The following is a 54,791-nucleotide window of genomic DNA, read 5'->3' as shown; positions in this document are numbered from 1 at the left end:
GAGATCGAGGAGCAAACGGGCCTGAACGTCTATGCGAGCGTGCCGCTGTCGCAGGCGAAAGTCGCGCGAATCGGCAAGACGCCGAAGCTGCCCGCCGGCGAGAAGTTCCTGCTGGCGAGCGAGTTTCCGCGCGACCCGTCGATTGAAAGCCTGCGCCGACTCAGAACCGCGCTTCATTTTGCCATGCTGGAATCGGAATCGGGCGACAATCGCGTGCTGCTGACGGGGCCGACGGAACAGGTGGGCAAGTCGTTCCTTTCGGCGAATCTGGCGGCGGTCGTAGCGGCGGCCGGCAAGCGGGTGTTGCTGATCGACGCGGACCTGCGCAAAGGTCATCTCGAGCAATACTTTGGTCTCGACTCGACGCCCGGCCTGGCTGACTATCTGTCGTCGGACGTGACGTCCGACCCGGTGATCATGCGTGACGTGCGTCCGGGCCTCGACTTCGTTGCGCGCGGAGCGATACCGGAGAACCCGGCCGAGCTTCTGGTGAGCGAACGCATGCAGCAATTCCTCGCGAAGACGAGCGAATACGACATCGTGCTGATCGACACGCCGCCGGTGCTCGCCGTCTCCGACGCGACCGCGCTTGCGGATAGCTGCGGCACCGTGTTGCTGGTGACCCGCTTCGAGACCACTTCCATTGCGCAGGTGGTGGAGGCCACCAAGCAGCTCAAGCAGGCGAATGCCCGGGTGAAGGGCGTGATCTTCAACGGGATCGATACGGATGTCTATCGCTATAGTCTGGGCGCGCGCGCAGGCCTCTATCGCAGTGCTTCCTATCTCGACGCATTGCCCGGCAGCGGCAAGACGCAGAAAGGCTAGCCTTCAGACGAGAACCATCGTCGTGTAGAGCGATGAAAAATTCACCCGGACCTCGACGTAGATAAATTGTGAATATCAAACATTCGATCGTCAGTATCGCTGGAGTCGTACTGAGTCAGGCGCTCAATTTCGTTTCGATTCTATTGATCGGGAAGTTCTGCGGGCCGACGGCTCTCGGGTATTTCAGCCAGCTCATGGCCGGTGGTCTTTTTATCGGGTCGGTGATCGGCTTGCGTCTGGAGGTTGCGTGCATGGCGGCGGACAAGGCCCAGGCCGTGCGCGCAATGACGAGTTCCAGTGCGGTCGCCATAGGGATCGGCGTGGCGCTCGTGGCGGCCACGGCAGCGGCCGGGCATACGGAATACATACCTGTTATCGGTCTGGCACTTGGCGTGTTCCTGCAACAGGCGTTGTGCGGAGCACTCACCACCGAAAGAAAGTACGCGCAAATCGCGACGATCCGGTTCTTCCCTAATGCCGCGTTCGCCGTCTACTTCGTCTGCATGATGATGTTTTCGAAAGGGGAGTGCACAGGCACCACCGTATTCAACATCTATAGCTGGATTTTTCTGGCCTCGACCGTTGTGCCCGCCGCGATCTGCCTTTACTCGGCGCGCCGGATGATCCCGTTGGCCTTCATCAGGTTCTCCGCGCTTCAGATCCAGTATGCAAAATTTGGTGTGCCGACCACTACGCTGAATTCATTCGTGATCTATGCGTCCGCCATTTTGATGCCGATGATCTTCGATCATCGTGAAGCCGGCATCTTTGCGCTGGCGTATCGTGTGGGGTACTTCCCTGCGTCCCTCTTGTCGCAAAGTTTGGGCGCTGTCTTCCGCCGCGATCTGATCGATTATTTCGACGGCCACAGAAAAGACAGAGTGAATCCCTCGAAACAGTTTTTTACTATGCTGACGTTTATCAGCATTTCTCTGGTGGCAGCGTGCTATGCAGGCCTTAGCCTCATTATCCACATGAAGATGGGCGACGAATGGGAACCGTCGATGTCCGTGTACCTGATCTTTGTTCCCTATTTCATCACGATGGCGATCTATGGCTCGATGGCTCAGGTATTCATTGTCGCGAACCGGCTGAAGATCGACTTGATGATTCAAGCAGTCAATGCCGTATCGATCTTCCTGATCTTTGCGACGGCTCAATTCCTCGGCGTCGGGTTCATCCACTCGCTTCTTCTGCTCAGCGTCTGTGGAACGATCGTGGCAAGTGTGGGTACTTACCAGGCGCTCAAGATCGGCAAGGAGCCGGACGCTTATTTGAATCGCCAACCTAGTTTTGAAGCGCCGTGATCTCTGCGCTCAAAAATCAGCGACGCTGCAAGTTTAGCTCCTCCACCGCGAGGCGAGTCGCTCACCTGTTCAGGGAAAGAGAATGCGCATTGTAAAACTCCCCGGCATCATCGGCAGGAATGCGAGTCCAGGCGTTTCGGCCGCGGTCTGGTTCATTCTGTTCATCGCGCTTTATGCGATCTCCGCGTTTCACGACAGCACGTTGCCGGCGCGTTTTCTGTTGGATGAACTGGTGATTTTCGACCGGATGAAGACCGTCACGGCTTTCAGGGCGTTTGGCGACTCATTTGACAATCTCGCGTGGCTGTTCAACTTTTTCGGTCTCCAGAGTTTCTCCATTTCTTTGATAGGATTTCTCGCATCGACAATCGGCATGTTTGTCGCCATCTGGCGTTCCGGTGTCACTTCGCTAAAGCCGGCCGAGTTCTTTCTGGTTGCCTTCTGGCTCGCCAATCAGACCGTCTACATCGGCGTTCCATCGAAAGAAATCATCATTTCGATTCTGGTTCTTTTGATGCTCTTTTACAACTCGTCGCGTGCGATATTGGTTTTGTTTGTCGTCCTGGCAGCGGTGGTAGCCGTGTACTTCAGATCGTATTGGGGCATTACACTGGCCGCAACCGTGTTTCTTTATTTCGCGCCAAACGGCTTCAGAAGGCCGATTTCATTGATCTTTTTCGCGCTGGCCATGTTTGTGATGGTCGCCTTCGTGTTCCAGAAGGCCTATGGCGAATCACTGGATTTCGCAAGGCAGAATGCCAATGAGTGGCGGGACCCGGAGGAAGTGGGGTCGATGATCGTACAGTTCATTCCAGGCAGTGGTATGTTCATTGGCGTGGCGAACGTCGCCATCACGCTGGCGACCTTCGTTTTGCCGGTGCGGTTGATTACGTCGGGTTCTCCGCTGCAAATGCTGGGCGGCATTGGCGTGTTTTTCACTTTTGCGACTGTGTTTGTGCGTTATCGCTCCGCGGCGGCGCTATTTCCGGTGGGTCGATTCGAGACGCTTTGTTTTTGTTTTCTGGTCAGTTTCCTGTCAACGCAAGCTATTTTCGAGCCGGACTACGGGTCATTTCTGCGGCATCTTTCGCCGGTGTCGCCGATGATAATGTTTCTCGTCCTGCGGCTCCCATACGATGAACATATAACGGTATCGGCGCAGAGTGGGTCGCGAGTGAACGACGGCGCCCGTCACCAGTCCACATTGTCGAAGCATCGCAGCCCCTCCTGAATCGCAATGACGGTCCGCTGATTCAGTAGGCCGTCGATGAAGCACATGATCGTAAACATCGGGGCGAACTATCTGACGCGCATCGGTGGGCACGACTTGACGCTGCGCGCGGCGATCGACAACATCACGAATCGCCGCTACTGGATGTTCCAGTACTCGGACTACATCGCGCCGGGTGATCCGCGCATGGTCAGCGTGAACGCGAAGATCGATTTCTGATCTGAGTTGCGCGGTGTCGCGGGCCGTGGCGGCCTCACTGTGCGCCGCCGGCGCGCATGGCCCGGTATTCCCGCTGCACGATGTCCATCAGCTCCGCCACCGAAGTCAGCGCGCTCTGTTGCTCGTAGGTCACGCGCCCTCGCTGCATCAACATGATGCGATCCGCGATATCGAGCGTCTGCGCATAGTTGTGCATGATCATGATGATCGAGAGGCCGCCTTTTTCCTTCAAGCGCATCAGTAGGTCGATGATGAGTCCCGCCTCGCGCGCGCCCATCGCGGCGAGCGGTTCGTCGAGCAACAGGATTTTCGCATTCGAATGCACGGCGCGCGCCACGGCGATCGCCTGGCGCTGGCCGCCCGAAAGACGCTCCACGGGCAAATCCACCGAAGGCACGTGCACGCCGATATCGTCGAGGCATTGCGCCGCGCGCTCGCGCATCCGTTTGTGGTCGAGCAGCCTGAACGGCCCGCGCCGCACGATTTCGCGGTTCAGGAACATGTTGTGGTAAATACTCAGCGAATTCGCGAGCGCGAGATCCTGATACACGCATTCGATGCCGAGCGAACGCGCATGATCGACCGAGCGCAACAGCGTCTCCTCGCCGTCGATGTGGAGCGTGCCGCTCGTTTGCTGATGAAAGCCCGTGAGGATCTTCACGAGCGTGGACTTGCCCGCGCCGTTGTCGCCGAGTATGCCGAGGATCTCGCCCTTGCCGAGCGTGAGCGAGACGCCATCGAGCGCCGTCACCGCGCCGAAGCGTTTGACGAGGCCGTCGCCGCGCAGCGCGAGCGGGGCGTTCGGCGCGCTGCGCGCAGCGGCCGTGGCATTGGCGCCCGCGGAGGAGGTTTGCGATTGGTCCATCATCGTCCACCCTTGCGGCGAATGCGCCCGACGTGGATGTTGAAGATCATCGCCGCCAGAATCGCGGCGCCAAGAATGATGTTGAACGTAAACGCGTTGATACCGATCAGTGTAAAGCCGTCGTTCAGAATACCGAGCACCGCTGCGCCGATGAGCCCGCCCACGATGGTGCCCGAGCCGCCCGTGAGCGGCGTGCCGCCGATCACGGCGGCGGCCACGGCAAGGAACATGATCTGGTTGCCGCCGGCCTGCGGGTCGATCGAGGTAATGCGAAAGGCTTCGAGCATGCCGGTGAAGCCCGCCAGCACCGCGGCGAGGACGAAGTTGCCGAGGCGCAGTCGCTTCACATGTATGCCGGCCTCGCTCGCGCCGAGCGGATTCGCACCCGCGGCCTGCGTATGCAGGCCCCAGCGTGTATGTCGCAACAGCACGTGCATCGCGGCCGCGATCACCAGGGTCCAGATGATCTCGCTGTAGCCCCACGCGCCCATGAACCCGGCGAAGGTGGGCGATCCCGGCGTGGCGGCGGGCGTGCCGCGCGAGATCGTGAGCGTGATACCGTTGATCAGAAAGAGCGTGCCGAGCGTCGTAACGAACGAGGGCAGCCGCAGCCAAACCGACACCGCCCCGTTCACGAAGCCGACGATTCCCGCGGCCACGAGCCCCGCGATCACGGCGAGCCACATCGGCGCGCCCGCGTCATTCGCGAACACCATCATGAATGGCGCGAACGCGAACACCATGCCCGCCGACAGATCGATGTCGCCGCCGATCATCAACATGATTTCGCCGAACGCGATGATCGCCACCGGCGCGATGAACTGCGACAGGTTGACGAGGCTCGCGTTGGTAAGCAGGAAATCGTGGTTTGCGAATTCGAAGTAGGCGGCCAGCAGCACGGCCACGAGCAGGATGCGCAGCTCGGCCGCCCATTGAGACGCGAAGGAAACGCCCGCGCGCCGGGGCGCGCGGACCGCTTTGCTGGTTTCGTTCACTGTATTCATCAGGACTTGATTGGGCCGGATCTCGGAACGATTTGCTCCTTGTCGGTCTTGCCTTCAAAGCGCGTCGAGGTATTCAGGTACGGCTCGACGTTATCCTTGGTCACGAATTTCAGGCCGGTGTTGATTTCGGCCGGGCCGACGAGGCCGCCGGAGCTGAGGAACACGAACGCCTCCATCACCGTATAGAAACCCTGGACGTAGGGCTGCTGATCGATGGTGAAGTCGAGGAAACCTTCGTGGATCAGCTGGATCGTGGTCGGCAGCAGGTCGAAGCCGCCGCCGTGCACGCCTTTGGACGGCAGGTTCGACTCTTTCATCACCTGCGCGACGCCCTGCGTGCTGCCCGCATCCACCGCGAACATGCCCTTCAGTTCCTGGTGGCCCAGGTAGAACGCCTTGATCTTCGACAGCTCCTCGTTGACGGTCGCGCCCGTGGCCACGGTCTGGATGTCGATCTTCTTGCCGGACTTCTTGATGGCGTCGCTCGCACCGTCCAGACGCGGCTGGATGTTGAGCTGCCCCGGCGTGGCGATGAACAGCCCGACCATGCCGCTGTCGATCAGACTGACGATGCGCTCGCCCATCTGGTAGCCCGACAGATACAGGTCCTGGCCGATATACGCGAGGCGCGGATTCTTCTTGCCGCGCGGCGCGTCGGCGTTGTACGCGAACACCGGAATTCCGGCGTCGAGCGCGGCCAGGATGGGCTTGTCGAAAGCGCTCGGATCGACGATCGGCACCGCGATGGCGTCGGCCTTCGCGGCAATCGCCGAGTTCACGGCGCGGACCATTTCGCCGGCATCGGACGTGGCCGAGCCGGTCCACTGATAATCCATGTTGAGTAGTGAGCAGGCATCCTGAATGCCGTACTGCGTGGGCACGAAGAACGGGTTGGTGGTGACGTGATTGACGAACACGATCCTCCACTTCTTGTGCGACGGAAAAGCCGTCTGCGCTGCCTGCGCGGTGCCGATCAGACCGCCCGCGCCGCCTAGCGCGCCCATCAGCGAAAGCGCTGCGCCGAGTCCCGCGCCCTGCATCAGCCCCCGCCGCGCCGTGCTGAAACCGTTGCCGCTGTTTTTCTGATCGTCATCCCGTTGCTGTGCCATCTGATCCTCCGGTTCTTGTCTTCATTGGTCGATGTGGTCGACGTTGCGTCGATTGCGTGCAGATGCTGGACGGCACCGGGAGTTCGCGGGGCAGCGCGAGAGTTTGGCGTGGGACGTGCAACCCCGATTCGGAAGCGCTCGATACGAGCCGTGCGGTACCGCAAAAATGTTAGTGCAGTGCGGTAGCGACTCCTAATCCATGTATACCCGTAACCGTTCCGAAGATTGGGACGCCGGGTCAGGATGCGTGTTTACCACGAGCGGCTGATCGCGCGGATGGGTGCGCGGCGCCCGGTGTCATCGTGGCGGCGTTCGTGTGATGCGCGTCCATGATGTGCAGCACGGTTTCATCGTGCATCAGCAGATAGTCCGTAATGATACGCCGGTGGCAGCGCCACCAGACCGCCTCCGAGCACATGATCGCGCAGCGCTGCCGATGACCGAGCGTCAGAAGTTGCGCCAGTCCCTCGCGGAACGCGTCGCTCATTGCATAGTCGGCATAGTTGCGAAAGGCCGGATGCGTCCAGTACGCATTCGGCGACGGCGCGTCATCCTTGCGCCTGCTGCGGCGTCCGCCGAGCGCGGCGAGATGCATGTAGTCGATATGTTCCGGCGCGAGCGAGGCGGGCAGCGTGTCGCGATTGAACTGCGGGTTGGTCCGCGAGCGCGGGATGCTGCGCACGTCGACGAGCAAGGCGATCCGCTCGCCTTTCAGTAAGTCGACGAATTCCTGCAACGGACGCGTCGAGTGGCCGATCGTGAAAAAAGGGCGTTTCGTTTCCATGCGTGCTTCGCCGGCGCCGATAGCGGCGACGATCCCTACAGACTTACAACGTGTGCGCAGTAACGTCAACTTTGTTTCGATTCAGGTGTTGCACGTGTCATGCCTGACGAGCGCGCGTATGCACGCGCTCGCGAATCGCAAGACCCCGGGGAGACAAGCCGGGTAGCCATCATTCCGGTATCGAGTGCAACCTTGCTCCCGCGAGTCGGAGTTGCAACAATGCACCCGCGACGGCGCCCGCGCCGCACGCAGTCGCCCGCGCATTGTCTTTCGACCCGCTTGCACCATGACCGACGGCCTGCCCAATCCCCAACGTGCGTTTGCGTACATCGCGATCGCCATCGCAATGACGATGTCGGTGCTCGACACTTCGATCGTCAACGTCGCGCTGCCCACCATCAGCAACGACCTCGCGGTATCGCCCGCAAACGCGATCTGGGTCGTCAACGCGTATCAGCTGGCGATAACGGTGTCCTTGCTGCCGCTCGCGGTGCTAGGGGACAGCCTCGGCTACAAGCGGGTCTACTGCTACGGACTCGCGCTTTTCACGCTGGCGTCGTTCGCCTGCGCGAATGCGCACACGCTGCTGGCGCTTGCGGTCGCTCGCGTGTTTCAGGGCTTCGGCGCGGCCGGCATCATGAGCGTAAATATCGCGCTGGTGCGCTTCGTTTTCCCGAAGGCGCGGCTAGGCGTCGGCGTCGGTTATTCGTCGCTGGTGGTGGCCGTTTCGTCGGCGGCGGGGCCGAGTATCGCGTCGGCGATTCTGGCGGTCGCGCACTGGCAGTGGCTGTTCCTCGTCAACGTGCCGCTCGGCGTGCTGGCGCTGTCGATCGGCGCGCGCACGTTGCCCGCGACGCCGACCTCGGGGGCTCGCCTGAGCGGCCTGAGCGTCCTGCTCAACGCGCTCACATTCGGCCTGCTGATCTCCGGTCTCGCGGCATTCAACCAGGCGGGCGCGACGCAGCGCGGCGCCGTGATGGTCGCGATCGCCTTGGTGGCCGGCGTGCTGTTCGTGCGACGCGAAAGCCGGCTCGCGACACCGATGCTGCCCATCGACCTGCTGCGCATGCCGGTGTTTTCACTGTCGATGGCGACGCCGATCTGCTCGTTCGCGGCGCAGACGATGGCGTACATCGTGCTGCCGTTCTACTTCGAGCAGACGCTGAAGCTGTCGGAAACACAGACCGGCATTCTGATGACGCCGTGGCCGCTCGTGACCGCGTTGATCGCACCGGTCGCGGGCCGGCTGTCCGATCGGTGGGCGCCGGGACGCATCAGCAGCGTCGGGCTCGTCGTGTTCGGGTGCGGACTCGCGATGCTCTGCCAGCTCGGCGAGACGGCGACGCGCTTCGACATCGTGTGGCGGCTCGCGGTCTGCGGCCTCGGCTTCGGTATCTTTCAGTCGCCGAACAACCGCGTGATCATCGGCAGTGCGCCGCGGCATCGCAGCGGCGGCGCGTCCGGCCTGCAATCGATGGGTCGTCTGCTCGGCCAGTCGAGCGGCGCGGTGGCGGTGTCCATCGTGTTCGGACTCGTGCATGGCCAGCACCTCACGTTGATTGCCGGCATTGCCGCGGCGCTCGCGTTGATCGCGGCCAGCGTGAGTTCGGTGCGGCGTATGACGGAGCACAGCGACGCCCCGCAGGAACAACAGGCTACGCCAACGCGGCCGCTCTCTGAGCGTTGACGCGGGTGCGGCGTCGTTCCGCCGCCCATACGCCTACGCGAGATTCGAAGGCGCCGCCTTCAGCACGTCGACGTGCTTCGGAATCAGGCCGAGATCGAGGAACGTCTCGGCGATCTGTTGCTGCTCGCCGAGAATCGCGCGGGTAATCGGCTGCGTGCCGAACTGCTGGCGCTGCACCGCCACGTCCACGACCTGCTTCGGCAGACCCCATAGCTGCGCGAGTTCGCTGGCGAGCTGATCCTTGTTCTGCTTGCCCCACTGATCGACCTTGTCGAGTTCTTCGATCAGGATCCGGACCACGTCGGGATTGTTCGCCGCATAACTCTGCGACGAGAAGTAGAACGCCCGATTGCCGACTACGCCGCTTGCATCGGCAATCACGCGAGCGCCGAGCGATTGCTCCACCGCGGCGAAGTTCAGGTTGCGTGCCGGAACAAATGTGCGGGCTCGCGTGCGTCGTCCGTCATTTGTTCTGGAAAGGCACCCGGTTCTAACCAGGCGGCGGCGGGGAGGGGGCTATGGGAGCCGAAATGGAGGCGCTGTCTGGCAGACCGCGACGGCAGGCGGTCTTCAGGAGCAAGCGCATCAAGCGCGCGGCGGCAACAGTGCCGAAAGCAGCCGGCGCAACTGCGCCAATTCGCTTGCCGTCAGCCTTTCAGTGAGAACGCGCTCGACCTGCTCGACGCGCGGACGCAAGGCCGAGAGCTGCTTCTTACCGGCAGTGGTGAGAAACAGCACGTAACTGCGCTTGTCGACAGGATCGTCCGCGCGCTCGATCTGGCCATTGCGCACCATGCGTGCAACGAGATCGGCAATCGTCGAACGATCCACGTCGAGTTTGTCTCCGAGTTGCCGCTGACTGACGCCAGGCGTCTCGTGCAAGACCTCGAGCGCCGCGTACTGCACGCTCGTGATCTCCGCGGAAACCTCGCTCAGCCAGACCGCTGCATGGCGCTGTTGGGCACGGCGCACCAGGCTGCCAGTAAATTTGGGGAGCGCGCCGGCGTCTTCGGGTTTGATCGGCAATTTCGGAGGTTTGGGTTTCGTTGTGGTTTAACGCACGCGAAAGATGGGCCGAAAGAAGGCGTTCAACTCCGCATACGCATTCAATGGAAGAACATGGGCCACGTATTGATCGGGACGTACCACGACGAGTGCACCTTGTTCGCGATCGATGCCGCGCTCGTCGAAGATATCAGTCGTCGCGTCGCTCGTAAATGCCTTTTCGTAGTCGATGAGGCCGTAGCGACCCTTGCGCGGCAGCAGGACGGCGGGGACGTCTTCGAGGCGGACTTCGCGATGCGGCTGTTGCAGCACCGCGCGCAGATCGAGAACACTGTCCACGTCGGCGTCCTTCGGCGTGAAGAGCCTCAAAACGGAATCGGGCGACTTGTCGAGATGCTCGCACAGCGCATCCAGCGCACGACGCGACGCGTCCGCGAAAGCGTACAGGCGCCAGCGGCCGTCCGCTTGCGCGGCATGCCCTAGATGGAACGGTTTTGCATCAGCGAGGCGAACGACAGGCGACGAGTGAAAGCGCGTACCGATCGCAAAGCCTTTGGCGAGCGCCTGATGCGTCGCTTCACCGGTCAGGGTGGTCGGCCGGTAACGCGTTGCGACGCCAGCCGTGTAGCGGCCAGCGCGAACGAAGTACGCCTGAAGCTCCGCGGGATCGACGCCGCCCGCCTCGGGCCGGTTCGGATCCTTCGGCGGCGCGGCCATCATCGCCGACCATTCCTTGTCGAAATCGATCAGCTCCTGCGCAATAGGTTGGCGCTCGTCCGAATACGTGCGCAACAGAGCGGCGTCGCTGCGCCCCTCCAGCACCGCGCCGAGCTTCCAGCCGAGATTGAAGCCGTCCTGCATCGACACGTTCATGCCCTGACCCGCTTTGGCGCTATGCGTGTGGCAGGCGTCGCCCGCGATGAACACGCGAGGCTCGCGCGAAGTGCCGTCGGCGGCGATGGCATCGTCGAAGCGGTCGGTGAGGCGCTGCCCGACCTCATAGACCGAGAACCACGCCACTTCTTTTACGTCGAGCGTATAGGGATGGACGATGCGCTGCGCCGTCTCGATGATGCGATCGACCGTGATCTGCTTGATGCTGTCGCGGTTCTCCGGGGTGACATCGCCGAGGTCGACGTAGAAGCGGACCAGATATCCGCCTTCACGCGGAATGATCAGCAGGTTGCCCCTGCTCGCGGACTGAATCGCCGCTTTCAGCCGGATGTCCGGAAAGTCGCTGACCGCCAGCGCATCCATCACGCCCCACGCATGGTTGGCCGCGTCACCGCGCAGCGTTTGTCCGATGGCGGTGCGTACTCGGCTGCGAGCGCCGTCGCAACCGACGACATAGCGCGCACGCACGGACATCGTCTCGTCGAGCCGCGCGGGATCGGTACGGCGCAGCGTGACCAGCACCGGGTATTCGTGCGTATCGTCGCGCTGAACGTCGACCACTTCGAGGCCGTAGTCCGGTTCGATCCGTCGCGCGGAGCGGCGCATCACGTCGAGCAGATATTCCTGGATGCGGGCCTGATTGACGATGACGTGCGGAAATTCCGAAAGGCCTGTTTCGGTATCCTGAACTCGGCCGGTACGGCTGATCGCGCCGCGGTCATTTGCATCGGGTCGCCAGAATACTGTTTCATTGACCCAATAGGCTTCTTGCAGCAGGCGGTCACTGAGGCCGAACGCATTGAACATCTCGACGGTACGGCACGCCACGCCATCGGCCTGACCCATCTGCAACGGTCCGTCGCGACGCTCGACGACGCGCGTGCCGATCGACGGGAATTGCGACAGCTGCGCCGCCAGTACGAGGCCGGCAGGGCCGCTGCCGACGATCAGCACGTCGACCGTCTCGGGCATCTGCGCAGCATGCGCATTGCTGATGACTGGCTCGATCGTCGGATCGCCGACCCGGAAACCGTTGAGATGAAATTGCATGACGTCCTCCTCCGTTCAGTAGATATCTGCTGAACGCGAATATACTCCGTACCCCAACCATTTTGAAGTGCTTCGTGGGAGGATGGATGTTTACCCTGGTTCGGTAGAGCGCTCGTGGACTTTCGGGAACGGCTGTTTCAATGACCGTGCGAATGGCCCCCATGGCCACCCCAGTAGCCGCCAATGCCGATGCCGAGGCTCACGGAGGGCGCGACGTAATACCCGGGGGCATAGCCATAGGCGGGCGCTGGCTCATAACCGTAGCCATAGCTGGGCGGCGGCGGGGCGACGACGCAGCCCGCCAGGCCGGCCGATATGATGATTGCAAAGAGTAGTCTGGTCATGATCGTTTTCCTCCAATCATTGAGGAGGCGCAAGATTCAGTCCAGCCGTCTTCTGCCACCACGTCGACAGTAGCCATTCGTCGGCGGCGAAGTAAAGCGGCAGCTTCGCTGGATAGGCGAGGCTGTTCCGATACGCGATGCAATGAACCGCGGAATACCAGTGCGGGAGTCACGTAATGGCCGTTCATCAGTACCCGGTCGAGCGCGTGGGTCGCATCGACGAGCTGCTCGCGCGTTTGCGCGCCCAGCACCTTGCGCAGGATCGCGTCGACGGCTGGCGATTTCACGCCCGTGAGATTATCGGAGCCCGGCTCGTCCGCGTACTTGCTGCCGAAACGCGACAGCTGTTCGGTGCCCGGCACCTGCACGTCGGGCAGGCGCACGGTCGTCGGCATACCACATTGCCGATCCGCTCAGCACGAGCATGATCAGCAAGCGCCGCCGGTTGGACCAGTGGATCGCCGAGGAAGTCATCACTGGGTCGCGGTGTCCGCAACGGTGCATCCACGCGGCAGGCGATCGCGATGCGCGCATCAGCCGCCCGCGCCCGTCACGCGCCACGCCGTGTTGCCGACGTCATCGGCGATCAGTAGGCCGCCGTCGCGATCCTGGGCGACGCCCACGGGCGCGCCATACAACTCCTTCTGATCCGGCGACATAAAGCCCATCACGACGTCTTTCGGCGCACCGGCGGGCTTGCCGTTCTCCAACGTCACGTACGACACCACATAACCGCTCAACGGCGAGCGGTCCCAACTGCCATGCGCACCGATGAACGCGCCGCCGCGATACTGCGAGGGCAGGCTGTTGCCGGTATAGAAGGTCAGTCCTGGCGGCGCGACATGCGAGCCGATCGAGAAGTCTGGGGCAATCGCCTTCGCGACGAGGTCGGGACGCTGCGGTTGAGCACGCGGATCGACGTGCTGGCCGTAATAGCTGTACGGCCAGCCGTAGAAAGCATTCTCCTTCACCGACGTCAGATAGTCGGGCACGAGATCGGGGCCGATCTCGTCGCGTTCGTTCGCGATGGCCCAGAGCCGGTCCGTCGTCGGTTCCCATTGCAGGCCGGTCGGATTGCGAATGCCCGCCGCGTAAGTGCGGCTTGCGCCCGTCGCCGTATCGATTTCGAGTACGTCCGCGCGCCGGTACTCGACCTCCAGCCCGTTCTCGCCGACATTGCTGTTGGAGCCGACTCCCACATAGAGCTTCTTGCCATCGCGACTGGCGAGCAGGGCTTTGGTCCAGTGATGGTTGATCGTATCGGGGAGATCGGCGAGTTCGACGCCGCGCTCGCTGATGGTGGTTTCGCCCGTCTTGTATGGAAACTTCAGGATCGCATCGGTATCGGCGACATAGAGTGTGTCGCCGACGAGCTGCATGCCGAACGGGGAATGCAGATGGTCGATGAACACATACCGCTCCCATTCGCCACTGCCGTTGGCAGGCTTTCTGAGCAGCGTAATGCGATTCGCGCCGTCGGCCTTCTTTCCCGATCTGGCTTCGATCAGCCCGGCGATGACCTGCTTCGGCGTGGTAACGGCCTCCTCGTTCGGGCTATTGGCTTCCGCGACGAGAACGTCACCATTGGGAAGCGTATAGATCTGGCGAGGGTGCACGAGTCCCGAGGCGATCTTCTCGATCTTCAGGCCGTCGGCCACCTTGGGCGTCGCGCCATTTTTCCATCCCACGTATTTCGGCACCTGCATCGGCGGTGCGAAGAAGTTGCGTGCCCGCGGTATCGACGGATTCGCTCCGGCCTGCTGCGAGGGGTCGTACTCTGCCCGTACGTGGCAGCCGCTCATCAACACGGAGATGGTGATGACGAACGCGCTGCCGGCGATCAGCTTAGCCATGAGTCACCTCGGGGAGATCGAGCCTGTTCATTGCCATCGCGACGTGGGCGATGCTCAGCAGCACGACGGTGATGACCGACAGAATCACGTTGTCCGGGACCATCGCATAAGCGTCGCGGCTGTGCACGAATGCATTGACGATCGCCGCGATGATGGCGAGCAGATTGAGCCAGAAGTCGATTCTTTCGATACGCGTGACGCGGCGACGTCGCTGCAACCAGACGTGACCGAAATTGAGCAGGCGCGGAATGATGGCAATGATCAGGCCCACCGTAATGAGCCACGCGGCGCCCTTGCCCCAGAACACGTTACGTGTGCTCATGTAGGTCAGGTCAAAGATCAACGCGCCGACGAACATTCCATACGAGATGGGGTTCAACAGTCCGGAGATCGCGGGGCGCGAGTTTCGATGGATGTGTGGCGGAATGTCTGATAGCGGACGGCGTGGTGGACATAGCTTCTCCTTTCGATGTGGGAGCCGACGTCGTCTTGCCGCGCATTAGCCATGCCTGAACGTTTCGCTCGACTTTCGGTCGTCGCGGCGGGTGCGGGTGGGCATGCCTAGTGCTGCGGTTACGGGTTATGCGTTGGCGGCGTTACCAATGATCGACGCGAGGAGCCGAGATGAAACGATTCATATTGGCTGTGTTACTGCTTACGCCATTGATCTCCGGCGTGGCGGGTTGTCAGAAAGCGCACCAGGCCGGCAACGACAGCACGAGTGCGGGTGGTGCGAAGATGGGTGTTGCGGCGTCGGGGGATGGGGCTTCTGCGGGGGCGCGGCAGTAGCGGCCGTCAACGTCAGCCCGCCAAGCACAAGCGGTCCCGCAAGAAGGGAGCAGCGAGATCCGTGCTGCTCAAATGGACGTTGCTCCCCGCCAGGCAACTTGAACTGGTTGCTCCGTACGGGTATTCAGAATTGAGCAGTTTCAGGCGTCGACCGTTGCGCCAGAAGAAACCGCGTTCGGCCGCGAGCATCGTTTCGCCGTCGAAGCCGCGCACCGTATGGCGGCTTATCATTCATCCCCAACGCTGTTCATGTCAAGGCGGCCGAGCCTCGATGCCAGTTGCAGTTTCGCATTGTGCCAGTCAGCGAGCGTCTGAACGCGCCGTTGCTGAGCCGTGGCAAGCGATGTCTGCGTGTTCAGTACTTCGAGGATGTTCCCCACACCTGCCCGGTAGCGATGCTCAGCGGCGTCGAATGAGCGTCGGGCAATCGCGAGCGCCGTCTCGCTATGCATCGCATTTCGCGTGGCAGTGCGCAGCGTCTGATAACCCGCCCAGACATCAAGCGCCACCTGCTGCTGTGTTTCCGCGGCCGCGTCGCGTTGACGTTCTGCTTCAGCCTCGGCTTGCCGGATCTGGTAATGCCGCCCGAACCCTTCGAAAAACGGAATACTTACCTGCACGCCGATGTAGGCATCACGCCCGGTTGCCGGAAACGTTTGAACACCCAGACCCAGGCTCGTCGGTTGGTTGTTGCGGCTGTACTTCGCAATGAGACTGACGTTCGGTAACCCTTGCGCACGTGTCTGGGCGATGGCGGCGTTCGCGGACTCGAACTGCGCCTGCGCCGCCAGCACGCGCGGGTGCGCCCGTTTGACATCGTCGATCATCGCCACGACCGAGCGGCTAAAGGTCTCGTCGGGACTGGCATTCTCCGTGACGGAGAGCACAGCAAGCGGTACGTTCGGGTTAAGCCCCATGTCTGAGGCCAGCGTGCCCAGCGCCGTCTGCGTGTCTCCTTCGGCCTTCGTGAGATTGAATACCGCGTCGTCGTGCTGGGTCTGGGCCTGTAGCGCGTCGGTGACCGGAGCGACGCCCCGATCAACCCGTGCCTCCGCCGCGACGACGATTTCGCGCGTCATGCGTTCGATCTCGCTGGCCGCGGCGAGCGCCCCCTGCGCCGCCTGGGCGGCATAATAATCTCTGGCAATCGTCGCGAATTCCGCCAGCACGGCTGCGTCCTGCGTCGCCCTTGCCGCAGCGAGCAGGTCGGACGCGCTATTCAGTGCGGCAGCCCGACCGCCGAAATCGAAAAGCACCCAGTTCAGGTCTACGCTGGCCGAGCGGATGGTAGCGGCAGTGTTCGAACTGAGTTGTGGTTCGCCGCTCACGCGGGTCTCGGCATTGTCCCGCACGCCCTGCCAGTTGCCTGAAATGGTCGGCAGGAATGCCGCGCGCGCGACGCCAACGGCAGCCGCCTGCGCTTTCACGCTAGCCCAGGCGGCACGGGTTTTCGGGTTGTTGCATAGCCCGCGCGCGATCGCTTCGCGCAAACTCAGTGGTTGTTCCCGCGCGCCAAAGTCGCAAGCCTGCTCATCCGGCGTCATGTTCAGTTCCATCCCGGCGACCGGATTGGTGGGAATGCCGCGCTGCGCAAGCAGCGGGTCGAAAGCGAGTGCGGGTAACGCGAATGCCAGCACAATTCCGGTCACGGCGATTCTTTGCATCATACGTCTAGCGTTCACGCATGCTCTCCTGTACGCCCTCAACCAACGGCCCGAGGAAATAGTGCGCGACGCTCTGTTTGCCCGTCCTGATTTCGGCGCTCACGGCCATCCCTGGCGTGAGCGTGATCCATCTGTTCTCGATCCATATCCGGTTCGTCTTCAGGCGCACGCGCGCGGTGAACGCAAGGCCCAGTTTCTTATCCTGCACCGCATTGTTCGCGAGCGACACGACTTCGCCCTCCAGCATGCCGTAGCGCGTGTAGGGGAACGCTGCCACTTTGATCGCTGCACGCTGCCCCACACTGACGAAGCCGACATCCCTGTTTTCGACTGTCGCTTCGACCTCCAGCGCATCGTCTGGCACGATCTCCATGAGCGCCTGCGCAGTCGTCACGACGCCGCCCAGGGTATGCGTGGCCAGTTGCTGAACCGTGCCGGCAACGGGTGCGGTGAGGCTCATCAGGTTCGCGCGCGTATGGGCCTTGGTCTCATCACTGCGGCTCTGGATGAGCTGCTGCGTCGCCTTTTCCAACTGGTCAAGCTGTTCGCGGCGAAACTGCGATGAGGTCGCCTCGATCTGCGCGCGCTGTCCTGCGATACCGGCCACCAGTTCGCGCGCGCGGCTTCGCTGCGTCGCCAGTTCATGTTCCTGCTCAAGCGCGGTCTGTTCCTTCGCCAGATAGTCGTGCCGGGCAACGTACCGGTCGGCCGACAGTGTCCGGTAGTCGTTTGCCTGCGCACGGGCGAGCGGCGCGGTGGCAGCAAACTTCGCAATCTGCTGCCGCGTACTGTCGAGTTCGGCTTCGCGCCTGGCCAGTTCGGCACGCGCTGCATCAAGCCTGTCCTGATACTCTCGATACGCGCCTTCTGCCAGTCGCTGCGCCTCCTGCTGGCGCTCATCCGGCGCGTCATCGACTGGCACTACCCGCAGTTGCGAGCCAGTCTGCTCTGCGGTGAGCAGTGCCTGCGCACGCGCTGCGGTGAGCGCCGCATCCAGCCTGGCCGATTTCGCCTTGTCCTCATCAGCCACCGCCTGCGTGGTGTCAAGCTTCAGCAGCAGTTGCCCGGCGGCAACCCGCTGTCCATCGCGCACGGCGATTTCCCGCACGACACCAGTGATGGCTGGCTGCACGATCTTCACCCGTCCATTGGGCACGAGCTTGCCCTTTGCGGTTGCAACGATATCAAGCTTCGCGAAGACCGCAATGGCAAGGACAATGACAGCGAGCGCGACGATCAGACGCGCTGTCCAGCGCGGCGCCGGGTGAACGGGCGTCTCGACAAGTTCAAGGTGCGCCGGCTGGAACGCCAGTTCATAGTCGAGTCTGGCCGGTGCATCGAGCTGCGCGCGCACCGACCACGCGGCACGCCACACGGCTACATAGCGGCGGCATAGGTCTGCGAACGCCTGGAAACGCGGTGATATCGTCATTAACTGTTCTGCAAGGAGACCAGGTGGGCGTAATAGCCGCCTTGCGCCAGCAGGGCATCGTGGGTGCCACGCTCGACGACCTGTCCTCGGTCCATCGCGATAATCTGGTCGGCGTGCCGCACGGTGGTCAGGCGGTGCGCGATGATGATGACCGTGCGGCCGGCACAGATCGCGCGCATGTTGTTCTGGATCACGCGTTCGGTTTCAAAGTCGAGGGCGCTGGTGGCCTCATCGAAGATCAGGATACGCGGGCCGGTCAGCAGGGCTCGCGCGATGGCCAGACGCTGCCGCTGTCCGCCAGACAGGTTGCCGCCGTGCTCCTCGACCAGCGTGTCGTACGCCATCGGCAGTTCGCAGATGAAGTCATGCGCGCCGGCCAACTGCGCGGCCTGCATCACGGCCTCAAGCGGGGCGCCGGGATCAGCCAGCGCGATGTTCTCGCGGATCGAGCGGTTGAACAGCAGACTCTCCTGCAGGACAACACCGACCTGCCGGCGCAGCCACGCGGGATCGGCCAACGCGAGATCGATGCCGTCGATGCGCAGCGTGCCCTGTTCGGCCAGATACAACCGCTGCAGAAGCTTGGCAAGCGTGCTTTTACCGGAGCCGGAACGGCCTACGATACCGACGACCTGACCCGCGCGGACATCGAGCGAGACCCCGTCGAGGACTGGCGGCCCGTCCGCCCGGTAGCGAAAACGCACGTTCTCAAACCGGATGTCGCCCCTGAGCGCGGGCATTGTCTGGGTGCCGGGTGGCAATTCCGTGCGTGAGTTGAGGATGTCGCCGAGCCGTCGCATCGAGATGCCGACCTGCTGGAAGTCCTGCCACAGTTGCGCCAGCCGCAACACCGGGCCGGCGACGTGTTGCGACATCATGTTAAATGCAATGAGTTCACCGACCGTGAGCCGGCCATCGATCACGAGGCGCGCACCGAAGAACAGCGTGACCAGCGAGACCAGCTTCCCGACGTACTGAATGAGTTGCTGGCCGATGTTGCTCAGACTGACGACACGAAAGCCTGACGCTACATAGGCGGCCAGTTGTGCTTCCCATTTCCTGATGAATTGCGGCTCGACGGCCATCGCCTTGACCGTTTCCATGCCGGAGACAGTCTCGACCAGGAATGACTGGTTGTCCGCGCCGCGTGAAAATTTCTCGTTCAGGCGCTGCCGCAGACCCGGTATGAGTGCAGCCGACACGGCGGCATACAGTGGCAGGGAGACGACAACGATGAGTGTCAGCCGTACGCTGTAGAGACACATCACGGCGAGAAACACGACTGAAAACAGCAGATCGATGACCGCCGTCAGCGCCTGTCCGGTCAGAAAATTGCGAATGCTTTCCAGCTCGCGCACCCTGGCAACCGTGTCACCGACGCGGCGGGCCGCGAAATAGTTCAGCGGTAGCGTGACCAGGTGGCGAAACAGGCGCGCGCCCAGTTCCACGTCGATCCGGTTCGTGGTGTGGGCAAAGGTATAGTTGCGCAGGCCCGCCAGGAGCACCTCGAAGGTCGCACTGACGAAGAGGGCGATACAGACGACATCCAGGGTGTTGTAGGTGCGATTAACGAGCACCTTGTCCATCACGACCTGGAACATGAGCGGCGAGACCAGGCCGAAGAGCTGCAGCATCAGCGAGATGCCAAACACTTCCAGCAGCAGGCGCCGGTACCTGACGATAGCAGGGATGAACCACGAGAAGTCGAAGCGCGCGAGTTCACCGGCCAGCGATGCGCGGGACGCGAACAGGATCATATGTCCGGTCATGCGTGCGGCGAGCACATCGAGCGGCATCACGCTGGGCGCCGAGGCCTGCGCTTCGAGTACGAAGGCGGTTTCGCCGTCACACCGTGCGATGACAAAGTGATTACCGTCGCGGTCCAACACAAGTGCAGGTAATGGGGCCCGGCCCAATCGCTCGATGCGAAGCGGCGCGACGCGGGCCTTCAGGCCGAGCGAGCGGGCACCGAGCACCAGCGAATCGACGCTGAATGCCTCATTGCCGAGCGCGAACGCGTGCCGCAGTTGCGCCGCGTCAGCGGCAATGCCGTGGAAGCGTGCAATGACGACAAGACACGCGAGTCCAGCATCGGCGACGGGCATGGATTCAGCGGGAGTGCGGTGATCCGGTGCGTTCATTCGGTTTGTGGCGTTGCAGACGTGCGTGCCGTAAGGCAGGCGCACCTGGCAAACATTTCGGAAACGGAGATAGTGGTGTGCGGCTTCGTGTACGCTTGGCTAGGCGGTTGGTCTGACCGTAATGGTGAAGTGCCGCTGCGTATCATCTTGGGGAGGAGGAAGCGGCGAGGCCTTTTTCACCGCCGCCAACGCGATGGCGTCCCATCCCACATGACCGCTACTTTGCGCGAGGGTTGCGCTTGTGATCTGTCCATCATCTGCGAGCTTGACATCGATTACGGTCGGCGCCTGAGATTGCGTGTCGGGAAGGCTGGACCTGAGATGCTGGCGCATGCGTGACTGAACCTGTACTGCAAACCCACGGTCCTGCGGGCGAATGCCTGTCAGCAGCTCATCGGGTATTCTGACCTCGGAATAGAGTTGAAGTGGTTGACCAGCGCGGGGTCCGTAGGCGCAGCCCATTAGTGCATGACATGTAATCACACAGATTGCAAAACCAGTTTTCATGTTCGTGCGTTTGACTCTCACAACTCCCGGCGCACCGGGCGCGCGCATCTGCGGCGTATCCGCTGCAGATGCGCGACTCCATTACGTCGGGTCAGTGCAGGCTGGCCGCGAGCATCGTGTACGGTTGTGGCTGTGCGGCAGGCAGCAGCGTCGAGCTGGCCGCCGGCTGGGCATCGTAGGAGGACATGCCGGCGATCAGGTTGCTGATCTGCAGGTCCGCCAGACTTGCGGTAGCCTGCCCGTCCGGCAGGCTGCTCATGACTGCGGGGCCGGGCTGGAGGCTCATGTCGATCGCGGTGCTAAGCGGGCTCACGGAGATCGGCGGAGTCGGCACGGGGTAGCTAATCACCCCGTTGCCCTGATCTATGCCTCCTGACGGCGGGGACGGAAAACTACCCCCGCCCGGCGGCTGTGGCACCGGTGTCTGCGGGCCAGCTGGACGCCCATTGGTGGTATTGAGTGTGCCCGACACGACGTTGTTGGCCGGGTTATCACCTTGAAACCTGACCGTGGCGCCGTTGGCGTAAACATAATTTCCCTGTCCGGTCACGATAATGTTGGTGTTTACGCCATTCAAATCGTTGGCGTTAATGAAATTGTTGTCGCCATTGATATATATGGTCTTTCCCCTCAGTGCGCTACCGAAATCGATCTCGCAACCGGACGCATTAACGGTGTCATTGCCGCCATTAACAAAAAGGTATGAACCTGCTCCCATGCTAATGTTGCCATTATCGCCAATGCTGCTGAGCGAGCATCTCGCCCCAGCGCTAACGGAAGTGTTATTGCCCACTGCGATGATGTCCCTATTGCCTTCTGCTATAGCCAGCGAGTTCGAATCACCGTAGACGATACCATTTGAGCCTTGGTGAAACGTCACGCCGTCGCCGGCCAGGTGGAATTCTGAGTTCGTGCCTGCGACGGAAAAGCCATTACCGACAAATGACGAATCAACCCTGACGTTGTTGCCCCCAATGGCCACGGTGACACCACTGCCAACTGCAGCTATCGCATTCGAATCCCCGCTCACAATGCCGTCCGAATTCTGGTGGAACGTCACACCATCGCCGGTCAAGTTAAACAATGCGCCCGTTCCGGCTACTGAGAAGCCATTCCAGGCAAATGCCGAATCAACCCTGACGTTGTTGCCCCCAATGGCCACGGTGACACCACCACCAGCTGCAGCTATCGCGTTCGAATCCCCTCTCACAATGCCGTCCGAATTCTGGTGGAACGTCACACCATCGCCGGTCAAGTTAAACAATGCGCCCGTTCCGGCTACTGAGAAGCCATTCCAGGCAAATGACGAATCAACCCTGACGTTGTTGCCCCCAATGGCCACGGTGACACCACTGCCAGCTGCAGCTATCGCATTCGAATCTCCCCTCACGATGCCGTCCGAATTCTCGTTGAACGTCACGCCATCGCCGGCCAGCTGGAATACCGAGTTCGTGCCCGTGACGGCAAAGCCGTTGTTGGCGATCAGCGATTCGATATGAGCGTAGTTCCCAACGAGCGTGACGCCGACGTTGCTGCCCACTGCAGCCACGAAATTCGAATCGCCGTAGACGACGCCATCCGAGTTATGGTTGAACGTCACGCTGTCGCCGGTCAGATGAAACACCGTACCGGTGCCCGTGGTCGCGAAATTGTTGCTGGCGACGAGCGAGTTGACGACGCTATTGTTGCCAACCAGCGTCACATCGGTCTGGCTGCCCTGTACATTGACTACACCAGTACCATTGAGCGTGACATGATTGCCGATTCCATTTTCGTTGACGAAGGTCTGGCCGCTGCTGGCGCTGATCGTATAGTTGCTTCCGTTACCGTTGACGAAAATATCGCCAATCGACCCGTCGGCACCACTACAGAACTGAGACCAACTGCCGTCGGCATAGGTGCAGATTTGTGCCTGTGAGGCGGTGCCCGGCTCGTCGCGGATCATCCATGTGCCGGTCTGCGCAACGCCTGCCGCATTCAGGAGAAAGTCGGGCAGGCCAGAATCTGGTGCCTGGAAAAAGGTCGTGCCCGAAGCAAAGGTGTAGGCTGTTCCACCTGCGACCTGCTGGATGCTGGTCGGCACCTCGATGGAATAACCGCTCACGAGGCCGAGTGCATTCAGTTGCGGCACCGGCATGCCGCCCGCGAGCGCGTTCGTGACGGTGTTCGACAGCGAGTTCGTGAAGGAAAGCTGGTCACTGGCGGACAACTGGTTGTAGTACGGCGCGATCACGCTGCGGATCGCGTCGAGATTGTCCTGCAGGGAGGGCGAGTTGGACCACGCGAGGCTGGCGAACGTCAGTCCCGCTGCGGCAATACCCGCTGCTATGGCGATTTCCGGAGCCGCCACTGCAGCGACGCCTAATGCGGTCGCCGATCCCAGTAGTGAAACAAGATCGCTGTCCTTGATGTTGGCGAGGGCGTCTCCACTTTCAATCGCATTGAGGATGAGTACCCCGGTGTTCGCAAGCAGGCCCAGTCCCGCCGCGCCGGTCGCGAGCTTGCCGGCAAGCGCTCCAGCCGAGGCGGAATTGGCCGCGACCTGCTGGAACATCTGCAGGGTCGAAAACCCCGAGCCGGTGATGTCCATGCCGGCGCCCAGTCGCTGCCCAAGGGCGACCAACGGGTCGCTGGCCTGTGCCGCCTGGCTCATCTGGGCAGCGGCGTCTGCTGCTGCGGCCGTGCCGCCGATCAGGTTGTTCACCAGCGTGGCGATCGCTTCCGCGTTGCCTAGCGACAGGGGTGAGATCTGCGGCAAATCCGCAAGCGCTTCTGTTGGCATTTACACGTCCTCCTTTGACAGTTTTTTCTTCAGGCGATAGGCGTTCAAAGTGCTGATCGCCCACAACACACCGGCGATCGAATACATCACCATGAGCGCTTTCCAAGGGTAACGACGGGCACGCCGCAGCGAATCCTGCAGGCGCTGTTGCGGGATCAGGTCTATGCCGCCGGGCGTACGAATTACGAGAGGCCAGTACGATCCCTTGCCGTTCTCAAGCAGGAATCCCTCGGCGTACACATGAACTGGCGGCTTGGTCCGGGCCAGCGCTTCGAGACCGATGCTGTCCATCACGTAGCGGCCAGTTACATAGTGCCGGCCATCGTCGGCCTCGAAGTCCACATAGGGCACGCTCCGGATACCGAACTGGGTGAACTTGTGGACAAACCTGCCAGTCCCCCTGATCAGCGGCGCTTCCGGCGGCAGCGAACCAGAGAATTGGGCGTCAAAAAGTTGAAAGATGAACGGCGTCCCAATGGTCCAGACGAGCGCCAAATTCAGGATGCAGGATTTCCACTTGTAGCCCTTGCCAACGACTTCCGGGCTACCTTTGAAGAGCAACCAGAACGCTTTGAGCCAGGTGATCTGTGTTCGCGTCTGACCGCTCATTTCATGGTTCCTCTGTGAGCGATGATGTCGACGCTGCGCGAAGTGTTTCGATTCATTAATTAAATGCGCGATGCATTTCCAGGCTCGCGAAATTTGGCCGAAATGAGGCGTTGTAAATATTGAAACTTTGTTATCGTTGGGACGATGTGACGCTCTGAAAGTATTGCCAGGATGCGAAAACGAGACTCAATGACGCTTGCTCTTTGTCGTTGCAACCTGGAGAGCTTCAGATTGAGCGCCCCTCCGCCTTTCCAAAAAGATCGTAGTGTTGAATACCTGAAACGAACCTGCTCTCCTTCACGGCTCGTGCCACGTCCGGATATTTGGTGAGGTACGCTTCCTCGAAGCGGGCGCGCTCAAACGCTTCCTCTGGAACGTCCTGGATGGGCCGATCAATCCAGAATCCGCGCGACATGGGGTGCAATTTCAGATCGAGGTTCGTCGCGTCGTCGGCAGAGAAATAGTGGAAGACGAGCGACTTGCGCGTGCGCGACGGGTCCGCGATCGGACCACCGCCATGCAGCAGGTTGGCGTGCCAGATCAATACGTCACCTTTTCTTGCCGAGAAGGTTTTCTTCTCAAGGCCATGGCGCTCCACCTCGGCGTCCATATACGCATGCCACTTTGGCATTTCATCAGGTACAAAGTGACGCGTACCGTTGCTGAAAATCATCTGCTCGATTTTATGACTACCCGGGTAGTATTCCAGTTGCCCTGCATCCACTTGCGCGTCTTCAAGCGCAACCCAGATAGCGATCAGGTGATCGGGAGTTGTCGGCGTCATGTAGATCGAGTCGACGTGGGCGGGTTGTTGACTGCCTTTTTCGAAGTAGAGACTGTTACAGAGTGCAGGCAAGTGGCCCAATAGATCCAGAAGAATCGGAGCGATCCGCTCTGACAGTGCAAGTTCGCGAACTCCAGCCATATCGAGATAGAGATCGTTGATCTTCATCCGTCGCGTCGCGATTTCCTGCGGTGTCAGCAAACCCAGGAAACTACGTTCTCCTGTGTCTAGCAGGTCCACTGTCACATTCATCGGTCGATCGAGCTTACGCTCTGTGATCGAATCGACAACCTCATCTATCTGTTCTGGCGAATAGAAACTGGGAAGGATGGCGAAGCCGCTTTCGTCAAAATGTTGTTTTAGAAGATAACTCACAAAATACTCTCAATTATTTACGACTGACCTTTTGACTACGCGGGCGGAAGTCTGCACCGTCTCAATTTTCGTGGCTCTCATCCTGACCGTCTCTATTACGTGGCGCTGCACAATTTAAATCATGGCGTGCAAATTGACAATTATTGAGATAGCGACGAAACAGGCGGTGACGTTGGCACCTTGACCATACCCGTGTGGTCTTCGATATGGCTCGCGGTGATTGCGTTGCCTTCGATATCGATCACCGTACAGGTCGCGAGCAGGCAACAGAGCAGCGCGAAACGATGCGCTTCACGCGGCGCTAACGGTATTGGGTGCAATGAGTCGGCTCAGGAATTCACCGGTACGTGAAGTTGACCCGCACACAAAAAGCAGCACGGTATGGGCAGGCGCGAGGCGTTTCAGCCCGCACTAAAGTACGTTGTTTCGCCTATGCGGAGAAGGGCGTGGCGAACGCACCGACGAAGCTCAGGTTGTTGAGGGTGAGGGTGGTTGCATCAACCTGCCAGATAAAATCTCAGTCATCGTCGGCAAAAAGTGAGCAGAATGCCGCGCCAAACTGCGAGGGAGCAAACTGCCGAGTCGTGATGGCGTAGCCGGTCGCCGCGGCGACGGCTGCGTATAGGCAACGGACTGGCCGCCCGTCGCAATGTGCCGTGCGACGACCTCTGCGACACCCTAGGCTACGGTGGGCGCGGAACCGGCGCAGGGATCGGGAAGGCCCAAGGGTGGCTTCACGCTCCGGTAGCAGTTCAAACGTCGAAGCGGGAAAGGCATCGGTGGGCAGAAACGCTGCGCATGCGTCGAGCGTGGCGCAGGTGAGAGTCAGCCCGCGCAGCACTGCAGTCTGTGTCGTCACGACTTCGCGGAGCCACACACGTCCGCGCGGCAGCAGCAGTTGCAGCACGTCCCGGTAGTCGGATACCCTGTGCTCAGGGCCGGCACGTCAAACCCAGGTCAACACGCCCGCAACAGGTAGCTCGCCAGTGCCGGGGGTGATGCTTGCTGCCAGCGGCATTTGAGGTCCGTCTGAAAAGCACTGGAATACTAGGTATATATTCGACTATGTATGCTCGGCACTTCGCACAGCACATAGACGAGATAGAACACGGCCGCGCTGAGTCCATACATCGCGTCGCTGAAGCTGAACTCATGCTTCATCTGCAATTGCGCGAAGCCGATATTGATCCGGTCCACAACGGACGCGACATAGCAAAGAAAGAGAAACGGCACGACGCGCCACGCGACCTTCTTGAACATCGAATCGTCACTCGCGACGGGCGCGGCGCAGCCGATCGCGTTGCCATCGAGGGAATGCTGCATGTCGCGCTCCGCGTGCGGAGCGCGCCTTCATGGTCTAAACGGAAGTGAGGAAAGACCGAACGGCCTTTCCCCGAATGCACAGAACGATCAGTTCTGCAGCGCATCCCACATTTCCTTGTCGCGCTGCGCGGTCCAGATGCGCGGATGGCTGATGCCGCTCGCTTCGTCGTAGGCTCGCGACACGTCGAACGGCAGGCAATGCTCGTAGATGAAGACGTTGCCGAACTTCGGGTCCATGGACTTGCGGGTGAGCGCCATCGCGCCCTTCAGATCGAGCTTGTCCCTGAATGCGTCACGGCCCGCCTGCAACAGCATGGTGACGAAGTCTTTCGTGTAATCGAGGCCCTTGGTCACTTCCGCCGGCGACAGCAGCGCGGGGCCGCGACCCGGCACCAGCTTCTCCGCGTTCAGGGCGCGCAATGCTTCGAGCGTCGTCGGCCATTGTTCGAGTTGCGCGTCGCCGCAGTAGCAGGCCGCGTCGTACTCGACCAGGTCGCCGGAGAACAGCACCTTTTGCGACGGCAGCCAGACGACCGTGTCGCCCTTCGTGTGGCCCGAGCCGAGATGCGCGATGCGCACTTCGAGCTTGCCGAGAAAGAGCGTCATTTCCTTTTCGAACACCAGCGTCGGCCACGTCAGACCGGGCACCGTTTCGACGCCTGCAAAAAGACGCGGGAAGCGTTCGATCTCCGACTTCATATCGGCTTCGCCGCGCTCGACGATCATTTCGTAGGTGCCGCGGCTGGCGATCACCTGCTGTGCCCCTTCCTTGAAGTACGCCGACGCACCCAGCACACGCACCGCGTGATAGTGCGACAGCACGACGTATTTGATCGGTTTGTCGGTGACGCTGCGGATCTTCGCGATCAGGTCTTGCGCCATGGCCGGCGTGGCGGTGGTGTCGACGATCAGCACGCCGTCGTCGCCGATGATCACGCCCGAGTTAGGGTCGCCCTCGGCCGTATACGCATACGCGTTTTCCGACAATTGGGTCCACGTGATCTTCTTCTCTTCCAGGTCGGCCTGGGATGCGAAAGCCTTCGCCATGTCTGTCTCCGTCTCACGACTCGTTGGGGGATGACTAATAGTCGTCGTCGCGCTTATATTTGTCAATGACAAAATACATTGTCATTCACTAATCTAGGGTAAACTCCGTTGGTTGGTCCGCACGGTCCGATCGGATACCATCTAGGCCTTCCACGGGCGACACCGGACGGGCCGAATCTCCTTCGGGTCAAGGGCGGACAACACGATGGCTGATACGACAATCGAAAAGAAACAGCGGGGCATTCAGAGTGTCGAGGTCGGCGGACGTCTGCTGCAGGCGCTGGCGCGACAGCGCGAACCGCTCGGGCTGACCGAGCTGGCCGGCGAGGCGCAACTGTCGTCAGCGCAGGCGCATACCTATCTCGTGAGCCTGACGCGCCTCGGCCTCGTCAAGCGCGATGCCCTGACCGGCAACTACGAGCCGGGGCCGCTGTCGTTGCGGCTTGGCCTCATGCATATCGAACAGCAGCCGGTCTATCGCATCGCGGCTGACCACGCGGCGTCGCTCGCGGAGCGGATCGGTCTTAGCGTGGCGATCTGCGTGGCGGGCGTGCAGGGCCCGACCATCGTCCGATACGAGCGCAGCGGTGCGCCGCTGCATGTCAATCTGCACATCGGCACGGTGATGTCGCTCGAAGCGACATCGACGGGCCGCGTATTCTGCGCGTTCTGCGCGCCCGAGCAGGTCGCGCAAATGGCGCGAAGCCAGGCGCATTCGGCGGACCCGACGCCGGCGCGCGGCCGCGCCGCCAAAGGGCCGACTAGCAAGGAGTGGCGCAAACGCTTCGATGAGATCCGCGCGCGCGGCATCGAGCGAGGAATCGATGCGCCGAGTCCGGGCATCAGCAGTCTGAGCGTGCCGGTGTTCGATGGCGATCAACGGATGCAACTCGCGTTGACGGCGATCGGCTCGTCGGGCTCGATCGAAGTCGCGTGGGACGGTGTGGTCGCGCGTCAGTTGCTCGAAACTTCCCGACGTATCACCGAGGCGCTCGTCACACCCAGCTGAGAATCATGCAGATCGAAACCCCGGACGCGTCCGACGCGAACACGCCCCAACTCAACGACACGAAAGCTCAGCGCGGAATCAGCGCGCTCGACAACACAGGCGAACTCCTGCTGGCACTCGTTGCCGCCGGCCGTCCGCTGTCGCTGCGCGATCTGGCCGCGGCCGCCGATATGCCTGCCGCCAAGGCGTTTCCGCATCTGGTGAGTCTGCTCAAGGTCGGCTTGCTGAGCCGCGACGACGCCGGTCTTTTCAGTGCGGGACCGCTCGGCATGGAGCTCGGCCTGATCGCGTTGCAGCGCATGTCGCCGATTCGCGATGCCGAACCGGAGATCGTCACGCTTGCGGCGGAGTCCGGCATGAGCGTCGCGGTGGCGATTCTTGGACCTTTGGGTCCTACGGTAATCCGCTTCGAAGAATCGGCGAGACCACAACACGTGAGCCTGCGCGTGGGCACCGTGATGTCGCTCGTCAACACGGCGATAGGGCGCGTGTTCGCCGCGCATCTTGCGGACGACGTATTGGTCGGGCTGTTGTCGCAGGAATCGATCAGACTCGCGGGCGCGCCGGTGGCGGAAGTGCTCGTGGCGCCGAAAAAGGGCCCGCCGTCGTTGGCCCCGGCCTATCTGGCACGTCGTGCGAAGGTTGTGAGCGACGGCATCGATGACGCACTCGATGCGCCGGTGCCGGGCATCGGCGCGTTGGCCGCGCCCGTGTTCGATCATACGGGCAGCGTCAGTCTCGTGGTCGCGGTGATCGGTCCGTCGGGCGGCTTTGATTTCAGCACGCACGGCACGACCGCACAGAGGCTGCTCGCCACGACACGACGGCTGTCGTGGCGGTTCGGCTGGATCGGGCGCTGAGCCTGGGTCGTCAATCCGCGCGCGCCAGCGCCAGCGCTTCGAGCAGCACGTCGGCATCGCCGATGTGGTTCGCGAGCAGCAGCACGAGCTTTGCGTTCATGAAATGGCTTTGCTCGTCGGTCAGTCCATTGTGCGCGTCGATGAGCTTTTCATAGAACGCATCGGGATCGGCCATATTCGTTTCGATGTTCAGCTTGGTCATGATGGTTATCCGTTGCAGGTTGCGCGATCCACGGCCTGGGCGACGGAGGCGGTGTCGAGGGCGCGCCAGCGCGCGCAGACGTGCTGGTCCGGACGCAGCAGATAAAAGGTGCCGGGCCGCGCATCGAAGCGATGCGTGACGATGCCTTCGACGTCCTCGATCACCGTGACGTGAGGCATCTCCGGCAGCGCGGTCGCGGCCGCGCCACGCGGCACGACGATCAACGAGTGAACCGGCACCGCGAGGCATGCCAGCGCGCGAAGCCGTTCGGCGCATTTCGTCAGGTCGTCTCCCGGGCCGCAGAAGTGCACGCCCGTGAAGCCGCCATGTCCGGTTTGATTCAGGAACCAGGCGTCTTCGCCAGCGAGCCTGACCGGCGCGTCGGTGCTGACCGCGCCGGGCACCATCGCACCGGTGAACGCGTCGGCGTCGGGCGTGTTCAGCGGCGAGTCGCGCAGAACCGCCGGCACCGACAGACGGCCGCTGTTGACGATGCGCCGCGCGAACGGACACTCTTTCGCGAGCTTAAGCGTGGCATCGCGGAACATCCGCGAAACCGCGCTTTTCGGCGTGATGAAGTCGGTGGCGCGCGATGAGTTCAGGATGTTTTCGTCCGCCGCATACTCGCGCTCGGATGCATAGGTATCGAGCAGCGCCGGCGGCGCGTCGCCGTTGACGACGAGCCGCAGCTTCCAGGCGAGATTGTCGGCATCCTGCACGCCGCTATTCGCGCCGCGCGCGCCGAACGGCGACACGCCATGCGCCGAATCGCCCGCGAACAGCACGCGGCCATGCCGGAAACTGTCCATCCGCAAACACGAAAACGTGTAGACGCTGACCCATTCGAGCTCGAACCCGGCATCGTCGCCGAGCAGCGCTTTCACGCGCGGAATCACTTTTTCAGGCTGTTTTTCGGCGACCGGATCGGCGTCCCAGCCGAGCTGGAAATCGATGCGCCAGACGTTGTCGGGCTGCCTGTGCAGCAGTACGGATTGATTGCGATGGAAGGGCGGATCGAACCAGAACCAGCGTTCGGTCGGAAACGGCGCCTTCATTTTCACATCCGCGATCAGGAAGCGGTCCTTGAAGGTCCGACCATGACTGTCGAGACCGAGCGCCTTGCGCACCGCGCTGCGCGCGCCGTCGGCGGCGACCACGTATTGCGCGCGCATCGGATAAATGCCGTCGGGCGTTTCGACCCGCAACTCGACATGGTCGTCTTGCTGGGTCACACCGATCACATTGCTTTTCCAGCGCATCTGCAGATTCGCGGTTCGCTTCGCCTCGTCTACCAGATAGCCCTCGACGTAGTACTGCTGCAGATTGATGAATGCCGGGCGAGCGTGGCCTGTCTCGGGCAGCAGGTTGAACGTATAGATCAGTTCATCCTGCAGGAACACCTTGCCGACGTTCCAGCTCACGCCTTTGTCGACCATCTGCTTGCCGCAGCCGAGCCGATCGAAAATTTCCAGCGTCCGCTTTGCAAAACAGATTGCGCGCGAACCGCTCGACAGCGTGTCGTCATTGTCGAGCAGCACGGTGCGAACGCCCTGCTGGGCCAGATCGATGGCCGCTGACAACCCGACCGGGCCAGCGCCGATCACCACGACCGGATAGGTGAGCGGTGCAGCGGCATCGTGGTCGGCGGCTCGCTCGTAGTCGAACCGCATCGTTTGGTAGTCGATCTGCATGGCGTCTCCGGGTTCTGCGGGATGTCTTTTATTAATCTATAGCAAGCAGTATTGCTCCTTGCTAATATTAGCCATTCTATAAAGCTTTTTGAGCGATCGAATCTGTATTTACCCTGGTGCGGTTCCATTGCACGCAAACTCGGCAACGAATATCCCGGCGAATCGCACTTTCGACAACGTCGAGGAAGCGCACGCCGCGCTAGAGGAGCGTCGGCAGGCAGGGAAGACGGCGGTCGAGATCGGCTGAAGGCAGACACGTAGCGCGCCGCCAGGCATTGAAACGTCGGGTTGACCTTGGCAAGTGGCATTCGTGATACGTTAGCTGGCACAAGCAGCGATGGAGACCACCCATGCTGATTCCTCTGCTGTTACTTGTGGGGCTTCTTTGGTGGATGTTCGCGATCCATCCGGGGCATGCGGCGCTCGAGCGACTTCGTGCGATGATGGAATTTGCCCGCTTGGACTTCAAACATTTTCCGAAGCTTGCCTCGCAATCGACTGCCCGGTCTGCGATTGCCCTGGCTCTTTACGCCATCGCTTGCGCGATCAGCACAGACAACCTTGGCCTCGCGCAGGCTCAAGCACAGCCGCCGTCGTTCGAGAGCTTCGCCGTCCCGGCCGGCAGCGCACCGCATGACGTCGCACCGGCGCATGACGGCACCGTGTGGTACACCGCGCAGGCGCGGGGAGCGGTCGGGCGGCTGGACCCGCGCAGCGGCAAGACCGACATGATCGCGCTCGGCGCCGGATCGGCGCCACATGGCGTGATCGTCGGCCCCGATCGTGCGGTGTGGGTCACTGACGGCGGCCAGAACGCGATCGTGCGTATCGATCCGAAGACGCTCGCCGTCACGCGTTTTCCGCTACCCAAGGACCGGCCGGACGCCAATCTGAATACCGCCGTGTTCGACAAACAGGGGCATCTGTGGTTTACGGGGCAAAGTGGTATCTACGGCGAACTCGATCCGCAGCGATCGCGCATGCGCGTCTTTGATGCCCCACGCGGCGCCGGGCCCTACGGTATCTGCGTGACCCGCTCCGGGGATCTGTATTTCGCTTCGCTGGCGGGAAATTACGTAGGTCGCATTGACCCGACCACGGGCGCGGCACAGGTCATCGAGCCACCAACGTCGAATCAGGGCGCGCGCCGCGTCTGGGCCGATTCAAGGGGGCGCATCTGGGTCAGCGAGTGGAACGCCGGAAAAGTCGGCGTGTACGATCCTGGCACGCATCATTGGCGCGAATGGCGACTGCCCGGCAACGATCCGCACGCGTATGCAATATTCGTCGACGACCAGGACATCGTCTGGCTCAGCGAATGGAGCGCTAATGCGCTAGTGCGCTTCGATCCGCGTGCCGAGCGGTTCGACGTGTTGCCGCTGCCGCGTGACCACGCGAACGTGCGTCAGATGATGGGTCGTCCGGGCGAGGTCTGGCTGTCCGAATCCGGCACGGATCACCTGCTGCTCTTTCGATCCCGTGCAGCCGATGTGAGCGGGCAGTGACCACGCACTGCACCGGGAGCGGAATTGCGCGGTCCGCTGCGCCCCGCGTGCGCGGGACCGCTACCAAAATGGTCTAGAGCAGCTGGAGGGTCCGCGGATCGGCTTCTCCGCCGAAATACTTGCGCAAAGCTTCGACGAATACGTCGTTGTCGTTCGTGGCGCGCGCGAACAAGGTGACCGACGAGCGAAACTTCAGGTCATCCGGATACCCGAATATTTCCTCGACGGAGCGGTCGCTAACGAGGTTGACCAGGTGCGTCGTTTCGCGCAGCCGTGGGCCGAGTATCGGGTGGCGCAGATAGGCTTGCGCTTCGTCCAGCGACGAAAGCGCGAATCGCTGAGCCATTGCGCTGGTTCCGAGCCCCTCGATTTGAGGAAACACGAACCACATCCAGTGGCTTCGCTTACGTCCGTGCCTCAGTTCATCGCATACCTGGTCGTAGACCGGCTCTTGTGCATCGAGGAAGCGCTGAAGATCATAGGGATCGTCCATTTCGTACTCCGCTGCAGGCGTGGAAACCATCGTTAAACCACGATTCTCGCGCGCATGCAGGCACGGGTCTACGATGGATCTTCGCGCCGAACCGACCATGGAAGAGACTTAAGTAGCCTCACGAGCCTTGCTCGCTGCAACGGAGTCAGCCCTTGTGTAGCGCTCAGTTGCTGAACCCGTGCGCGCCAGTAGACACCTGAGCCGTAGCCCATGAATGGCCGCCGCCGCGGCGGCCGCAGCAACGATTGCTGCCCACGGCGCACCAAGCGCGTCCAGCACAAACGCGAGCAGCGTCACCGGAATGACGGTCGCTTCGACGAATCGCCAGCGTCTCGTGCTAAAACCCGGAACGGCATTGGCAGTAAGCGACGGAATAATGCGCCCCCCGATAATCGTCACGAACAGAACGAGCATACCGACCGCGAGCCACGCACTGCGCAGCGCCCGGTCGCCGTGACCATGCGTTGCCCGCACATGGAAGAGGGCATTGAGAAGCGCGAGCAATCCGACTGCGACCGGCAGAAAGACGTTGTGGCGATTCTTCGCCTGCAGGAGCACGCGCAGCAGAACAAGCGCAACCACGGGCAGAAACGCCACGTTCACGACGACGCCGACCGGACCCGAACCGCGCCACATCAAGATCCGGCCCACGAGCCAAAGAAGCAACAGTGCCGCGAGACCGGCGCCATGCGCGGGATTCGTGCCGGTCCACGCGCGAACCGCTGTCAGCAGAAATCCCGCGACGATCGCGGCGCCAAATCCAAAGATCATTTCGTGAACGTGCCACAGCTTTCCCGACATATAGGACGCGGAGTCCAGCAGCAACCACCCTGCCAGCGCGCCGAGCCAGAGCAGCATGGCAATACTGCCGAACAGAGCACCGGCCAGATAGAAAGGCCTGAATCAGAGCGCCCACAGAGCGATGCGCGGCGATGTGTCGACTTGATCTGATTCGATCCTGATGGTCCGCTTCATGACTGCTCCAAACGGCAACTAGCCGTTGATTTATCTTATGCGCAGGCCCTTTTCGCCGCATGCGACGAATGTTCGCGATAGGGGAAACGGCTGGATTCCGATCGCGTGCAGACTATTTCCGATCGAACGTTGATTCGCTCCGTCATTAGCGATACCTTTACGTCTATCCAGGTCGTCGGGTGCTGGTCAACGAAGGGAGAACCGTTTCGTGAAGAGAGCGTGGGCTGTCTCCTGCATCGTCGCATTGAGCGCGATCTTCGGCGGATGCGGCAAGCAGGGACCGCAAAGCGCCACCGAGGCATCGGGCGCATCCGCGAGCTCGGCGCCGGTTCAGCCAGCACAGGGTGCGAGCGATGCAACCGCTGCATCAGGCGCCCAAGGAACGGGCGCGCTGGTCACCGTCACCAAGGCGCAGTTGCCGGCGGAGGCGGCCGAAACTCTGCGACTGATCAAAGCGGGCGGCCCCTTCCCGTTTAGCGATGACGGCGTCTTGTTTCGTAACAGTGCGGCTTTGCTGCCGAAGCATCCGCGCGGTTACTACCACACCTATACGGTTCGCACACCAGGCGCGACGGATCGCGGGCAGCGTCGGATCGTATGTGGTGGGCCGCGCAAGCAAACCGGCGAGTGCTATTACACCGACGATTACTACGCCAGCTTCAAGCGCATTGGAGAATAAAGACGTCGTGCCATCGAGGCCCACAACGATGAGATACCTGCCGACAGCATCAAACCATCGACCAAAAGTGTGAACGTCGATGGCTTCATCCTGATCACCACAGATCTGGCGAAGAACGACCCCCAGCCGTCAGCGCGGCACCTACGATCATCCCTTTGACGACCACACCGAGTGGAAGGGCGCCGAACTGCGTTCAGCAGTACGTTGGAGCGCCTGGCCATCGCGGCGAGCCGACTGCGCCGAAGTGAAGTCGCGCGTCGGGTCTTGGGGCTCGTGCGTGTGAACCTGGAGGGGTTTCCAGACAGTGCGAGTACGCCGTTGAGGGCGAGGTCAGTAGGAGATCTCTCAATCAGAAAACCTGAAGGCAACCATCAGAACTATGAGATTTTCCTGCTGTCGGGCTTCTGCGATAGTTGTTCTCAACCATTGTGTTGGATTTCCGTACCGCGCGTCGTCGACCTGGGAGAATCTGCATGCATCGTTTTGTGATCGTGGGAGGAGGGGCGGGCGGCATCGAACTCGCAACGAGGCTAGGCGATCGTTATGGTGGTCGGCGAAGCGGGGCGCAACGTGCCTCCATTACGTTGATCGACCGCAACCCGACGCATATCTGGAAGCCCCTGTTGCACGAGGTCGCAGCGGGAAGTCTGGACCCATTCGCACAGGAACTGGCGTACGCCGCGCAAGCCCAGTGGCACGGCTTCCAGTTCATCCATGGCGAACTTGTCGGACTGGATCGTGGCTCGAGGCACGTCCTGCTTTCGCCACTGCTCGATGACGACGGAGCCGAACTGGTACCGCCGCGCCGAATCGGGTACGACTCGTTGATTCTTGCCATCGGTAGTACGACGCATTACTTCGGCGTGCCGGGCGCGGCGGAAAATTCTCTCGCGCTTGACAACGTCGCTCAAGCGGAACGCTTCAGAAAGCGCCTGATTGCAGCTTGCATTCGCGCCGAACAACAACGAGACGCCGGTGAGCGGAGTGCATGTGGAGTGCCCGTCGATCACGCGCCTCGTGTCCAGGTCGCGATCGTTGGCGGGGGCGCTACGGGCGTGGAATTGTCCGCCGAATTGCGCAATACGGCGAAGGTACTTTCATCATACGGCTTGCATCGGCTCGACCCCACACACGACGTCGGGATCGTGCTCATTGAAGCTGGGCCGCGGATTCTGCCGGCGTTGAAAGAACGCGTGTCCACCGCCGCTGCCGGACTGCTGGGCAAACTCAATGTCAAGTTGATGGTCGACGAGCGGGTCGCGGAGGTCGCGCCCGGACTCATCCGCACGAAAAACGGCAAGACGATACGTGCGGATCTCACGGTGTGGGCCGCGGGCATCAAGGCACCCGCGGTGCTTTCAACGCTCGATGGGCTGACAGTCAATCATCTGGGGCAACTCAGCGTGCGTCGCACGCTTCAAACGGATCTTGACGACCATATATTCGCATTCGGCGATTGCGCGGCCTGTCCATGGTTGGGTTTCGAGCGCAATGTTCCACCGCGCGCCCAGGCGGCTCATCAGCAGGCATCGTTTTTAGTCAAGGCACTTGGGCGACGCATCGAGGGGCAAAAGCTTCCGGAGTTTGCCTATCGCGATCTCGGCTCGCTAGTGTCGCTCGTCGCTCGGGCACGCGAATGCGGTAGGGAGTCTGATGGGAGGTCTTATCGGCGGCAGCATGCTCGTGGACGGACTGCTTGCTCGCTTCATGTATTTGTCGCTGTATCGGATGCACGTTGCAGCGCTGCATGGCTATGCACGCATGATCGTCAATACCCTCGCGCATCGGCTCCGTCGAAGCACCGCGCCGCACGTCAAACTGCACTGAGCACCATTTCGCTTTGGATGGCGGACGGGTCTGGCCGCCACAAGTCAATCAACCGGTTCTAAACCCGGGAAGACGGAGGGAACACTATGAACAGCTCCGATCTATCGCCTTTGGATCGTCCTCTTCAACGGTGATTGCACGTTCCCCGTATGCTTTATCTGCACGGGCTCGATCAGCACGATCCAGCATTCGTCGTGCTCGTGGTCGTGCCGCACGAGCTGCCCGCGCACTTTCGCGGCCTTCACGTACTGATCGTTGACCTGTGCGACAGCTTTCGGCGACCAATGATCCGACACACCGGCGAACGCGGCTTCAAGGTCGAACGATTCGGCGAACGGATGGGAAGACATGCTTATCTCCAGGTCGGAATGAGGGATGCGGCGAGCAGCACACCCATCGCGAGATTGAGAATGCGCCAGTGGCGCGGCGTCCGAAACAGCCGGGCGAATAGCACGCCGAGCGCACACCACAGCGCGAGCGACGCGCACGCAGTCACCCCGAACGCTGCACCGAGCAGCATCGCGAGGCGGTTCGGATTGTTTGCGAGCAGCGCGAAAGACGCCGCCGCGCCAACCGTCATCGCCCAGCCTTTCGGGTTGAGCCAGAGCAGCAGGAAACCGTTGACGAGCGAAACCGGGCGCACGGGGCCATTGCTCGCGTTTGGCGGCCCGCTGCGCGCGATGCGCCACGCGAGCCACAGCAGATACGCGGAGCCGAGTGTCCTCACTGCCGTTTGCAGCGACGGCAGCGTGAGAAGCAGACCGCCAAGCCCCAGTGCGGCGAGCGCAGCGAGCAAGGCGAGGCCCATAGCGATGCCGAGCATCAGCGGTATCGAGCGTACGAAGCCGAAGCGTGCGCCTGAGGCGGCGGCGAGCGTGGTCGCGCCGCCGGGCGTCACGGTCGCGACGGCGACGAACAGCAGAAGCGGCAGAATCGAGGTCATCGGTGCACAATCGGATCATTGAATTCGCACTGTACGGATCGTCAAAGCAACGTGAAAGCTAATAATATTGATGCGGTACATTACGCCGCATAATGCATAGATGAGCCGAAATCTCGACCTCGATCTGATCCGCACCTTCGTTGCCGTCGCCGATAGCGGCAGCATGACGGTCGCCGCGAATCTGCTGCACATGACGCAAGGCGCCGTGAGCCAACAGGTGAAGCGCCTCGAAGATGTGCTGGATTGCCTTCTGTTCGTTCGCAAGACGCGCCGGCTGGAACTGTCGCGCCAAGGCGAGCAGTTTCTCGTGAAGGCGCGCAAGCTGCTGCGGCTGAACGATGAAATCTGGGCCGACATGACCGGCCAGCCGTTGCGCGGCGCCTTGCGTGTGGGCGTGCCTTACGATCTCGTGACGCGGCTCGTGCCCGCGATGAAAGCATTCGCCGAGGCGCATCCGCACGTCGAAATTTCGTTGGTGTGCGCGGCGTCGCCAGAGCTGAGCGAAGCGGTGAATAGCGGTCGCGTTGACGTGTCGTTGGTCGAATATGTCGCAAGCGAAGCCGAAGGTGAAGTGGTCTGCATCGAGCCGTTGGTGTGGGTCAAGGGGCGCGGCAGTGATGCATGGCAGAAGCGGCCGTTGCCACTGTCGATGGTAGATGAGCGTTGTGCTTTCCGTCCGGTGGTGCTCGGCGCGCTCGCGGACGAGGGCATTGCGTGGCGCACGGTGTTCGAGAGCGGCAACATCGAGGCGACCGCCGCAACGGTGCGCGCGGGCCTCGCGATCACGGCCTGGCTCGCCTCCACGGTGCCGGCCGATCTGGAGACGCTCACGTTTCGAGTCAGCGGCTTGCCTGCACTGCCTCCGTTCGCGATCTGTCTGCGATTGCCCGCGACGGTTCAGCCAGCGGCACAGGAATTCGCGCGCCATGTGCGGGATTCGATGTCGAGCGACGCAGGCACTCGACGCGCGCCGCTCGCGAACATTGCGTGACGGACGGCGTTTGAAGTGCGCGCCGGAATCGACTGATTCAGACGCACGCAGTGCCGCCAGCCAGCTTTTAGTTCACGGACGTCGCGATCCTACAAGCGCTGCGGCAGCGCAGCCGAAAAATACTCAGTCACCCTGCGCACGCGCGCAGGCACGAAACGACGCCTCGGCCAGATGATGCTTACATCACGGGCGTCGCGAATGAAGTCGTCCAGCACGGTCACAATGTCGGGATGCTTGAGTTCGTCGGCGAGCGAGAGCTTCGCGAAGAGGCCGATTCCCACGCCCGCGAGCACGGCCGATCGTATTGTCTCGACGCTATTCGACGACAGGTTGCCTCGCACCGGTACGCTGAATCGGCCTCGTGGCCCATGAAACGGCCAGTTTGCCGACTCCATCAGACCGCCGTAGAGCAGGCAGTTGTGATTGGCGAGTTCGGTAGGATCCTTCGGTACACCGTATTGCTCGAAATAGCGACGCGATCCGACGCAGACCAGCGGGGTGCTGGCAATCCGCTTCACGACCGAATCCGGATCGTTGACGGAGCCCACTCGAATCGCGAGATCGATTCGATCCTCGACCATATCGCGTACGAAATCCGACAACACGAGATCGACCCGCAGACCAGGATAGCGCGACAGCAGCTCGGGAATGAGCGGAACAACGTGCAGGCGACCGAACGTAGAGGCAGAGGCGATCCGGACAAGCCCCGAGACATCCAGCGTGCTGCTGGTCAGTTCGCTATCGGCCACCTCAATCTCGTCCAGCAACGGCTTGGTGCGTTCGTAGTATTTCTGCCCCTGATCCGTCAGGGTCACGCTGCGTGTGCTTCGGTTGAATAGCAGCACGCCCAGGCGCTTTTCCAGCGCGCCGATCGACTTACTGATCGCGGACTGTGACTCGCCGGTTCTACGCGCCGCGGCGGAAAAGCCACCCGCTTCAACGACGGCGAAGAAGGCGTTCAATTCGTGAAACCGATCCATTGTATTTCTCTCGTGCGATCTATTCTCTCGGTGAATGGATCTTATGATAAATCCGCCGATTATCATTCGCAGTGGCCGCAATTACGATGTCACTTCCATTCACCAACAGGCAGAAGCTTCAATGTCTACTCTCACAGGGAAGATCGCCGTGATTAGCGGCGGAACGACGGGTATCGGCCTGGCGATCGCCAGGCGATTCGTCGCCGAAGGTGCTCACGTCTTTATCTTCGGTCGGCGCCAAGGCCAGCTCGACGAGGCCGTCAAACTGCTCGGACCCAACGTTACCGCGCTTCAGGCCGACGCCGCGAATCTCGATGACCTCGACCGTGTCGCTGCGGCAGTCAGGGACGAAAAAGGTGTCGTCGACATCATCGTGTCGAACGCGGGCTTTACCGAGCAGGCTTCGATCGACACCATCACGCCCGAGCATTTCGACAAGGCATTCAACCTCATGGCGCGCGGCCCGGTATTTCTGGTGCAGAAGCTGCTGCCGATGATGACAGGTGGTGGGTCGATCATCCTGGTTTCGTCGGCCATGCACGTCATGGGCATCCCTGGTCATACCGCCTACGCGGCGACCAAGGCCGCGTTGCGTTCCTATGCCCGCACCTGGGCCGCCGAATTCAAGGATCGCGGCATTCGCGTCAACATGCTGAGCCCCGGTGTCACCGACACCCCGATTCTCGACTCCCAGTCGGCGACACGCGAGGATCTGGTGAGCATGTACAAGAGCATGGTCCCGATCGGTCGACTCGCCCGCGCCGAGGAGATGGCCAGCGCGGCGCTCTTTCTCGCCTCCGAACAGAGTTCCTATATGACGGGCGCGGATTTGATGAATGACGGCGGCATCGGCCAGGTCTGAGGCCCGAGGCTCTCACCTCCGCGATTTTTACTCGTGCTATTTAGCGGCCGCGTTGTACCACTCGACAGCGTCCTCGCCGGCGGGGATGTTGAAGGGGCTCGATGAATCGGTCGCTGCGAGCCAAACCGCTTCGGCGACATCCGATGCGTGCGTGACGGCCGTTTCTTTCTGCCAGTTTGCGAAAATCTGCTCCACGAGCGCGCCGTACGGCTCGGCGAATCCGTCTTTCATACGTGCCTGCGCGTTCTCGCCGAAGCGGGTGGAAGGCGCGCGTCCCGGCAGCACGACACGCACGCGCACATTGAACTGCTCCAGTTCGAGCGCGAGCGATTCGCTGAACGCGTTGACCGCGGACTTGCTCGCGGTGTAGACCGACAGCAAATGCAGCGGTCTGCAGGTGACGGTCGACGTCACATTGATGATCACACCTTCGCGGCGCTCGCGGAACTGCGGCAACACGGCCTGCGCCATCGCAATGGTACCGAGCGTGTTGGTCTCGAAGATATCGCGCACGATGTCCATCGGCGTTCCTTCGAGCGCGTTCAGAAAACCGATACCCGCATTGTTGACGAGCACGTCGATCCGACCGGCGGCCTCGATGACGGCGCGAATGCTTTGCGGGTCCCTCACGTCGAGGGCGAGAATCGAAAGACGATCGGAGCGCGGCAAGACGTCTTCGCGTGGCGCGCGCATCGTGGCGATAACGCGCCAGTCGCGATCCAGAAAATAACGCGCGATTTCGAGGCCAAAGCCGGACGAGCAACCGGTAATCAAGACGGTCTTCATGTCGAATCCTGTGGTTGGTGACAGTCCCAACACAATAAGTCCTGACCACCCGGACTCGCTACAATTGAGCGTCCAGGTTTCATTCGAAATCGTCCGATCATGATCGACCCGCTCGCCGAAATCGTCACATTGCTGAAGCCGACGCCCACGTTCTCGAAAGTGCTGAGCGGCGCCGGGCGCTGGCGCGCGAGCCGCACGGAAGTCGGCCAGCCGTTCTATTGCGTGGTGCTCGAAGGTTCCTTCCGTCTATCCGTCAATGGTTGCGAGCCGCTCATTCTTCAGGCCGATGACTTCGTGCTCGTGCCCGAAGTTTTTAGCTTCACGATGACGAGCATCAACCCGCCCGACGATGACGACGTCTCCGATATCGCGCCTGCGGCACTGCCCGACGGCAGCTTTCGTTTCGGCGATGCATCGGTCGCGCCAGAAGCCCAATGGCTTGCGGGCCTCTGCGCGTTCGGTTCGCCGGATGCGGCCTTGCTTGTCTCGCTCTTGCCCAAGCTCGCGCACGTGCGCGGTGAACCCAGGCTGGCGACGCTCGTCAAGCTCGTGAGGGAAGAATCGCGCGCGCAGCGGCCCGCGCGCGAGGTCGTGCTGGCGCGACTGCTCGAGGTGCTCTTCATTGAAGCGTTGCGAGCCACGGGGACGGGGGCGTCGCCCGGACTCGTCCGCGGCCTCGCCGACGCCCGTCTCGCGCTCGCCATCCGTCATATGCACGAGAGTCCGCACAAGCCCTGGACGATCGCACAACTCGCAAAAACCGCCGCGCTTTCACGGTCCTCTTTCTTCGATCGATTCAGCCGCGCAGTCGGCGTGGCACCGATGGAGTATCTGTTGTCGTGGCGCATGGCCGTCGCCAGGAGCCTGCTGCGCCGGAACGAAGTCAGCATCGCGGTGATCGCGGAGCGTGTCGGTTACGGCTCGGCGAGCGCATTCAGCGTCGCGTTCACGCGTCATGTCGGGCTGCCGCCCACGCAGTATGCTCGAGACGCAGCGAATGTCGTCGCTCGATAGCGTCATAAAAAGGCTATCGGGCCTGGGGCCGCGAGCTTTCGCCGGATTGCAATCCGTTCGAGGCAGGCCTGGCGTTCGCCTGCAAGCTCGACCAGGACATCGCCTTCCGCGGTCGCGACGCCCTTCTGCGTCTGCGCGAGGCGCCGCTGCGCCGGCGTCTCGTTACCCTGACGCTCGACGGCGCCGCACATCTGACGCTATGGGGTGGCGAAGCAATCTTGCGCGACGGCAAGCCAGTAGGGGCGGTAACCTCAGCCGCGTTTGGGCATACATTGCGATGTCCGGTTGCAATGGGTTTCGTGAACCGTGCCGATGGTGCCGCCGATGCCGGGTGGCTCACGCAAGGCCGCTATACGATCGACGTGGCGGGCGAACAGGTGAGGGCAACCGTGCATCTTAGGGCGCCGTACGATCCGCGATCGGAACGCGTGAAGGGCTAAATGCAGCGAGCTGAGGCGCGAACGACCCCAAAATCAGGTTTTCGCCCAACAGTCGCGCGTTGCGCCTTCGTGGAGCTTCAGGTCGATCCGGAGATTCTCACTAGAGCATCGTCTACGCCGAAGTGATGAAAATAACATCGAGCCTATCCGGCCGATGCCGCGAGACGTTGCTCAATGCTTGCTGCATCGCTCTTTCGCACTGTCAATCTGTTCGTCACCGACTTGACTCCGAGCACTGATCTCGATGCATTGCCAGCGCGCGAGATCTGCCAGCTTTCCGGCACCGACCCGGTGAGCGTGACGACGCCGTGGCTCGCCCTGATGTGAATCTCTGAATCATCCATATCCGGTACACGCCTGAGGGCGCGGCGAACGTCACGAACTATCGAAGTATCCGGCCTGGGTCGAGGCGGCGAGCTTGAGGCCGCCACCCTTTGTGCGACCGCGCCGGCCGTCGCGCTCATACCTTGTTGCGCGTTCGCATAGGCCGCGCCACTCGCGATGGCCGCAATTAACATCGCGCCGATTATTCTGCTCGCATTGCTTATGTTCATGCTGGCTCCTTTGGGTTCTGCCAACCTTGCAAAATCCGCTGTCCGTGTCGAACGATTTCTTTGACCAGCAGATCCAGGTCGTCCTTGCGAGTTCGGTGGTTGCATATCGCGACCCTGAGGCAATGCACGCCGTGCACCGTTGTGTCGGACAAGGCCGCGATGCCAGCTTCCTGAAGCTGCAACATGATCTCGATGTTGAGCGCCTTCAATGCTGCCTCTTCCATCTCCTCCGGTCGATATCTGAAGCACACGATGTTGATGCTGGTTGGCACGACTAACTCGAGGTGTCGCTCGGACTCGATGAGGTCACCGAGGTAGCGAGCCTGCGCGATGTTTTGGTCGATCAGACGGCCGAACTTCTCGACTCCATGCTCTTTTAGAGCCATCCAGACTTTTAGCGCACGGAAACCTCTGGACATCTGCAATCCATACTCGTAGAGCCAGGGGGCCGAAGCAATTCCGCGCGCTGTTGGTTGCAGATATTCCGGTGTCACCGCGAATGCGCCTCGATGCGCCGCGGCGTCGCGAACGAGGGCGCAGCCGACCTCAAACGGAGCGTGCAGCCACTTGTGAGGATCGAGGGCGATCGAATCAGCGCGTGCAATGCCCGCGACGCGATATGAATTGTCGGGTGCGATCGCAAGCAGCGCGCCGATGCATCCGTCTACGTGTAACCAGACGTTCTCTTCAGCGGCCAGATCCGCCAGCGCCATCAGATCGTCGATCGCACCTGTATTGACTGTCCCCGCCGTTGCGATCACGCAAGCAGGCTGAAATCCCGCTGACCGGTCCTCTGCGATCGCAATCCGCAGCGCGGCGACGTCGATTCTCAGCGCCGCGTCTGTCGGGATCCGCCGCAACGCCGTGTTTCCCAGGCCTAGCGACTCCATCGCCTTACGATGGCAGCTATGCATCTGATCCGAGCCATAAAATCGCAACGGTCGGTCGATGGCGGCTACACCATGCTCGCGCACGTCGATTCCAGCCTTCGCATTGCGTGCCACTGTCAAGGCAATGATATTTGCCATCGAGCCGCCGCTGACCAATGTGCCGCTGGCGGAAACTGGAAAGCCAACCATCTCCTTGCACCAGTTGACGACCTGCTGATCCATCAAAGCTGCCGCATGATTGCCGCCACCCAGGTTAGAACCCTGAATTGCCGCCAGGAAGTCTCCCAGTGCGCCGGTGAAGTTGCTTGCCCCCATATACCAGGACCAGAAGCGAGGATGTACGTTGCCCAGTGGATAGGGCATCAAATTCTCGCCAAGCTCGTGATAAATACTTTCCATTGGTGACGCCGAGCGTGGCAGCGTCTGCTCGAATGAGGCCTTGGCGCTCTCGGGCATGCTTCGCCACACTGGCCGGTTGCGCACGTCGCGCAGGTAGTCGACCGCATCGTCGACGATGCGGTGCGAGAGTGTCCGCAGCGCAGTCCAATCGCCCGGATCGAGCGTTTCCTCGGAACGCGGCTGAACGCCGTGCATAGGGAGCAAACCGGCTGCGTCGTTCTTCTCCATCTCGGCACCTGTCGGGTTCGACGTTGAGCAAACAAGAGTAGCCCCAAGAGGAGGCAAGATCGGCGCCGTAAGCCGTCACCACCCGGACACGATGCGATACACGCTTGCCCTGCCCTGGAGGCCGCGAAGCGGAGCCTCAAATTCGACGACAGTGCGGCCACCAAGGAGGTCGCGGACCCCAGGCGCACTATAGAGCGCTTCCGAAATGCAAATCTCCCCGGCGTCGGCGAGAGACTGCACGCGCGCGGCGACGTTGACGGCCTGACCGAAATAATCGAGATTGTCGTTCAGTGTCACCGCAATCGACGGCCCGCAATGTGCCCCGATCTTCAGGATGATCGCCGGTTCTCCACGTTCGCGATTGAAGCGCCCGATTTCCTCCACGATACTCAACGACGCGGAGACTGCGTCCGTTGGTCGACAAAAGACGGCCATCACAGCGTCGCCAATCGTCTTTACGATAGCGCCGGAATACCGTTGTGCGATCATCTCAAGCAAGGCGAAATGCTGTCTGACGAGGCCGTACGCATTCAGATCGCCGATGCGTTCATACATGGCCGTCGAACCCTTGAGATCCGTGAAAACGAACGTCACTTGCCGAATCCCAAGGCCTTCCTTCTCGTCAACGTTCTCCGAGCGGAACAGGCGCCGGAAGGTTTGTCGCGCCACCAGCGCCCCGCCGGAGAGATACGGTTCGAATTCGAGCGGCGGCTTGATGGCCTGAGCGACGACCTCTGGAGGCCAATTGATCAAGAGCAGCGACCCGCGCGTGCTCCCGGTATTCCTTACTTGAATGACGACAGGACCCGGCGGCACAACGGAGAGCGCCGGGGCAAACCGTTGACCGTCATAACCGACCTGCAACAGTGTCGGCGAGGTAGCGGCCTCACCAGCGATCGGAACGATGAGAGCGGCTTGTGTCTCGACATTCACACCCGTCAAGGCACCGGGGCCAAGAACAGCCTGCAGGGTCGTCGTCGAAGCTGGCGGCAGGAACGTGAGGCCGCGCACGAGCCCCCGCAAGAAGTCGAGAAACCGGACTTGCTGGCCGGCGAACCGACCGTCACCGTTAAATCGCAGTTTCCAGTGGAAATCTTCAACGGAAAGCGACTCGGGATCGTGGAACGTCAGCCTCCGAAGTTCGGGCGATATTGAAAACGTGACCTGGATGAAATCGTCGAGGTCGGTTTCGCCCGTAACGTCGCATAGCCCACAGACGTAATGGGTCTTGAGAGTGCGCAATGATCCGAAGCTGTGGAGGACCATTCCCGACTGCGGACAAAGAACGTCCCAGTTCATCTCGAACAATCCGTATCGCGCCGCATGAAGAAAGAGGTCAATGCATTCAGCCTCGCTTATGCCGCGATCTCGCGCAAACGCCAGCGGATTGACCTGGTAGACGGACAGCTCGTCACCGCTCCTGATCAGAGTCTCGAGCTTGGAAATGACGCGCGGACTCCATGATCTCGCCTGCTCGATCGCGATCATTTTGCTCTCGAGAAGCCGATCGTCAATGTTCATCGTCGTGGCCAGGTCAACGGAAAACAGTCAGACACAACTGCCGTGTCATGTCGCTTTACCTTGGATTGCAAGATACGGTGACGGTTGGACGGCGTCAACAGGAGTGAGCGCGGCGACCCTATCCTCCTCTATCGTTCTCGCCCGCAAGCGCGGCCTCGATCGCCTGGAGCGCATAAAGGAAACCCAGGCCGCTGCCCTCCTGCCGTAGCCGCTGGAGTTCCTTCAGCGATGCCGGATCGCGATTGCCGGTTCCATGCGAGACAAGCGCCCGTGCGCGCGCCACGAAAAATCCGGAAAAAGGCGATGGCTCGCGGCGTGCGTAGTCTTCAAGGGCCGCAGCATGGTGCGCGGCCGCATCCCAGCGTTTGCGGTCGATGCATGCATCTATCGCATCACGTCGAAACAGAAAGTGGTTGTGGCTCACCGCTCCGGCCGCGAGCAAAGCCTCGCCTTCCGCGAGCGCCTGTGCGAAGACAACGGGGTCGTCCGTCGTGCGCGCGAGCACGCCGAGATAAGCGGGGCCCAGGTAGTTCATGCCGGTCTCCCGGCTGATCGACAGCGCCGCTTCGATATCGGCGCGCGCTTCGCGCGGCCGGCCGGCGACCCGATGCAATTCCGCGCGAAACGCGAGCGCTTCACCTTCGAAGCGCCTTGATTTCAGCTCGCGCGCGCACTGTAGCGCAGGAGCGACGTGCTCCCACGCGCGATCCCACTCCGCGCGATCGTGCAGGCAGTGCCAGGCAGCGTGATGGGCGACGGCGAGTGCGCGGGGATGCCCCACCTTCTGCGCTGCGGCGACGCTGGCAAGCGCGGCGTCGAGCGCGCGCGCGGCTTCGCCGGTAAACCACGTCGTGATCGCCCGCATCGGAAGGTTGGCCACCTCGATCCGTCCGAAGCCATGGCATTGGCAGAGTTCGATGCAGCGGCTGAAGGCCGCGTGGGCGCTGATCATCCGGCCGCGCATGTACTCGCCATCGCCAAGGCCGCCGAGTGCGGCCGCCTCCTGTTCGGGATCACACGCGTCGCGCGCGAGGGCAAGGCTGCGCCCGTGCTCACGCACGCAGCCGTCGATATCGCCGCGGGGAAAACACAGATTGCCGCGCAGGAAGTGAATGCGCGCCTCTTCGCGCAACAGGCCTTGGGAGGCTTCAGCGGCGTAGTCGAGGTCGGCCCATGCACCGTCGAGATCGTCGATGATCCGCTTCACCGTGGCCCGCCCGATCCATGCGCGGCAACGCTCCACGTCCGTCGTCGCATATTCGAGGGCGATTTCGAATGCATGAAGTGCCGACTTCATGTCGCCGAGGTCATGCAGGACGTTGCCATGTAGACACTCGAGTGCGGCGCGCCGAATACTGCCATGACGCAGTCGCCGACGTGCTTGTCGACGTGCCCGCCATGTTGCTCGATGGTGCGGTCAACCTGCTCGAAGTAGCGATCGAGCACGGCGAGTACTTCCTCCGCGTCGACTTCACGGCTCATCCGCGTGAAGCCACACAGATCGGCGAACAGGACGGCGACCTGCCGTCGTTCGCCTTTCGCCTCGCCTGGGCTCGCGGCGCTATGCCGGAGCCCGGTTCGCGCCCGCAATTCGGTCAAGGCATCGAGCAGTTTGCGGCGATGACCAACCGACGCAATACCCAGTTCTTTCAGATCGTCCGCGGTGAGATCGCGAAGCACGTCGGCGTCGATGGCGTTCTCGCGAAACACCGGTTCATACCGCTCCATTCCGAGGCTGTGCAGCCACACGGCGACGTCCACGCGCCCTCCTGAGAGGAAGGTGTCGAATCCGTCGAAGATAGCACGGGGCTGGCTTCGTGGAGCCCTGCGCCCCGGGCGGCGGCAGCTTCGGCACTGGCTCGAAATGAGCGCGGTGGCCGTCAAGGAAATCACCAGTCGCGCGAAACGGCAGTGAGGCTACACCGCGCCTGTCCCGGGCTTTGAGCGTGCCAACGCTAGCGCCAGCCTTGCGCCGACCTCGGCGTTGTGTTTCACGAGCGCGATGTTTGTCGCCAGGCTGCGCCCGCCTGTCAACGCCTTGATGCGCGCCAGCAGGAAGGGGGTGACGGCCTTGCCAGTGATTCCTTGTGCAGCGGCCTCGTCGAGCGCCTGCTGGGTCAGCGCGTCGATCTCTTCGAACGACATCGCTGCGGCTTCCGGCACCGGAGTGCTCAACACCACACCGCCGTGGAGGCCCAGGTCCCACTTGGTGCGAATGAACCGTGCCTGTTCCTCCGCGTCGTCCAGCCTGAAGTCCGCGCGAAAGCCGCTGTCCCGCGTGTAGAACGCCGCAAAATTGTCCTGTTCGCAACTGAGCACCGGCACGCCGTGGGTTTCCAGGTATTCCAATGTGAGCCCGATGTCCAGGATGGACTTCGCACCGGCACAGATCACCGCCACCGAGGTCTTCGCCAGTTCCTGCAGGTCGGCCGAGATGTCAAAGGTTTCATGCGCGCCTCGATGTACGCCGCCAATGCCTCCGGTGACGAAGACCTCGATGCCGGCCAACGCCGCACATATCATCGTGCCAGCGACGGTCGTGGCGCCCAGCCCGCCGCCGGCCAGCACGGCCGGCAGGTCGCGGCGGCTGACCTTATGTACGTGGTCCGATCGGCCGATCGTTTCCAGCTCGTCATCCGAAAGGCCGATGTGGATTCGCCCATCGATCAGCGCAATAGTCGCCGGCTCGGCACCCGCGTCACGGATCAAGGCTTCCACTTCGCGCGCAGTGCGAACGTTCTCCGGGTAGGGCATGCCGTGGGCGATGACGGTCGATTCCAGCGCCACGAGCGGGCGACCGGAGGCCTGCGCAGCGGCTGCAGGCGCGCTCCAGGTCAACCAGGAGCGTGCAAGGTCAGCAACCATGTCGATCCTTTCGGTGGTGTGATTCACTGAAGTATGCGGTACAAGACCGGTCCACTCAACGCGCGAGCCAAGGCCGCGGCCCGTCAGGGGCGTCGGCCTTCAGCGAGTGGTTAGGCGTCCGTGTGCCCTTGGCGCCTTAGGACGACATGCGTGGCCTTCTCCGACGCTACGAATTCAACGCATTCGTATCCCAGAGCCCGCAAGTCGACCCCTTCGAACAGCGATTCTCCCCGGCCGAGCAGGACCGGCGCGACGGCAATGTGCAGATCATCGATGAGGCCCTCGCGAAGATACTGCTGAATTGTGTCCGGCCCACCGCCAATGCGCACGTCCATTCCGGCAGCGGCCTCGCGTGCACGGTCGAGCGCCTCGCGAATGCCTCCTGTTATGAAGTGGAACGTCGTGCCGCCTGCCATCTCGATGGGGGGACGAGCGTGATGGGTCAAGATGAAGACTGGAACGTGATACGGTGGATTGTCTCCCCACCAGCCTTTCCAGTTTGTGTCCGGCCAGTCCCCACGAATGGGTCCGAACATGTTCCGCCCAAGAATCCAGGCCCCGACATTCTGAAACCCACGGGCGGCGAAATCATCGTCAACCCCGGTCGTACCGCCGTCCTTGCCGAACAAGGCTTGCTGGAACGTGTGTGTTGGGACTAGCCACTGATGCAGTTCCGTCCCGCCAACGCCGAGCGGATTGTTGATGTCTTGATTCGGGCCTGCACCGTATCCGTCGAGCGAAATGGTGAAGCCCGCAACGCGAACGCGTGTCATCGTTTGCCTCCGTTTAGACGCCTAACGTAATGTGGACCGCAAACCTGCATGGTTTGCCGGAACTACGCGAAATAGTCTGGCAGCAGATTTTTGCTCAACCCTATGTCTCCAGGAGAAGTTTTCCGAATTTGTAAGCTGGCATACAGCGGCGACCATCCATCCAAACACGGCACGCACCTGCCCGGAGCCAACTTTTGCCTGCCGCAGGCGTACGATGAACGGCATCGTCCCGTTTGAGGACGGCTTGATTGATGGAGGGTCGAGATGAGACGTCTTTATTTCCTCACATCTGACATGACGACGGCGAAGGCGATCGTAGACGACTTGCTGCGGGCGCGGATCACATGGCGACATATCCATGTTCTCGCGAATCACAGCGTCGCACTCGAACAGTTACCCGAGGCAACTTTGCTGCAGAGCAGCGACGTCGTGCACTCGCTCGAACGAGGCGTGGCGCTCGGCGGTGCGACCGGAGCGCTTGTCGGCCTCGTGGCGCTGGCGTTTCCTCCCGCGGAGCTCGCTATTGCGGGCGGAGCCGTCATCGCATTGACGTTGGCGGGTGCCGGCTTCGGGGCCTGGACGGCCGCGATGATCGGCGTCGCCGAACCGAATGCGCGACTCGAGCGCTTTCGGGACGCCATCCGTGACGGCCAGCTCCTGATCATGGCCGACGTACCTGGATCGCGCGAACAGGAGATCGAGCTGATGGTCGCGCAGCATTTTCCGAAGGCCGATATCGAGGGCGCGGAGCCCACGACACCGATCTTCCCCTGAGAAGCAGTCGGGAGGAGGCGAGCGGCGCCACCTTTGGGGCGACTGCTATCGAAGAAGGGCGGGGGCGTCCCGGCCGATGCCGTTGCAGGCAGCTTTCGTTAGAATCTGTTTTCGATTCTTTTACTCGTCAATTACCGGAGGCGAACGTGCCAGGTTTACTTCCCGATGTCGACCGCGATGGACTCCTCGAATATTCGGTCGTCTACACCGACCGATCGATCAATCACATGTCGCAGCTCTTTCAAGGAGTCGTACGCGATATTTCCGGCGCCCTGAAAAAAGTCTACAACGCGAAGTCGGCCGTTATCGTCCCGGGCAGCGGGACTTTCGGCATGGAAGCCGTCGCCCGGCAGTTCGCGACGAACAGGAAGTGTCTGGTCATCCGCAATGGCTGGTTCAGTTTCCGCTGGTCGCAGATTTTCGACATGGGCGACATTCCGTCTGAATCGGTGGTGTTGAAGGCGCGTCCGGTCGAACGAGGTAGGCAGGCCGCATATGCACCGGCTCCGATCGAAGAAGTCGTCGCTGCGATCAAGGAAAACAAGCCGGATCTGGTCTTTGCGCCGCATGTCGAAACCGCATCCGGGATGATGCTGCCTGATGCCTACTTGCGCGCGGTGTCCGAGGCGGTGCATGCCGTCGGCGGCATGTTTGTACTGGATTGCATCGCCTCCGGTACGATCTGGGTGGACATGCAGGCCAGCGGCATCGATGTCCTGATCAGCGCACCGCAAAAAGGATGGAGCGCGTCACCTTGCTGCGCAATGGTCATGCTCAGCCCTCTCGCCCGCGAAAGAATCGACGCAACGACCAGCACCAGTTTCGCTTGTGATCTTGGGAAATGGCTGCAGATCATGGAAGCCTACGAGAACGGCGGGTTCGCGTATCACGCCACGATGCCCACGGACAGTCTCGCGACGCTGCGCGACGTCATGAAGGAAACCGAGGCATATGGCTTCGAGAAAGTCAGAGCTGAGCAGCTTGAACTTGGCAAGCGCATTCGCTCGCTCATGAGTGACAAAGGTTTCAAAAGCGTGGCGGCTGAAGGTTTTCAGGCTCCTGGCGTCGTGGTCTGCTATACGGACGATGACGGCATACGATCCGGCAAGAAATTCGCTGATGCCGGCTTGCAGATCGCGGCCGGTGTTCCCCTTCAATGCGACGAGCCAGAAGACTTCAAAACCTTCCGCGTCGGATTATTTGGCCTGGACAAACTGCATGACGTCGAAGGTGTGGTCGCCAGGCTCGCCAAGGCGTTGGACAGTATTCTTTAGAGCGTTTTTCCAAAGCACGTGCGCGTGGCTCGCTCTCGCGACCGGCCGCCGCACGGCGCCGCGAAACTTCATTTCTCATCCGACGCATCAGTCGGATAACGTTTTCAGTCTGCTCTTTTCATCCCGCCAGGACACCAGCTCTCAATCGGAGTTCCTAACACGCTTTAATTCGGGGTTTTTTGAGATGGTGCCTTGTTGCACAATCGGGCCTCCTTTATTGCCTGTGAGGCACTATGCATTCAGTTTCCCTGGGCTCTCATCGCGGCGCCCATGAAAGGCGGCACGGACATTTCTTTTCGATCAGCCTTAGCAGATCGTTCTACCTTCACATCGAGTCTCCCTGGCTGTTTGACGTGGACCGGTGGTTCCACTTTGCATTGCCGGCGAGCGTACCTCGCGAAGCACACGACGACACTGTGCAGGCCATGGAAGAAGCGCGCGCAGCGTGGCTACAACATAGCCCATCCGTGCTGGTGTCGCATCAGTCATACGAGTTACGCGATATGCTCGGCCGGAGTGAAAACCGCTTTCATATGCACAGGATGGACGACCATGAGATCGCCAAGGCCCTCTACAACGAAGTGAAGAACTGCCTATCGGATGGCAATGGGTGGGCAGAGATTCATGGATGTGTGCTCGCAGAGAGCATTTCAGCACTATCAACGATGCAGAGGATATTGAATGGCAACTCACCCCCAAAAGCGATGTGTCGTGGTCATGTGGTCGGAGGAAAAGCAGGCACTGGTCTCCTATACGCTTGACGTTGAAAAGGTGCTGGCGGTTACCACGCGACAGTTTCCTTTAGAACTGCCGGTGGCCGACTACAACAATACGCTGGACGATGAGTTCGCGCGTCGGTTCGGCGGGGCGACGCTCAATCTTCTCGCTCTCTCAAATCCTGAACTCAGGCCGTTCATCAAGATTACCTCGGCTAACGACTGACTTGCTGAATGGAAGCCCTCGACGGGATCATCGGGGGTAACGAATGCCTGAGGAAGTCAACCGAATGTTAGGTTCACTGCACTGAACAGTAGTCGACCCGATCCCCTCGACCGCTCGCGCCGCCTCGACGGCAATCTTCAAGTCGAAGCGGGTACCGCTTCGAAAATAGGCCGGTGTATAGCGTGTTCGGGGCTTTGCGAATGCTACGGAGTCACGGGATCGTGACAACAAACGCAAATCCTGTTTCCCTCCGGGTCGCGGAAGTACGCCCCGTAATAGTCCGGGTGATAGTGTGCTCGCAAGCCGGGAGGACCTTCGCAAGAACCTGAGTTTGCCAGCGCGCTAGCGTATGCGTTGTCGACTGAACGACGATCAGGCGCAAGCAATGCCACCATTTGACCGTTTCCGTGTTCTGCTGAGTTGCCATCATATGGCCTGCCGATAAGGAAGAGCGGACGCGGCATACCCTCAGCCATCCAACCAGCCCACGGTTTATCTGGCTCGCAAAACTTCAGTCGATGTCCCAACTCGCTCATGACGGCCGAATAGAATTTCAAGGCTCGGTCAAAGTCATTAACCCCAACGAAAACATGCGAAATCATCCTGATCTGTTCCTGTTCGAGTTGCGATGTCTTTGCACGTTATCACGGCGGAGTTGCGCTCGACCTCTTGAACGCTCGCGAGCGTCGGGCGTGCGAGTGGAAACCTGGAAGCTTCGATTAATGAATATGTAATGACGAGCGGCAGAACCGTGCACGCATGCCCCCGATTGGACGGACGACAGGGGAACGCGCTCGCACATGGTGCCTGGGTACATTCAGTCCGTCCGCCGCATTCCGCCAAGAAGCCTTCTGACAGTGCTGCCGCCCAATCCCGCTCCCTTCCTCACAACATCCGTCTGACCGCTGAAGGACCCGAAGTTCGGCTCCTCCGATAATTCCCCGCTCCAATACCTGTCGTGCGAATGGCATGACAGTTGCTTTGAACGTCTCCGCGCGCTGAGCCGCGGTCATTCGCAGCGAGCATCGGGATGGGCGATCAACGGAGAGGCAAATTGAAACTAATCAGTGCGGTCATCAAGCCATTCAAGCTTGATGAGGCTCGAGAAGCCTTGTCATCGCTTGGCGTCTCTGGAATCACGGTTACGGAGGTCAAGGGTTTTGGGCGTCAGAAAGGGCACACCGAACTGTATCGGGGCGCGGAGTACGTCGTCGATTTCCTGCCGAAAGTGAAGATCGAGGTCGCCGTCCCGGACGACATCGTCGATCAGGCTATCGAGGCGATCGAGCGTGCGGCGCGTACCGGAAAGATTGGTGACGGGAAGATCTTCGTGACGCCGATCGAACAGGTGATCCGGATCCGCACCGGCGAGACCGGCGCCGACGCCCTATAAAAAAACACTGGGATAAGAGGAAAGAGAGATGCGCAAACTGTTGATGACGTTGTTGATGGCCGGCTCATTGCTCGCCGGCGGCCTGGGCTCCGCATTCGCGCAAGACGCCTCGGCGCCCGCGGGCGCCTCCGTACCGGTCGCGCAAGCGTCCGCGGCTCCAGCGGCACCGGCCGCGGCGGATGCCGCTGCATCGGCACCGGCCGCCCCAACCGCACCGTTCTCGGTCGATTCATCGAAGATCAACTCCGGCGACACCGCGTGGATGCTGACCTCCACCGCGCTGGTGCTGTT

The 54,791-nt window shown here is 61.4% G+C and carries 49 protein-coding genes and 7 pseudogenes; 19 read left to right on the top strand and 37 right to left on the bottom strand.

Annotated elements, in window-relative coordinates; all coding sequences use genetic code 11:
* From HDG32_RS33610 to HDG32_RS33595, 4 genes and pseudogenes are all read left to right on the top strand, one after another.
* Window positions 1–825: polysaccharide biosynthesis tyrosine autokinase (locus HDG32_RS33610; protein WP_184073890.1), on the top strand; the 825-nt coding region annotated here is incomplete at its 5' end.
* A gap of 68 nt (window positions 826–893) precedes the next feature.
* Window positions 894–2,132, top strand: a complete 1,239-nt coding sequence (locus HDG32_RS33605; RefSeq protein WP_184073888.1) for a lipopolysaccharide biosynthesis protein — start codon at window positions 894–896, stop codon at window positions 2,130–2,132.
* An 82-nt stretch (window positions 2,133–2,214) separates the two neighbouring features.
* Window positions 2,215–3,363 (top strand): hypothetical protein, encoded by a 1,149-nt coding sequence (locus tag HDG32_RS33600; RefSeq protein WP_184073886.1) that lies wholly within the window; start codon window positions 2,215–2,217, stop codon window positions 3,361–3,363.
* 45 nt (window positions 3,364–3,408) lie between these two features.
* A pseudogene (locus HDG32_RS33595) lies at window positions 3,409–3,582 on the top strand (hypothetical protein); the annotation flags it as partial.
* Window positions 3,583–3,616: 34 nt separating this feature from the next.
* On the opposite strand, the gene HDG32_RS33590 reads toward HDG32_RS33595, so the two are convergent.
* The 4 genes from HDG32_RS33590 to HDG32_RS33575 all read right to left on the bottom strand — a co-directional run bounded on the left by HDG32_RS33590 (window position 3,617) and on the right by HDG32_RS33575 (window position 7,344).
* The gene (locus tag HDG32_RS33590) at window positions 3,617–4,447 is read right to left on the bottom strand and encodes an ATP-binding cassette domain-containing protein (protein ID WP_184073898.1); all 831 of its coding nucleotides are present in this window, start codon (window positions 4,445–4,447) and stop codon (window positions 3,617–3,619) included.
* On the bottom strand, window positions 4,447–5,451 hold the full coding sequence (locus HDG32_RS33585; RefSeq protein ID WP_184040728.1) for an ABC transporter permease: 1,005 nt from the start codon (window positions 5,449–5,451) through the stop codon (window positions 4,447–4,449). Before HDG32_RS33585 ends, HDG32_RS33590 begins: the two co-directional genes overlap by 1 nt.
* Window positions 5,451–6,560 carry a sugar ABC transporter substrate-binding protein gene (locus HDG32_RS33580; RefSeq protein WP_184073884.1) on the bottom strand — a complete coding sequence of 370 codons (1,110 nt, stop codon included), beginning with the start codon at window positions 6,558–6,560 and terminating at the stop codon, window positions 5,451–5,453. Before HDG32_RS33580 ends, HDG32_RS33585 begins: the two co-directional genes overlap by 1 nt.
* Before the next feature lie 238 nt (window positions 6,561–6,798).
* A complete protein-coding gene (locus tag HDG32_RS33575; protein ID WP_184073882.1) occupies window positions 6,799–7,344 on the bottom strand; it encodes a DUF488 family protein in 546 nt (181 codons plus the stop codon).
* A 286-nt stretch (window positions 7,345–7,630) separates the two neighbouring features.
* Between HDG32_RS33575 and HDG32_RS33570 the strand changes: the two genes are divergently transcribed.
* Window positions 7,631–9,031, top strand: a complete 1,401-nt coding sequence (locus HDG32_RS33570; protein WP_184073880.1) for an MFS transporter — start codon at window positions 7,631–7,633, stop codon at window positions 9,029–9,031.
* A 33-nt stretch (window positions 9,032–9,064) separates the two neighbouring features.
* Here HDG32_RS33570 and HDG32_RS33565 read toward each other — a convergent pair.
* The 17 genes and pseudogenes from HDG32_RS33565 to HDG32_RS33485 form a co-directional block, all read right to left on the bottom strand.
* Window positions 9,065–9,445, bottom strand: a pseudogene (locus HDG32_RS33565) (sulfonate ABC transporter substrate-binding protein); the annotation flags it as partial.
* A 171-nt stretch (window positions 9,446–9,616) separates the two neighbouring features.
* Window positions 9,617–10,057 carry a MarR family winged helix-turn-helix transcriptional regulator gene (locus HDG32_RS33560; protein WP_184040718.1) on the bottom strand — a complete coding sequence of 147 codons (441 nt, stop codon included), beginning with the start codon at window positions 10,055–10,057 and terminating at the stop codon, window positions 9,617–9,619.
* 27 nt (window positions 10,058–10,084) lie between these two features.
* The gene (locus HDG32_RS33555) at window positions 10,085–11,980 is read right to left on the bottom strand and encodes an FAD-binding monooxygenase (RefSeq protein ID WP_184073878.1); all 1,896 of its coding nucleotides are present in this window, start codon (window positions 11,978–11,980) and stop codon (window positions 10,085–10,087) included.
* Between the two features lie 137 nt (window positions 11,981–12,117).
* Window positions 12,118–12,324: a hypothetical protein gene (locus HDG32_RS33550; protein ID WP_184073876.1), complete on the bottom strand. Its 207-nt coding sequence runs from the start codon at window positions 12,322–12,324 to the stop codon at window positions 12,118–12,120.
* A 16-nt stretch (window positions 12,325–12,340) separates the two neighbouring features.
* Window positions 12,341–12,713 (bottom strand): annotated as a pseudogene (locus tag HDG32_RS33545) (ABC transporter substrate-binding protein); the annotation flags it as partial.
* 144 nt (window positions 12,714–12,857) lie between these two features.
* The gene (locus HDG32_RS33540) at window positions 12,858–14,177 is read right to left on the bottom strand and encodes a sorbosone dehydrogenase family protein (RefSeq protein ID WP_184073873.1); all 1,320 of its coding nucleotides are present in this window, start codon (window positions 14,175–14,177) and stop codon (window positions 12,858–12,860) included.
* A complete protein-coding gene (locus HDG32_RS33535; protein ID WP_244144947.1) occupies window positions 14,170–14,556 on the bottom strand; it encodes a DUF2231 domain-containing protein in 387 nt (128 codons plus the stop codon). Before HDG32_RS33535 ends, HDG32_RS33540 begins: the two co-directional genes overlap by 8 nt.
* 556 nt (window positions 14,557–15,112) lie before the next feature.
* Window positions 15,113–15,191: pseudogene (locus HDG32_RS33530) on the bottom strand (ShlB/FhaC/HecB family hemolysin secretion/activation protein); the annotation flags it as partial.
* A gap of 2 nt (window positions 15,192–15,193) precedes the next feature.
* On the bottom strand, window positions 15,194–16,633 hold the full coding sequence (locus HDG32_RS33525; protein ID WP_184073871.1) for a TolC family protein: 1,440 nt from the start codon (window positions 16,631–16,633) through the stop codon (window positions 15,194–15,196).
* Between the two features lie 4 nt (window positions 16,634–16,637).
* Window positions 16,638–18,062, bottom strand: coding sequence for an HlyD family type I secretion periplasmic adaptor subunit (locus HDG32_RS33520; protein ID WP_184073870.1), 1,425 nt, complete (start codon window positions 18,060–18,062; stop codon window positions 16,638–16,640).
* Window positions 18,062–20,203 (bottom strand): type I secretion system permease/ATPase, encoded by a 2,142-nt coding sequence (locus HDG32_RS33515; RefSeq protein ID WP_311540536.1) that lies wholly within the window; start codon window positions 20,201–20,203, stop codon window positions 18,062–18,064. The genes HDG32_RS33520 and HDG32_RS33515 overlap by 1 nt, the downstream gene beginning before the upstream one ends.
* Window positions 20,204–20,302: 99 nt before the next feature.
* A complete protein-coding gene (locus tag HDG32_RS33510; protein WP_184073868.1) occupies window positions 20,303–20,710 on the bottom strand; it encodes a TonB family protein in 408 nt (135 codons plus the stop codon).
* A 91-nt stretch (window positions 20,711–20,801) separates the two neighbouring features.
* Window positions 20,802–23,492 carry a hypothetical protein gene (locus HDG32_RS33505; protein ID WP_184073866.1) on the bottom strand — a complete coding sequence of 897 codons (2,691 nt, stop codon included), beginning with the start codon at window positions 23,490–23,492 and terminating at the stop codon, window positions 20,802–20,804.
* Window positions 23,493–24,101, bottom strand: coding sequence for a hypothetical protein (locus HDG32_RS33500; protein WP_184073864.1), 609 nt, complete (start codon window positions 24,099–24,101; stop codon window positions 23,493–23,495).
* A 226-nt stretch (window positions 24,102–24,327) separates the two neighbouring features.
* Entirely contained in the window at window positions 24,328–25,260 is a 933-nt protein-coding gene (locus HDG32_RS33495; protein ID WP_184073863.1) for a phytanoyl-CoA dioxygenase family protein, read from the bottom strand.
* Between the two features lie 1,071 nt (window positions 25,261–26,331).
* Window positions 26,332–26,583 (bottom strand): annotated as a pseudogene (locus tag HDG32_RS33490) (MFS transporter); the annotation flags it as partial.
* An 87-nt stretch (window positions 26,584–26,670) separates the two neighbouring features.
* Window positions 26,671–27,630, bottom strand: a complete 960-nt coding sequence (locus HDG32_RS33485; protein WP_184073861.1) for an MBL fold metallo-hydrolase — start codon at window positions 27,628–27,630, stop codon at window positions 26,671–26,673.
* Window positions 27,631–27,835: 205 nt separating this feature from the next.
* Between HDG32_RS33485 and HDG32_RS33480 the strand changes: the two genes are divergently transcribed.
* Both HDG32_RS33480 and HDG32_RS33475 read left to right on the top strand, forming a co-directional pair.
* A complete protein-coding gene (locus HDG32_RS33480) occupies window positions 27,836–28,639 on the top strand; it encodes an IclR family transcriptional regulator (protein WP_184073860.1) in 804 nt (267 codons plus the stop codon).
* Between the two features lie 5 nt (window positions 28,640–28,644).
* Window positions 28,645–29,499, top strand: a complete 855-nt coding sequence (locus tag HDG32_RS33475; protein ID WP_184073859.1) for an IclR family transcriptional regulator — start codon at window positions 28,645–28,647, stop codon at window positions 29,497–29,499.
* 10 nt (window positions 29,500–29,509) lie between these two features.
* Here HDG32_RS33475 and HDG32_RS33470 read toward each other — a convergent pair whose 3' ends face one another.
* On the bottom strand, window positions 29,510–29,701 hold the full coding sequence (locus tag HDG32_RS33470; protein WP_013094246.1) for a DUF2783 domain-containing protein: 192 nt from the start codon (window positions 29,699–29,701) through the stop codon (window positions 29,510–29,512).
* Between the two features lie 5 nt (window positions 29,702–29,706).
* Window positions 29,707–31,392: an FAD-dependent oxidoreductase gene (locus HDG32_RS33465; protein WP_184073858.1), complete on the bottom strand. Its 1,686-nt coding sequence runs from the start codon at window positions 31,390–31,392 to the stop codon at window positions 29,707–29,709.
* 350 nt (window positions 31,393–31,742) lie between these two features.
* Here HDG32_RS33465 and HDG32_RS33460 point away from each other — a divergent pair, with 350 nt between their 5' ends.
* Entirely contained in the window at window positions 31,743–32,897 is a 1,155-nt protein-coding gene (locus HDG32_RS33460) for an SMP-30/gluconolactonase/LRE family protein (RefSeq protein WP_184039904.1), read from the top strand.
* A 73-nt stretch (window positions 32,898–32,970) separates the two neighbouring features.
* On the opposite strand, the gene HDG32_RS33455 is transcribed toward HDG32_RS33460, so the two are convergent.
* A complete protein-coding gene (locus tag HDG32_RS33455) occupies window positions 32,971–33,390 on the bottom strand; it encodes a DUF1810 domain-containing protein (protein ID WP_184073894.1) in 420 nt (139 codons plus the stop codon).
* Between the two features lie 108 nt (window positions 33,391–33,498).
* The gene (locus HDG32_RS33450; RefSeq protein WP_409340075.1) at window positions 33,499–34,248 is read right to left on the bottom strand and encodes an NnrS family protein; all 750 of its coding nucleotides are present in this window, start codon (window positions 34,246–34,248) and stop codon (window positions 33,499–33,501) included.
* A 325-nt stretch (window positions 34,249–34,573) separates the two neighbouring features.
* Between HDG32_RS33450 and HDG32_RS33445 the strand changes: the two genes are divergently transcribed.
* Both HDG32_RS33445 and HDG32_RS33440 read left to right on the top strand, forming a co-directional pair.
* On the top strand, window positions 34,574–35,044 hold the full coding sequence (locus tag HDG32_RS33445) for a ribonuclease (RefSeq protein ID WP_184039907.1): 471 nt from the start codon (window positions 34,574–34,576) through the stop codon (window positions 35,042–35,044).
* A gap of 473 nt (window positions 35,045–35,517) precedes the next feature.
* The gene (locus tag HDG32_RS33440; RefSeq protein ID WP_409340074.1) at window positions 35,518–36,933 is read left to right on the top strand and encodes an NAD(P)/FAD-dependent oxidoreductase; all 1,416 of its coding nucleotides are present in this window, start codon (window positions 35,518–35,520) and stop codon (window positions 36,931–36,933) included.
* A 39-nt stretch (window positions 36,934–36,972) separates the two neighbouring features.
* On the opposite strand, the gene HDG32_RS33435 is transcribed toward HDG32_RS33440, so the two are convergent.
* Window positions 36,973–37,221 (bottom strand): hypothetical protein, encoded by a 249-nt coding sequence (locus tag HDG32_RS33435; RefSeq protein ID WP_184073857.1) that lies wholly within the window; start codon window positions 37,219–37,221, stop codon window positions 36,973–36,975.
* A gap of 2 nt (window positions 37,222–37,223) precedes the next feature.
* Entirely contained in the window at window positions 37,224–37,814 is a 591-nt protein-coding gene (locus HDG32_RS33430; RefSeq protein WP_090811625.1) for a LysE family translocator, read from the bottom strand.
* A gap of 100 nt (window positions 37,815–37,914) precedes the next feature.
* Between HDG32_RS33430 and HDG32_RS33425 the strand changes: the two genes are divergently transcribed.
* Entirely contained in the window at window positions 37,915–38,805 is an 891-nt protein-coding gene (locus HDG32_RS33425; RefSeq protein WP_184073856.1) for a LysR substrate-binding domain-containing protein, read from the top strand.
* An 89-nt stretch (window positions 38,806–38,894) separates the two neighbouring features.
* Here the strand turns inward: HDG32_RS33425 and HDG32_RS33420 are convergent, their stop codons facing one another.
* Window positions 38,895–39,785, bottom strand: coding sequence for a LysR family transcriptional regulator (locus HDG32_RS33420; protein ID WP_184073855.1), 891 nt, complete (start codon window positions 39,783–39,785; stop codon window positions 38,895–38,897).
* Window positions 39,786–39,906: 121 nt separating this feature from the next.
* On the opposite strand from HDG32_RS33420, the gene HDG32_RS33415 reads away from it, so the two are divergent.
* Entirely contained in the window at window positions 39,907–40,647 is a 741-nt protein-coding gene (locus tag HDG32_RS33415; protein WP_184073854.1) for an SDR family NAD(P)-dependent oxidoreductase, read from the top strand.
* A gap of 36 nt (window positions 40,648–40,683) precedes the next feature.
* Here HDG32_RS33415 and HDG32_RS33410 read toward each other — a convergent pair whose 3' ends face one another.
* On the bottom strand, window positions 40,684–41,433 hold the full coding sequence (locus HDG32_RS33410; RefSeq protein ID WP_184073853.1) for an SDR family oxidoreductase: 750 nt from the start codon (window positions 41,431–41,433) through the stop codon (window positions 40,684–40,686).
* Window positions 41,434–41,532: 99 nt separating this feature from the next.
* Here HDG32_RS33410 and HDG32_RS33405 point away from each other — a divergent pair, with 99 nt between their 5' ends.
* Both HDG32_RS33405 and HDG32_RS33400 read left to right on the top strand, forming a co-directional pair.
* Complete coding sequence (locus HDG32_RS33405) at window positions 41,533–42,447, top strand: AraC family transcriptional regulator (RefSeq protein WP_184010480.1); 915 nt, start codon at window positions 41,533–41,535, stop codon at window positions 42,445–42,447.
* Between the two features lie 8 nt (window positions 42,448–42,455).
* Window positions 42,456–42,887, top strand: a pseudogene (locus tag HDG32_RS33400) (glycine cleavage T C-terminal barrel domain-containing protein); the annotation flags it as partial.
* A 143-nt stretch (window positions 42,888–43,030) separates the two neighbouring features.
* Here HDG32_RS33400 and HDG32_RS37110 read toward each other — a convergent pair.
* The 7 genes from HDG32_RS37110 to HDG32_RS33370 form a co-directional block, all read right to left on the bottom strand.
* Window positions 43,031–43,231, bottom strand: coding sequence for a BON domain-containing protein (locus HDG32_RS37110; protein WP_311540538.1), 201 nt, complete (start codon window positions 43,229–43,231; stop codon window positions 43,031–43,033).
* Between the two features lie 206 nt (window positions 43,232–43,437).
* The gene (locus HDG32_RS33390; protein ID WP_184073849.1) at window positions 43,438–44,958 is read right to left on the bottom strand and encodes an aspartate aminotransferase family protein; all 1,521 of its coding nucleotides are present in this window, start codon (window positions 44,956–44,958) and stop codon (window positions 43,438–43,440) included.
* A gap of 75 nt (window positions 44,959–45,033) precedes the next feature.
* The gene (locus HDG32_RS33385; protein ID WP_184073847.1) at window positions 45,034–46,479 is read right to left on the bottom strand and encodes an adenylate/guanylate cyclase domain-containing protein; all 1,446 of its coding nucleotides are present in this window, start codon (window positions 46,477–46,479) and stop codon (window positions 45,034–45,036) included.
* Between the two features lie 118 nt (window positions 46,480–46,597).
* Window positions 46,598–47,776, bottom strand: a complete 1,179-nt coding sequence (locus HDG32_RS33380; protein WP_260336687.1) for a hypothetical protein — start codon at window positions 47,774–47,776, stop codon at window positions 46,598–46,600.
* Window positions 47,773–48,363, bottom strand: coding sequence for an adenylate/guanylate cyclase domain-containing protein (locus tag HDG32_RS36855; RefSeq protein WP_260336686.1), 591 nt, complete (start codon window positions 48,361–48,363; stop codon window positions 47,773–47,775). The genes HDG32_RS33380 and HDG32_RS36855 overlap by 4 nt, the downstream gene beginning before the upstream one ends.
* 33 nt (window positions 48,364–48,396) lie before the next feature.
* Window positions 48,397–49,344, bottom strand: a complete 948-nt coding sequence (locus tag HDG32_RS33375; protein WP_184073892.1) for a pseudouridine-5'-phosphate glycosidase — start codon at window positions 49,342–49,344, stop codon at window positions 48,397–48,399.
* Window positions 49,345–49,454: 110 nt separating this feature from the next.
* Complete coding sequence (locus tag HDG32_RS33370; RefSeq protein WP_184055663.1) at window positions 49,455–50,117, bottom strand: dihydrofolate reductase family protein; 663 nt, start codon at window positions 50,115–50,117, stop codon at window positions 49,455–49,457.
* 264 nt (window positions 50,118–50,381) lie between these two features.
* Here HDG32_RS33370 and HDG32_RS33365 point away from each other — a divergent pair, with 264 nt between their 5' ends.
* From HDG32_RS33365 to HDG32_RS33355, 3 genes are all read left to right on the top strand, one after another.
* Window positions 50,382–50,891 carry a DUF1269 domain-containing protein gene (locus HDG32_RS33365; RefSeq protein ID WP_184073845.1) on the top strand — a complete coding sequence of 170 codons (510 nt, stop codon included), beginning with the start codon at window positions 50,382–50,384 and terminating at the stop codon, window positions 50,889–50,891.
* A gap of 146 nt (window positions 50,892–51,037) precedes the next feature.
* Window positions 51,038–52,165 carry an aminotransferase class V-fold PLP-dependent enzyme gene (locus HDG32_RS33360; protein ID WP_184073843.1) on the top strand — a complete coding sequence of 376 codons (1,128 nt, stop codon included), beginning with the start codon at window positions 51,038–51,040 and terminating at the stop codon, window positions 52,163–52,165.
* Between the two features lie 681 nt (window positions 52,166–52,846).
* Window positions 52,847–53,107: a hypothetical protein gene (locus HDG32_RS33355; protein ID WP_184055669.1), complete on the top strand. Its 261-nt coding sequence runs from the start codon at window positions 52,847–52,849 to the stop codon at window positions 53,105–53,107.
* 203 nt (window positions 53,108–53,310) lie between these two features.
* Here the strand turns inward: HDG32_RS33355 and HDG32_RS33350 are convergent, their stop codons facing one another.
* Window positions 53,311–53,709, bottom strand: coding sequence for a VOC family protein (locus HDG32_RS33350; protein WP_184055671.1), 399 nt, complete (start codon window positions 53,707–53,709; stop codon window positions 53,311–53,313).
* A gap of 452 nt (window positions 53,710–54,161) precedes the next feature.
* Here HDG32_RS33350 and HDG32_RS33345 point away from each other — a divergent pair, with 452 nt between their 5' ends.
* Both HDG32_RS33345 and HDG32_RS33340 read left to right on the top strand, forming a co-directional pair.
* Window positions 54,162–54,500, top strand: a complete 339-nt coding sequence (locus HDG32_RS33345; protein WP_026226100.1) for a P-II family nitrogen regulator — start codon at window positions 54,162–54,164, stop codon at window positions 54,498–54,500.
* A 28-nt stretch (window positions 54,501–54,528) separates the two neighbouring features.
* Window positions 54,529–54,791: pseudogene (locus HDG32_RS33340) on the top strand (ammonia channel protein); the annotation flags it as partial.

The organism is Paraburkholderia sp. CI2, from assembly GCF_014201055.1.
GTDB lineage: Bacteria > Pseudomonadota > Gammaproteobacteria > Burkholderiales > Burkholderiaceae > Paraburkholderia > Paraburkholderia tuberum.
The sequence above is the reverse complement of the archived record's forward strand: the minus strand, read 5'-3'. Positions and strand labels throughout refer to the sequence as shown.

Excerpts from the sequence above, each read along its gene's own strand:
- HDG32_RS33600 (WP_184073886.1), top strand. The coding sequence starts at position 2,215 with ATGCGCATTGTAAAACTCCCCGGCATCATCGGCAGGAATGCGAGTCCA.
- HDG32_RS33590 (WP_184073898.1), bottom strand. The coding sequence starts at position 4,447 with ATGGACCAATCGCAAACCTCCTCCGCGGGCGCCAATGCCACGGCCGCT.
- HDG32_RS33585 (WP_184040728.1), bottom strand. The coding sequence starts at position 5,451 with ATGAATACAGTGAACGAAACCAGCAAAGCGGTCCGCGCGCCCCGGCGC.
- HDG32_RS33580 (WP_184073884.1), bottom strand. The coding sequence starts at position 6,560 with ATGGCACAGCAACGGGATGACGATCAGAAAAACAGCGGCAACGGTTTC.
- HDG32_RS33575 (WP_184073882.1), bottom strand. The coding sequence starts at position 7,344 with ATGGAAACGAAACGCCCTTTTTTCACGATCGGCCACTCGACGCGTCCG.
- HDG32_RS33570 (WP_184073880.1), top strand. The coding sequence starts at position 7,631 with ATGACCGACGGCCTGCCCAATCCCCAACGTGCGTTTGCGTACATCGCG.
- HDG32_RS33555 (WP_184073878.1), bottom strand. The coding sequence starts at position 11,980 with ATGCAATTTCATCTCAACGGTTTCCGGGTCGGCGATCCGACGATCGAG.
- HDG32_RS33550 (WP_184073876.1), bottom strand. The coding sequence starts at position 12,324 with ATGACCAGACTACTCTTTGCAATCATCATATCGGCCGGCCTGGCGGGC.
- HDG32_RS33540 (WP_184073873.1), bottom strand. The coding sequence starts at position 14,177 with ATGGCTAAGCTGATCGCCGGCAGCGCGTTCGTCATCACCATCTCCGTG.
- HDG32_RS33525 (WP_184073871.1), bottom strand. The coding sequence starts at position 16,633 with ATGATGCAAAGAATCGCCGTGACCGGAATTGTGCTGGCATTCGCGTTA.
- HDG32_RS33520 (WP_184073870.1), bottom strand. The coding sequence starts at position 18,062 with ATGACGATATCACCGCGTTTCCAGGCGTTCGCAGACCTATGCCGCCGC.
- HDG32_RS33515 (WP_311540536.1), bottom strand. The coding sequence starts at position 20,203 with ATGAACGCACCGGATCACCGCACTCCCGCTGAATCCATGCCCGTCGCC.
- HDG32_RS33510 (WP_184073868.1), bottom strand. The coding sequence starts at position 20,710 with ATGAAAACTGGTTTTGCAATCTGTGTGATTACATGTCATGCACTAATG.
- HDG32_RS33505 (WP_184073866.1), bottom strand. The coding sequence starts at position 23,492 with ATGCCAACAGAAGCGCTTGCGGATTTGCCGCAGATCTCACCCCTGTCG.
- HDG32_RS33500 (WP_184073864.1), bottom strand. The coding sequence starts at position 24,101 with ATGAGCGGTCAGACGCGAACACAGATCACCTGGCTCAAAGCGTTCTGG.
- HDG32_RS33485 (WP_184073861.1), bottom strand. The coding sequence starts at position 27,630 with ATGGCGAAGGCTTTCGCATCCCAGGCCGACCTGGAAGAGAAGAAGATC.
- HDG32_RS33480 (WP_184073860.1), top strand. The coding sequence starts at position 27,836 with ATGGCTGATACGACAATCGAAAAGAAACAGCGGGGCATTCAGAGTGTC.
- HDG32_RS33475 (WP_184073859.1), top strand. The coding sequence starts at position 28,645 with ATGCAGATCGAAACCCCGGACGCGTCCGACGCGAACACGCCCCAACTC.
- HDG32_RS33470 (WP_013094246.1), bottom strand. The coding sequence starts at position 29,701 with ATGACCAAGCTGAACATCGAAACGAATATGGCCGATCCCGATGCGTTC.
- HDG32_RS33465 (WP_184073858.1), bottom strand. The coding sequence starts at position 31,392 with ATGCAGATCGACTACCAAACGATGCGGTTCGACTACGAGCGAGCCGCC.
- HDG32_RS33460 (WP_184039904.1), top strand. The coding sequence starts at position 31,743 with ATGCTGATTCCTCTGCTGTTACTTGTGGGGCTTCTTTGGTGGATGTTC.
- HDG32_RS33455 (WP_184073894.1), bottom strand. The coding sequence starts at position 33,390 with ATGGACGATCCCTATGATCTTCAGCGCTTCCTCGATGCACAAGAGCCG.
- HDG32_RS33450 (WP_409340075.1), bottom strand. The coding sequence starts at position 34,248 with ATGCTGCTCTGGCTCGGCGCGCTGGCAGGGTGGTTGCTGCTGGACTCC.
- HDG32_RS33440 (WP_409340074.1), top strand. The coding sequence starts at position 35,518 with ATGCATCGTTTTGTGATCGTGGGAGGAGGGGCGGGCGGCATCGAACTC.
- HDG32_RS33435 (WP_184073857.1), bottom strand. The coding sequence starts at position 37,221 with ATGTCTTCCCATCCGTTCGCCGAATCGTTCGACCTTGAAGCCGCGTTC.
- HDG32_RS33430 (WP_090811625.1), bottom strand. The coding sequence starts at position 37,814 with ATGACCTCGATTCTGCCGCTTCTGCTGTTCGTCGCCGTCGCGACCGTG.
- HDG32_RS33425 (WP_184073856.1), top strand. The coding sequence starts at position 37,915 with ATGAGCCGAAATCTCGACCTCGATCTGATCCGCACCTTCGTTGCCGTC.
- HDG32_RS33420 (WP_184073855.1), bottom strand. The coding sequence starts at position 39,785 with ATGGATCGGTTTCACGAATTGAACGCCTTCTTCGCCGTCGTTGAAGCG.
- HDG32_RS33415 (WP_184073854.1), top strand. The coding sequence starts at position 39,907 with ATGTCTACTCTCACAGGGAAGATCGCCGTGATTAGCGGCGGAACGACG.
- HDG32_RS33410 (WP_184073853.1), bottom strand. The coding sequence starts at position 41,433 with ATGAAGACCGTCTTGATTACCGGTTGCTCGTCCGGCTTTGGCCTCGAA.
- HDG32_RS33405 (WP_184010480.1), top strand. The coding sequence starts at position 41,533 with ATGATCGACCCGCTCGCCGAAATCGTCACATTGCTGAAGCCGACGCCC.
- HDG32_RS37110 (WP_311540538.1), bottom strand. The coding sequence starts at position 43,231 with ATGGATGATTCAGAGATTCACATCAGGGCGAGCCACGGCGTCGTCACG.
- HDG32_RS33390 (WP_184073849.1), bottom strand. The coding sequence starts at position 44,958 with ATGGAGAAGAACGACGCAGCCGGTTTGCTCCCTATGCACGGCGTTCAG.
- HDG32_RS33385 (WP_184073847.1), bottom strand. The coding sequence starts at position 46,479 with ATGAACATTGACGATCGGCTTCTCGAGAGCAAAATGATCGCGATCGAG.
- HDG32_RS33380 (WP_260336687.1), bottom strand. The coding sequence starts at position 47,776 with ATGAAGTCGGCACTTCATGCATTCGAAATCGCCCTCGAATATGCGACG.
- HDG32_RS33375 (WP_184073892.1), bottom strand. The coding sequence starts at position 49,344 with ATGGTTGCTGACCTTGCACGCTCCTGGTTGACCTGGAGCGCGCCTGCA.
- HDG32_RS33370 (WP_184055663.1), bottom strand. The coding sequence starts at position 50,117 with ATGACACGCGTTCGCGTTGCGGGCTTCACCATTTCGCTCGACGGATAC.
- HDG32_RS33365 (WP_184073845.1), top strand. The coding sequence starts at position 50,382 with ATGAGACGTCTTTATTTCCTCACATCTGACATGACGACGGCGAAGGCG.
- HDG32_RS33355 (WP_184055669.1), top strand. The coding sequence starts at position 52,847 with ATGGCAACTCACCCCCAAAAGCGATGTGTCGTGGTCATGTGGTCGGAG.
- HDG32_RS33350 (WP_184055671.1), bottom strand. The coding sequence starts at position 53,709 with ATGATTTCGCATGTTTTCGTTGGGGTTAATGACTTTGACCGAGCCTTG.